General features: G+C 69.3%; 37 protein-coding genes. 25 read left to right on the top strand and 12 right to left on the bottom strand.

The window, feature by feature from the left end; translation table 11 throughout:
• From VKA86_15000 to VKA86_14990, 3 genes are all read right to left on the bottom strand, one after another.
• Nucleotides 1–478, bottom strand: a 478-nt coding sequence (locus tag VKA86_15000; protein ID HKK72516.1) for a hypothetical protein, incomplete at its 3' end; no start/stop codon positions are given.
• 165 nt (nucleotides 479–643) lie between these two features.
• Nucleotides 644–5197 carry a GNAT family N-acetyltransferase gene (locus VKA86_14995; protein ID HKK72515.1) on the bottom strand — a complete coding sequence of 1518 codons (4554 nt, stop codon included), beginning with the start codon at nucleotides 5195–5197 and terminating at the stop codon, nucleotides 644–646.
• Entirely contained in the window at nucleotides 5194–5871 is a 678-nt protein-coding gene (locus tag VKA86_14990) for a hypothetical protein (protein ID HKK72514.1), read from the bottom strand. The genes VKA86_14995 and VKA86_14990 overlap by 4 nt, the downstream gene beginning before the upstream one ends.
• 168 nt (nucleotides 5872–6039) lie before the next feature.
• Between VKA86_14990 and VKA86_14985 the strand changes: the two genes are divergently transcribed.
• The 3 genes from VKA86_14985 (at nucleotide 6040) to VKA86_14975 (ending at nucleotide 9832) form a co-directional block, all read left to right on the top strand.
• Nucleotides 6040–7857: a phosphoenolpyruvate carboxykinase (GTP) gene (locus tag VKA86_14985; protein ID HKK72513.1), complete on the top strand. Its 1818-nt coding sequence runs from the start codon at nucleotides 6040–6042 to the stop codon at nucleotides 7855–7857.
• Nucleotides 7858–8072: 215 nt separating this feature from the next.
• The gene (locus tag VKA86_14980) at nucleotides 8073–8600 is read left to right on the top strand and encodes a HAMP domain-containing protein (protein HKK72512.1); all 528 of its coding nucleotides are present in this window, start codon (nucleotides 8073–8075) and stop codon (nucleotides 8598–8600) included.
• 170 nt (nucleotides 8601–8770) lie between these two features.
• Nucleotides 8771–9832: a cobalamin-dependent protein gene (locus tag VKA86_14975; protein ID HKK72511.1), complete on the top strand. Its 1062-nt coding sequence runs from the start codon at nucleotides 8771–8773 to the stop codon at nucleotides 9830–9832.
• A 63-nt stretch (nucleotides 9833–9895) separates the two neighbouring features.
• Here the strand turns inward: VKA86_14975 and VKA86_14970 are convergent, their stop codons facing one another.
• The 3 genes from VKA86_14970 to VKA86_14960 are packed head-to-tail and all read right to left on the bottom strand — an operon-like array spanning nucleotide 9896 to nucleotide 15136.
• A complete protein-coding gene (locus VKA86_14970; GenBank protein ID HKK72510.1) occupies nucleotides 9896–13006 on the bottom strand; it encodes an error-prone DNA polymerase in 3111 nt (1036 codons plus the stop codon).
• On the bottom strand, nucleotides 13003–14481 hold the full coding sequence (locus VKA86_14965; protein ID HKK72509.1) for a DNA polymerase Y family protein: 1479 nt from the start codon (nucleotides 14479–14481) through the stop codon (nucleotides 13003–13005). The genes VKA86_14970 and VKA86_14965 overlap by 4 nt, the downstream gene beginning before the upstream one ends.
• Nucleotides 14468–15136 (bottom strand): recombinase A, encoded by a 669-nt coding sequence (locus tag VKA86_14960; GenBank protein HKK72508.1) that lies wholly within the window; start codon nucleotides 15134–15136, stop codon nucleotides 14468–14470. The genes VKA86_14965 and VKA86_14960 overlap by 14 nt, the downstream gene beginning before the upstream one ends.
• A 261-nt stretch (nucleotides 15137–15397) precedes the next feature.
• On the opposite strand from VKA86_14960, the gene VKA86_14955 reads away from it, so the two are divergent.
• The 5 genes from VKA86_14955 to VKA86_14935 all read left to right on the top strand — a co-directional run bounded on the left by VKA86_14955 (nucleotide 15398) and on the right by VKA86_14935 (nucleotide 20409).
• On the top strand, nucleotides 15398–17011 hold the full coding sequence (locus VKA86_14955; GenBank protein HKK72507.1) for a methyl-accepting chemotaxis protein: 1614 nt from the start codon (nucleotides 15398–15400) through the stop codon (nucleotides 17009–17011).
• A gap of 78 nt (nucleotides 17012–17089) precedes the next feature.
• Nucleotides 17090–17938: an NAD(P)-dependent oxidoreductase gene (locus tag VKA86_14950; GenBank protein HKK72506.1), complete on the top strand. Its 849-nt coding sequence runs from the start codon at nucleotides 17090–17092 to the stop codon at nucleotides 17936–17938.
• A 113-nt stretch (nucleotides 17939–18051) separates the two neighbouring features.
• Complete coding sequence (locus VKA86_14945) at nucleotides 18052–18798, top strand: hypothetical protein (protein HKK72505.1); 747 nt, start codon at nucleotides 18052–18054, stop codon at nucleotides 18796–18798.
• Nucleotides 18799–18877: 79 nt separating this feature from the next.
• Complete coding sequence (locus tag VKA86_14940) at nucleotides 18878–20044, top strand: acyl-CoA dehydrogenase family protein (protein HKK72504.1); 1167 nt, start codon at nucleotides 18878–18880, stop codon at nucleotides 20042–20044.
• Nucleotides 20045–20208: 164 nt separating this feature from the next.
• Nucleotides 20209–20409: a CDGSH iron-sulfur domain-containing protein gene (locus tag VKA86_14935; GenBank protein ID HKK72503.1), complete on the top strand. Its 201-nt coding sequence runs from the start codon at nucleotides 20209–20211 to the stop codon at nucleotides 20407–20409.
• Nucleotides 20410–20482: 73 nt separating this feature from the next.
• On the opposite strand, the gene VKA86_14930 is transcribed toward VKA86_14935, so the two are convergent.
• The 4 genes from VKA86_14930 to VKA86_14915 form a co-directional block, all read right to left on the bottom strand.
• Nucleotides 20483–21754 carry an Ig-like domain-containing protein gene (locus VKA86_14930; protein HKK72502.1) on the bottom strand — a complete coding sequence of 424 codons (1272 nt, stop codon included), beginning with the start codon at nucleotides 21752–21754 and terminating at the stop codon, nucleotides 20483–20485.
• A 340-nt stretch (nucleotides 21755–22094) separates the two neighbouring features.
• Entirely contained in the window at nucleotides 22095–23429 is a 1335-nt protein-coding gene (locus VKA86_14925) for an HNH endonuclease signature motif containing protein (GenBank protein HKK72501.1), read from the bottom strand.
• 472 nt (nucleotides 23430–23901) lie between these two features.
• Nucleotides 23902–24867, bottom strand: coding sequence for a DUF1028 domain-containing protein (locus tag VKA86_14920; GenBank protein HKK72500.1), 966 nt, complete (start codon nucleotides 24865–24867; stop codon nucleotides 23902–23904).
• 120 nt (nucleotides 24868–24987) lie between these two features.
• Complete coding sequence (locus tag VKA86_14915) at nucleotides 24988–25167, bottom strand: hypothetical protein (protein ID HKK72499.1); 180 nt, start codon at nucleotides 25165–25167, stop codon at nucleotides 24988–24990.
• Between the two features lie 144 nt (nucleotides 25168–25311).
• Here VKA86_14915 and VKA86_14910 point away from each other — a divergent pair, with 144 nt between their 5' ends.
• On the top strand, nucleotides 25312–25851 hold the full coding sequence (locus VKA86_14910) for an exonuclease (protein HKK72498.1): 540 nt from the start codon (nucleotides 25312–25314) through the stop codon (nucleotides 25849–25851).
• 116 nt (nucleotides 25852–25967) lie between these two features.
• Here VKA86_14910 and VKA86_14905 read toward each other — a convergent pair whose 3' ends face one another.
• Nucleotides 25968–27071 carry a PA0069 family radical SAM protein gene (locus VKA86_14905; GenBank protein ID HKK72497.1) on the bottom strand — a complete coding sequence of 368 codons (1104 nt, stop codon included), beginning with the start codon at nucleotides 27069–27071 and terminating at the stop codon, nucleotides 25968–25970.
• A gap of 140 nt (nucleotides 27072–27211) precedes the next feature.
• On the opposite strand from VKA86_14905, the gene VKA86_14900 reads away from it, so the two are divergent.
• The 13 genes from VKA86_14900 to VKA86_14840 all read left to right on the top strand — a co-directional run bounded on the left by VKA86_14900 (nucleotide 27212) and on the right by VKA86_14840 (nucleotide 45350).
• A complete protein-coding gene (locus VKA86_14900) occupies nucleotides 27212–27922 on the top strand; it encodes an NAD(P)H-binding protein (GenBank protein ID HKK72496.1) in 711 nt (236 codons plus the stop codon).
• A gap of 72 nt (nucleotides 27923–27994) precedes the next feature.
• Nucleotides 27995–28906, top strand: coding sequence for an EamA family transporter RarD (gene rarD, locus VKA86_14895; GenBank protein ID HKK72495.1), 912 nt, complete (start codon nucleotides 27995–27997; stop codon nucleotides 28904–28906).
• A 202-nt stretch (nucleotides 28907–29108) separates the two neighbouring features.
• Nucleotides 29109–29936: a DMT family transporter gene (locus VKA86_14890; GenBank protein ID HKK72494.1), complete on the top strand. Its 828-nt coding sequence runs from the start codon at nucleotides 29109–29111 to the stop codon at nucleotides 29934–29936.
• Between the two features lie 86 nt (nucleotides 29937–30022).
• Nucleotides 30023–30583 carry a FlgD immunoglobulin-like domain containing protein gene (locus VKA86_14885; GenBank protein HKK72493.1) on the top strand — a complete coding sequence of 187 codons (561 nt, stop codon included), beginning with the start codon at nucleotides 30023–30025 and terminating at the stop codon, nucleotides 30581–30583.
• A 26-nt stretch (nucleotides 30584–30609) separates the two neighbouring features.
• Nucleotides 30610–32280 carry a hypothetical protein gene (locus tag VKA86_14880; GenBank protein HKK72492.1) on the top strand — a complete coding sequence of 557 codons (1671 nt, stop codon included), beginning with the start codon at nucleotides 30610–30612 and terminating at the stop codon, nucleotides 32278–32280.
• Between the two features lie 38 nt (nucleotides 32281–32318).
• Nucleotides 32319–33557, top strand: a complete 1239-nt coding sequence (locus VKA86_14875; GenBank protein ID HKK72491.1) for a hypothetical protein — start codon at nucleotides 32319–32321, stop codon at nucleotides 33555–33557.
• 194 nt (nucleotides 33558–33751) lie between these two features.
• Nucleotides 33752–37099, top strand: a complete 3348-nt coding sequence (locus VKA86_14870; protein HKK72490.1) for a S41 family peptidase — start codon at nucleotides 33752–33754, stop codon at nucleotides 37097–37099.
• A gap of 248 nt (nucleotides 37100–37347) precedes the next feature.
• Entirely contained in the window at nucleotides 37348–38280 is a 933-nt protein-coding gene (locus tag VKA86_14865) for a family 43 glycosylhydrolase (protein HKK72489.1), read from the top strand.
• 16 nt (nucleotides 38281–38296) lie between these two features.
• Nucleotides 38297–39334: a putative sulfate exporter family transporter gene (locus VKA86_14860; protein HKK72488.1), complete on the top strand. Its 1038-nt coding sequence runs from the start codon at nucleotides 38297–38299 to the stop codon at nucleotides 39332–39334.
• Nucleotides 39335–39438: 104 nt separating this feature from the next.
• Entirely contained in the window at nucleotides 39439–41388 is a 1950-nt protein-coding gene (locus tag VKA86_14855; GenBank protein HKK72487.1) for an alkaline phosphatase D family protein, read from the top strand.
• An 82-nt stretch (nucleotides 41389–41470) separates the two neighbouring features.
• Nucleotides 41471–42589, top strand: a complete 1119-nt coding sequence (locus VKA86_14850; GenBank protein ID HKK72486.1) for an SPFH domain-containing protein — start codon at nucleotides 41471–41473, stop codon at nucleotides 42587–42589.
• Nucleotides 42590–42597: 8 nt separating this feature from the next.
• Nucleotides 42598–43761, top strand: a complete 1164-nt coding sequence (locus VKA86_14845; protein HKK72485.1) for a hypothetical protein — start codon at nucleotides 42598–42600, stop codon at nucleotides 43759–43761.
• 158 nt (nucleotides 43762–43919) lie between these two features.
• Complete coding sequence (locus VKA86_14840; protein ID HKK72484.1) at nucleotides 43920–45350, top strand: glycosyltransferase family 39 protein; 1431 nt, start codon at nucleotides 43920–43922, stop codon at nucleotides 45348–45350.
• A gap of 7 nt (nucleotides 45351–45357) precedes the next feature.
• Here the strand turns inward: VKA86_14840 and VKA86_14835 are convergent, their stop codons facing one another.
• Nucleotides 45358–46257, bottom strand: a complete 900-nt coding sequence (locus VKA86_14835; protein ID HKK72483.1) for an alpha/beta hydrolase — start codon at nucleotides 46255–46257, stop codon at nucleotides 45358–45360.
• 136 nt (nucleotides 46258–46393) lie between these two features.
• Here VKA86_14835 and VKA86_14830 point away from each other — a divergent pair, with 136 nt between their 5' ends.
• From VKA86_14830 to VKA86_14820, 3 genes are all read left to right on the top strand, one after another.
• Nucleotides 46394–46858, top strand: coding sequence for a PH domain-containing protein (locus VKA86_14830; protein HKK72482.1), 465 nt, complete (start codon nucleotides 46394–46396; stop codon nucleotides 46856–46858).
• 186 nt (nucleotides 46859–47044) lie between these two features.
• Entirely contained in the window at nucleotides 47045–48799 is a 1755-nt protein-coding gene (locus VKA86_14825; protein ID HKK72481.1) for an endonuclease/exonuclease/phosphatase family protein, read from the top strand.
• A 212-nt stretch (nucleotides 48800–49011) separates the two neighbouring features.
• On the top strand, nucleotides 49012–50255 hold a 1244-nt coding region (locus tag VKA86_14820; protein ID HKK72480.1), incomplete at its 3' end, for an amino acid carrier protein.

Raw genomic sequence — 50255 nt, 5'->3', positions numbered from 1 at the left:
TCCGGCTCGTGAACCGGAACCGGCCCTCTCCGACCGGTTCGACCCACATGCGCAACATGCGACGCTCGTTCGGCGCGTCACAGCGTAGGAGGAAGGTCCCCCGCTGATCGCGGGCGCGGCAGCGATCGAGCATGGCGCGGTGTTCTTCGACCAGGCCGTCGCAGTCGTCGAAGAAGCTCCAGAAGGGACGGCCGATCACGCGGTTCGCGCGAAGCTCCGGGGCGCCGTTCGCCAGGGCGAAGGCGTCCCACTGGTCGGAGACGGCCACCAGACGACCGCGGGCGTCGATCTCGTAGACGAGGTCGTCGGGCGCGTCGACCGGCACGGGTTCGACCGCTTGCAGGCGGGCCGAGGCCGTGGCCGACGGGTTCCAGTCGTGCAATGCGATGATCTGCGAGTCGTGTGCAGATCCTCCGTCGCCGGCGGACGGGGCCGGCGAGAAACGGACGGGACGGGCGGGCAGACCGTTCGTGCGCATGGAAAGGGCTCTCCGGGGGGTCTTCGGGCCGGGGGCGCGGATGGGACTCTCCATCGATGACCACCAGCAAACGCTCCGCCAGCCGAGGGGGCAACTGCGCTTCTGTGTGGTCGGACCGCGGAAGCGTGATCACTCCACGGTCCTGGGAGAGGGCCAGGGACCGCTTCAAGCGTCCACGAAGCGTACCAGACCACCCCAGCGCCGATCGGCCCGGAATCCGCGCTTCTCACAGAATTCCCGCATCACGAACGAGGTCTTGACGACCCCGTGCCCGTGTCCGGCCGCCCGCACGCAGAAGTCCTCGAGCAGTCCGCTCGCCAGTCCGTGCCCCTGCAGGGACGATCGCACGACCAGACCGTCCACGTGGGCGACCTCCGGACTCTCCTCGCGGTAGATGAGTGCGGCCACGACGCGTTCGTCGTCATCGAGGACCACGAGGAATCGATCGGCCTCACTCGCCGCGCGGGCGAAGTGTTCACGGTAGAACAGCCGGTAGACCTGCCCGACCTCCTCGGCGCCCATCGGTTCGCGCACGTCGTAGGTCGACCCGGCGCGGTCGGCGATCCGCGTCCGCACGGTGACCCGCTCGTGCCCCGGCTCACCGAACTTCAGGACGTCGACGGGGCCGGCGTCGCGGCGGGTCGGGAAGACCATGCGGCTCACCGCGCGACGATGATCGTCGTCGAGCAGCGACAAGAGCTCGGACAGCTCCACGCGACGGGTGATCGAGGTGTCGGGGCGTACGCGGAGGGCCTCGAGCAGATCGTCGAAGATCCGGGCGGCGACGCCGGTGAGGTGCGCGAAGCACGTGCGGCGGAAGAGATGCGCCCGCGTGCGTTCCCCGTGGCGATCGAGGTGGTAGAGGCGGACCAGCGCCTCGATCTGATCGACCTGGGCGTCGGTGGTCGCGGCAGGGTTGATGGCGGTCCAACGGTCGAAGCGGGCCACGGCGAGGTCGACGGTCAGTGGGACATGGTGATCCACGATTCCGCGCGCGAGCGCTTCGTCGAGGATCGAGCGCAGGTCGCCCGGCAGGTCCGGGTCGTCGGCCTGCTCGAGCAGCGTTCGCGTCCCGCTGGCTCCGAGGACTTCGACCAGGGCCTCGACCAGCCACTGCGGTTCGATCCACGCGTCGCACTCGGGGTACTGGGCCACGACCCGCGGATGGAAGCCGGTCCACAGTGAACGCAACAGGTCGGCCGGACGGTCCGACGCCGCCCAGCCGGCCAGGGACAGCACGCGGGCCCCTTCGCGGAAGTCGTTCACCGGCACCACCACGTTGCTGGGCCGGGCGACCCCCGGGACCAGCCTGCGGCCGCTCCGGTTCCACGCGGCGATCACCGCACCCATGCCCCGCACGTAGATCCGGCGCCAGTCGAGGCGTTGCGGCAGTTCGCCGCCGGATCGCGAGGCTCCCACGGCGCGGCGGATCTGTTCCTCGACCGTCGGATCGTCGACGTACTCCAGGGACATGGCTCCGAGTTCGGGCCGCGAGCAGCCGAAGCGCGCGAGGACGCGTTCGCCGAAGGGGTGCCCGCCGATGGCCAGCATGCGGTAGTTCGTCTCGAGGACGTGCGCCACTGCCAGATCCCGACGAGCCACGATCAGCAGCTGGTAGTGGCGGCCGCTGCGGGTGCGTACGCTCCAGCGGAAATAGCCTTCGGCTCCCGCGCGCGGGCCGGCACTGCTGATCCACAGTCCGCCGGGCGCGATGTCGCCGGGGTCGAAGTCCGGCTCGTTGAAGGCGAGCTGGATCGACTGCACCAGGAAGCTCGGGGCGGACACCAGCTCCCACTGCCGCCGGCGTGCCGGTGCTTCGATGTCGTCGTCGAAGACGACCTCGTGGTCGGTCAGCGGCTGCCGATCGGCGAAGCGTTGGTTCAGCCGGGTCTCGTAGTCGTGGACCAGGTCGTCGAGCATCGCGCTCGCCCGGCTGGCCAGGGCGGGGTCGGCATCGTGTACCGCCCAACTCGCGAGCTCGCAGCGCACCGGATGGTAGAATTCGTCATCGTGTCGGGCGAAGTCGGCGAGCAGGCGCAGGACGTCCAGGAACTGCTTGCGGACCTTCTCGCCGGCGGGCCAGTCCCCGCTCTCGCGGTACGTGGCCAGGCGCTGGCGCAGGGCTTCGAGACGCCGCGAGCCGAAGCGTTCGGCGGCGATGCGGCGGATGGTGGCGTGGTTCAGGAACGGTCGGCCCGAGGCGATGAACGGACCGAAGGCCTCGTTGTAGCGCGCCGTGGGTTCGTCCAGCAGGAGCACGCGATAGGCCTCGCAGCGCAGTGTCTCGTCGTCGTGCGTCGCGAGCGACGTCAGGCGCTGCCGCAGGGCGTGATCGAGCCGCAGGTCGCTGCGGCCCAGAAGGGCGGCGAGCCGCTCGAGCGCGTCGACGGCGGCCGTCGTGGTCGCGAACAATACCGTCTGCACCAAGCCGTTGGCGGTGGCGAGCACCTCGTCGACCTCGGCGGTCGAGGGTCGGGGTCGGAAGTGTTCGACGGGTCGGTGGTCGGCCGGAAGCGCCACGTCGTCCTCGAACCCACCGAGCGGAACGTCCCATCCGTCCTTGCCCGGGACGAACTCCAGCAGGTTCGGATTGCCCAGCCACAGGTCCGGCTGGCGCGACAGACGTCCGAGGTCCACGAGATCGCCGTTCAGACGGTAGGCCAGGTCACCGATCCGGACCCGACCGTCGGCCTGGGGTCGCACCGTGAGCACCACGCCTCGACGACGGTCGACCAGCGCTTGCTCCGACGTCACGATGTCGTCCTCGAGGCCGCCCAGATCGCGCACCAGCCACTGCGGAAGGCGCAGGCGCAGACCCGCCACACGGCGCTCCACATACGGCTCGCGATACAGGTGTTCGATGGTCGCGGCGAAGTTCTCGGTGATCGTCTTCCGTCGATAGCTTCCCTTGGGCGTCAGTTCGCCCTGTTCGGTGGAGAAATCGCGATCGAGCAGGGCGTAGGTGACCACGCGTTCGAAAGGGGCGAGCCGGCGGTTCGCGGCGGCGATGACGTGTCCGAAGTACTCGTGACGGCTGTGCTCGTCGGGAGCGTCGCGCAGGACGGGGTCTTCGCGGTCGGGCACGACGAGCAGCGTGTTCCACGGACGGTGGTCGCCCACGAGGAACACGCGGCGGATTCCCGCGACCTCGGTGAACTGGTCCTCGACGCGACGCGGAGCCACGGTCTGTCCGCGGCTGTTCTTGTAGATGTCCTTCACGCGGTCGACGATCTGCAGATGACCACGGCCGAGTTCGCGGAACACGTCGCCGGTGCGCAGCCACTCGTCACCTTCGTCGTCGCGCTCGAGGGGTTCGGCCTCGAGGTCGTGTCCGTCCTCGGCCAGGTAGCGGGCCACGTAGGCGCCGCGGATCAGCATCTCGCCCCGGTCGTCGAGCCGGACTTCGATCCCGGGCAGGGGGCGTCCCACGGTCTCCTCGACGTAGTCGCCGGGGGGACTCATGGTGATGCCGCCGGTGGCCTCGGTCATGCCGAATCCACTGCAGAGGTCCACTCCGTGCCGATGGAAGAAGCGGAAGGTCCGCGGGTCCAGGTGGCCGGCCGCGCTCAGGCCCCAGCGCAACCGGTCGCCCGTGACCTCGCCCAGGGACTGCACCGTGCCCGTCTCCGCGCGCTGTTCGAAGGCGTCGCGGATCTGCTGCCACCGCTGCGGGATCGACACCAGTCCGGTGGGCCTGACCTCCGGCAACGCCGCGAGCAGGGTCTCGAACGACGGGTTGCCCGCGAAGACGTAGGTTCCCCTCCAGTAGATCGTCCCGAGCATCTCGAGGTAGCGCCCGAAGGTGTGGAACAGCGGGAGGTAGCAGAGCAGGGTCTCGTCGCGGCCGACCGAGGGCAGGGCCGCGCCCCGGCAGTAGCGCTTCGAGATCAGGTGGAAGGGCGTGAACAGCACGCCCTTCGGGCGGCCGGTACTGCCCGACGTGAACATGGCGGTGCAGGGTTCGTCGATCCCGAAGCGGCGCCGCCGCGAGAGCACCGCGTCGACGTCGTCGGTTCCGAGGTCGGCGGCGCGCTCGGTGAGCAGCGGAACGTCGCCGCGCTCGACAGCCGTTCCCGGTTCCAGGGCGAAGACCTCGAAGACGCGTCGTGCATCGGTTCCGACCTGCTGGGCCCGTCGCACGCGTTCGTCGGTGTCGGTGAGGACCGCGTCGACGTCCAGCCGGTCGCAGATCCAGCCCAGTTCTTCGTTGGACAGGTGAACACCCAGCGGGATCGCGAAGAGATCGCCGGTGAGACAGGCGAGGTCCGCGCAGGCTCCCTCGATGCCGTTCGCCGTCCAGAGGACGATCCGCGGTGCACGGCCGGCGGGCGTGTCGACGCCCCACAGCGCTGCGGCCAGCGAGCGGACCCGCCGGCGCACGGCCGCGTAGCTCCAGCCCGTGGTGTCGAGGTCGCCGCGGTCCGCGAAGAGGGGATGGTCCGGACGCTCGACCGCACGCCAGCGCAGCAGGTCGTCCAGGCGATGGTTCCGGCCCCGGATCGTCGTGAGCGCCCACTGGCTCCACTGGGCGCGCTGGGACGCATCGAGCGCCTCGAGGAATCGGGGATGCGCGGTGCGGTCCAGTGCGGTGTCCAGTTCGGTCCGCGTCGGGTCGGTCCGTGTAGCGCGTTCCAGTTCGGCGAGAGCGCGCGCGGCCTCGTCGGGCGTGAAGTCCCGGTCGATCGGTCGGGAGAGCAGGGCGTCGAAGGCGTCGCTCATTGCACCCCGACCACGTGGTCGGGCAGGGTGAGGTCGGGGTTGTGCTCCGCGTGGGCCCGGCGCAGCGTCACTTCGTCCACGGCCATGTGGCCGCCGGTCCAACGGGCCGCCTCCAATGCCTCGGCCACGGTCCGGCTGAGCCGCGTCAGGTTCGCGAATGCCACGACGGGCGATTCGCCGGGTCGGTAGGCCACCACGGGACCGGCGGGCGCGCCGCTGCGCGAGCTCTCCACCAGCAGCCAACGGTCGCCGGCCGCGAGCACCGGGATCCAGTTGGGCCGCCAGGGGACGGTCGTGTCGGACCGCAGTGCGTCGTAGCGCGCGCGGGCCTGGTCGGCCGACAGGAGGCGGTAGTCGAGGACGAAGGGTCGGTCGCCGTGCGGATCGCCCCATCGTTGCCACAGCAGTGCGAGTTCGTCGTTCACGGTGAACGGCAGCTCTTCGAACAGCACCTCCACGGCCGCGCGCTCCATCCCGGCCGGGGCGGACCATCCCGTCCCCACGGAATCGTGCCAGGCCGCGATCTCGTCGAGCGCGTCACCGAAGGCCGTCTCGTCGAACTGGACCTTCGCCCTCGACTGGTGGACGGGTTTGGCGGCCGGTCCGGGCTCCGGACGTTCGCAGGCGGACAGGAACAGGACCAGAGCGCCCAGCAGGGCGAGCGAAAAGCGCATGATCGACCGGCCTCACGGAAATGGAATGCAACCAGGGTAGAGACGCGGGGCGCGTTCGTCCATCGTAGGGGGCACTGCTTTGCCAAACGTGCAAGGTGTTGATAGCGTTGCCGAATCGGCGCCTCACCACGAGCGCCGGACACCCTGCGATCTCGAGGGGAAGAACCCATGGCGGACACGCAGACCGCACCGGCGGCCACCACGAATCAGAAGCTGCTCGACTGGATCGAGGAGATGCGGGGCATGCTCGGTCCCGATTCGGTGCGCTGGTGCGACGGCAGTCCCGAAGAGTACCAGCAGATGGCCCAGGCCATGGTCGACGCGGGAACGGCCATGTGGTTGAGCCCGGAGAACCGCCCCAACAGTCTGTACGTGCGCAGCGATCCGGCCGACGTGGCCCGGGTCGAGGACCGCACCTTCATCTGCGCCGAGGACGAGAGCGACGCCGGACCCACCAACAACTGGAAGTCGCCGGCCGAGATGAAGGAGATCCTGCGTGGCCACTACGACGGCTGCATGGCCGGTCGTGAGATGTACGTGATCCCCTACTCGATGGGTCCGGTGGGTTCGCCCATCGCGAAGATCGGGGTCATGGTCACCGACTCGCCCTACGTGGTCGCCAACATGCACATCATGACCCGCGTCGGAACGCAGGTGCTGGAGGTGCTCGGCGACAGCGACGACTTCGTGCGCGGCGTGCACTCGGTCGGCTATCCGCTCGACGCTCCGAAGAAGCCCGACCAGCCCTGGCCGTGCGACGGCGAGAACAAGTACATCACCCACTACCCCGAGACGCGCGAGATCTGGAGCTACGGCAGTGGCTACGGGGGCAACGCGCTGCTGGGGAAGAAATGCCACGCGCTGCGCATCGCCTCGGTGCAGGCCCGCGACGAGGGCTGGCTCGCCGAGCACATGCTGATCCTCAAGCTCACCAATCCCGAGGGACAGGTGAAGTACGTGGCCGGAGCCTTCCCCAGTGCCTGCGGGAAGACCAACCTGGCCATGCTCGTGCCCACCATTCCCGGCTGGAAGGCCGAGACCGTCGGTGACGACATCGCGTGGATGAAGTTCGGCGACGATGGCCAGCTCTACGCGATCAATCCCGAGGCCGGCTTCTTCGGTGTGGCTCCGGGGACGAGCGAGAAGAGCAACCTGAACGCCATGAAGACGCTGCACGGAAACTGCGTCTTCACCAACGTGGCCCTGACCAGGGACCACGACATCTGGTGGGAGGGCATGACCGACACGGAACCGGCCGAGCTCACCGACTGGATCCGTCGTCCGTGGACTCCCGCGAGCGATCGCACCGCCGCGCACCCGAACGCGCGCTTCACCGCGCCGGCGCGGCAGTGCCCGGTGATCGCCGACGAGTGGGAGGATCCGAAGGGCGTGCCCATCAGCGCGATCCTCTTCGGCGGCCGCCGCGCGACCACCGTGCCCCTGGTCACCGAGGCCTTCGACTGGCAGCACGGCACCTTCCTCGGATCGATCATGGCCAGCGAGAAGACCGCCGCCGCCGCCGGCACGATCGGCGAGCTGCGCCGCGATCCGATGGCCATGCTGCCCTTCTGCGGCTACCACATGGGCGACTATTTCGCCCACTGGTTGAAGGTCGGCAGCCGCGAGGGCGCGAAGATGCCCCGGATCTTCTACGTGAACTGGTTCCGCAAGGACGATCAGGGCAAGTTCATCTGGCCGGGCTTCGGTGAGAACAGCCGCGTGCTCGAATGGGTGTTCGGTCGCTGCGACGAGGAGGCCGAGGCCGTCGAGACACCGATCGGCCGCCTCCCCACCGCCGACGCCCTGAACACCGAGGGGCTGGATCTCGACCGGTCCAAGCTCGAGGAACTGCTCGAGGTCGACGTCGACGGCTGGAAGCAGGAGCTGCCGCTGATCGACGAGCATCTGTCCAAGTTCGGCGACAAGCTGCCTCAGGGGCTCCGCGACGAGCTCGAGGCCCTGCGCCGCCGGCTCGACGAAGCCTGATCGCGGTCGACGATTCCACGTGGAGTGCGGGCGGTCCCGGTCGGGGCCGCCCGTTTCCGTTCGCGCCGCATCGTGGCGCGTGGTTCGGCGGATCGCCGCCGGCCTCGGCGAATGGCAGAGAGCTTGCTCGAAGGCCGGCGACGTCGCCCGTCCTCGATGCGGCCGCCACGCCCGGCGCCGGAATCGAGGGGGCCCATCCACCGGGGACGGTTGCCATGAGCGAGCATCGGAGCTCGAAGACCCATCGCCCGCGCCGTCGCTTCGTGGTGAACCGGCGCTACCAGGTGCAGTTCGCCATTCTGCTGGTGATCTTCCAGTTCAACGTCGGCATCCTGTACCAGGGGATCCTGCAGATGCGTGTCGACGCGATCGCGCGGGAAGCCGGCACGCTCGCCGATTTCACCGAGATGAACCTGTGGAACGCGCTCCTGCCGTCCATGCTGGGCATCTCGGTCGTGGTGGCCCTCGTCAGCTACGTCATGGGCCTGTTCTTCTCGAACTCGATCGTGGGCCCGATCCCGCGGTTGCGGACGGCCCTGCAGCAGATCGCGCGGGGCGACTTCTCGCCGCGGCTGCGCTTCCGTCCCGGCGACGCCCTCGAGGACGTGGCCGACGACGTGAACCGCCTGGCCGCAGCGCTCGACGCCCGCTACGGCGAGCGAAAGGACGACGCCGAGACGTCCGACGAGGTGGCTGCGACGCCCGATCCCCAGGAAGGCGAGCCGGTCGGGACGCACGGCTGACGCACTCGGATTCGTTGCACATCGCAGAATCGCAACGGCGGGCTGCATCATTTCGGGTCCCGAGGTCGAATCCTCCAGTGGTTGACACCGGGCCGGTGGCTCGGGAAGCTGGTCGACGGCTTCCGAACCGACGCCGGCCCGCCGGGCGCCTCGCGTCAGGAGGGGACGACATGGCGCAGTCCGAACGATTCTCGGCCCAGGTTCTCGAGAGCGGGGCCCGCGGCTACGCAGCTCTGGCCACCACCGCACTCCTGGAGCGCCGCCCCGACCTGAGGGCCGAAGGCGACGAGGCCCGCGCCTCGTGGCGCGCCCACCTCGTCCAGCGCATGCTCGAACTGCAGACGGCCGTGGCCCTCGGGCGCCCGAACCTTTTCGTCGAGCGCGTCCGATGGTCGCGCCGGGCCTACCAGGCGCGGAGCGTGTCCGAGTCGCAGCTGCGCGATGCGCTGCAGTGCCTGCGCGAGGTCCTGGCCGAGGAACTGCCGCCCCACGGTCGGCAGGGCGTGCTCGAAACGGTCGACCAGGCCGTCGCCGACTTCGAGCGGCCCATCGAGATCGACGAACGCGAGGTCGACCCTGAGTCGGCGAACGGACGTCGAGCCATGCTCTATCTGTTGTCGGTGCTCGAGGGCCGGTGCCGTCGGGCGGTCGACGAGCTGTTGCAGGTCCAGCGCGAGGAGGAGCTCCCCCTGCGGAGCTGCATCCTCGACGTGCTCGTGCCCGCGCAGCGCGAGATCGGGCGGCTCTGGCATCTGGGCGACAGCAACATCGCCGAGGAGCACCTCGTGACGTCGACCACCAAGCGTGCGATCGCCGCGCTGTCCCACGCGAACACGGTCGCGCCCCCACGGGGCCTCACCGTGATGACGGCCGCCGTGGAGGGCGACACCCACGACGTCGGTGGGCAGGCATTGTCGGCACTGCTCGAGGAGCAGGGCTGGAATGCCGTCGATCTCGGTGCCGACGTGCCGGCCGAGGACATGGTGGGTGCGCGCGTGGCCTTCGAGCCGGATGTGCTGGTGGTCTCGGCCACACTTTCGATCCAGCTCTCGGCGCTCGAGCGGACGGTGCGTGCATTGCGGGCCGAGGCCGGAGGCGACGTCCGGATCCTCGTGGCCGGCTCGGCATGTGCCCAGGACGCCGACCTGCCCGTTGCGTGGGGCGCCGATGCCGTGGCGTGCAGCCTCGAGGCGGCGCTCGACCAGGTCGAGAGCTGGTTCCCCGCCACTTAGGCCGCGGGCGCTGAGCGCCCCCTTGGGTCCACGACCTCCGAGACGGAGACGATCGGCGGGCGATCAGTAGAAATCACGGGACGGCCGGGACTGCATCTCGGTCTCCAGTCGCGGCGGCCACAGGTTCTCGACGATCACGTGCACCACTCCGTCCTGGTTCTGCACGCGGCCCGTCACGCCGATCAAACTCGACGTGCGCACCAGCACCGCGTGGCGGGTGAAGACATCGGGCCACAGGACCAGGTTCACGAAGCCCGTTTCGTCCTCGAGTGTCATGAAGGCGGTGCCGCCGGCGGTGTGCGGGCGCTGGCGCGCGATCACCAGGCCCACGTAGCGCACACGGTGGCCGTCGGCCGTCGCGCGCACGGTGTGGGCGTCGGGCAGTCCGCGGCGCTGCAGTCGTGGGCGCAAGGGGGCCAGGGGGTGACCGCGGGTGCTGTGGCGCGAGGTGCGGTAGTCCCATTCGATCGCGTCGAACCAGCCCAGGTCGCGCAGGCGGGCGCGGTCCTCGCGTTCCTGCAGGGCGAAGCGATCGGCGTTCTCGCGGTCGAAGCCACGGGCCTGCCACAGGGCCTGTCTCCGCCGGCCGTCGAGCGATCCGAAGGCGCCGGCCTCGGCCAGGCGCGCGAGCACGGCGCGCTCGAGTCCCGTGCGCCGGGCGACGTCCTCGATCGAGCGGAAGGTCTCACGGCGTCGCGCGGCGAGCACGCGCTCGGCCTGGTCGGTGCGCAGTCCCTTGACCCATTCCAGGCCCATGCGCACGGCGAAGCCCTCGGTGCTGTCGGCGCAGCGTTCGAGCGTGCACTCGAGGTCGCTGTGCCCGACGTCGACGGGGAAGACGGCCACGCCGTGGCGCTGGGCGTCCTCGATCAACGTGGCCGGCGCGTAGAACCCCATGGGCTGGGCGTTCAACAGCGAGCACAGGAAGGTGGCCGGGTGATGGCGTTTGAGCCACGCGGTGGCCCAGCCGATCAACGCGAAACTCGCGGCGTGGCTCTCGGGGAAGCCGTACTCGCCGAAGCCGCGGATCTGTTCGAACACGCGCTCGGCGAACTCGCGCTCGATGCCCTTGTCGACCATGCGGGCGATCAGACGATCGCGGTGGCGTTCCAGCTTGCCCGTCTGCCGCCAGGCGGCCATGTCGCGGCGCAGTTGGTCGGCCTCGCCGGGCGTGTAGTCGGCGGCGACCACGGCCAGCTTCATCACCTGCTCCTGGAACAGCGGCACGCCCAGGGTCTTCTCGAGCACCGGGCGCAGGGACTCGTGCGGGTAGGCGACCTCTTCCTCGCCCCTACGGCGGCGCAGGTAGGGGTGGACCATGCCGCCGGTGATCGGACCGGGCCGGACGATGCTCACCTGGATGACCAGGTCGTACCACACCTCGGGCCGCAGGCGCGGCAGCATGGCCATCTGCGCGCGGCTCTCGATCTGGAACACGCCGACGGTGTCGGCCTCGCGGATCATGGCGAAGGTCGGTTCGTCGTGCATCGGGATGCGCGCCATGTCCAGGTCTACACCCTGGTGCTCCTGCAGCAGACGCATGGAACGATCGACGGCGGCGAGGATTCCCAGCCCCAGCAGGTCGACCTTGAACAGGCCGAGGTCCTCGAGGTCGTCCTTGTCCCACTGGATCACGGTGCGGTCGTCCATGCTGGCGTTCTCGATCGGCACGAGGTCGTGCACGGGTTCGTGGCCCAGCAGGAATCCACCGGGATGGATCGACAGGTGCCGCGGGAAGTCCTGGATCTCGAGCGTGAGCCGCAGCAGGTGGTGGTGCACCGGACTCTGGGCGTCGAGTCCGGCCGCGCGCAGAAGATCGGGGGTGACGGGGTTGTCGTAGCTCAGCAGGTTGGCCAGACGGTCGAGCTCCACCGACGGCAGGTCGAGCACCTTGCCCACCTCGCGCACCGCCGACTTCGAGCGGTAGCGGATCACGTTGGCCACCATGGCCGCCCGCGTGCGCCCGTACTTCGCGTAGACGTGCTGGATCACCTCTTCGCGGCGGTCGCTCTGGATGTCGAGGTCGATGTCGGGTGGTTCGGCGCGCTCCTTCGAGAGGAAGCGCTCGAAGAGCAGTCCCATGCGCACCGGATCGACGGCGGTGATCCCCAGGCAGTAGCACACGGCCGAGTTGGCGGCCGAACCGCGGCCCTGACACACGATCCCGTGCTCGCGACAGAAGCGGACGAGTTCGTGCATGGTGAGGAAGTAGCCGTCGTACTCGAGCTCGCCGATCAGGCGCAGCTCGGTGTCGAGCTGGGCGCGCACGTCGGCGGGCACGCCGTCGGGGTAGCGTTCGCGGGCGCCCTCGAGGGTCAGGGTGCACAGGTGCTCGTGGGTGGTGGTGCCGTCGGGCAGTGCCTCGGCGGGATAGCGGTAGTGGATCTCGTCGAGCGAGAAGCGGCAGCGCGCGGCGACCTCCTCGGTGCGGCGCAGGGCATCGGGGTCGTCGGCGAAGAGCATGCCCATGCGCACCGGCGGCAGCAGGGCGTGGCCGGCGTTGGGGCGGGTGACCCGGCCCGCCGTCGACAGCGTGACGCCGTGACGGATGCAGGCGAGCACGTCCTGCAGGTCGCGGCGGGCGCGCACGTGGTAGAGCACCTCGGTGGCGGCGACCACGGGCAGGTTCCAGCGCTCGGCCCGCGCGCGCAGACGGCGCTCCCGGTCGACCTCGCTCGCGCGGCGGTGGCGGGTGGCCAGGGCGTACAGACGATCGCCGAAGGCGGCGCGCAGGTCGCGGGCCACGAACACCGGATCGGGTTCGGCGGTGATCAGCGCGGTGTCGCCGCCCCACAGGGCGATCAATCCTTCGGCGTGCTCGCAGACCTCGCGCCAGGTGACCCGGCTCTCGCCCTTGGGGCAGCGGCGGCGGCCGAGGGTCAGCAGACGGCACAGGTTCCGCCATCCGGCGCGGTCCTGGACGAGCAGCACGAGGGTGCTGCCGTCGTCGAGCGTGACCTGGCTGCCGTGGATCAGCCTCAGGTCGGTGTTGCGCGCGGCCACGTGCGCGCGCACCGCGCCGTACACGCCGTCGCGATCGGTGAGCGCCAGGGTCGACAGGCCGAGTTCGACGGCGCGGTCGACCAGCTCGGCCGGATGGCTCGCGCCCTCGAGGAACGAGTGGTTCGACTTGCACCACAGCGGTGCGTACGAGACGAAGCCGGCGGCGTTCATTCCACCGACCCCACCTGGAACCACCGTCGTCGCCGCCGGTCGAAGTAGACCCACAGCCAGCCGCGGTGCGCGGTGCGCACGTAGTGCAGTTCGCGGTGGACCTCGCGGTGCCACCACGCGCCCTCGATCACGTAGGGGCCGATCACCTCCTCCACCGCACCTCCCTCGAGGCCGAGGATCATCCAGCCGTCGGGTTCGTGGCGTCGCTGGCTCGACAGCGGCACCGGCCGCGGAAGGATCCGGCGCACCAGCGGCGGGTGGCGCACCGCGCGCGGCGACGCCACGGGAAGATCGGTGCAGCGGTCCCAGCGGAAGCGCGCCTCGGGCAGGTGGCCCTCGGTCAGCCGGGCCACGCGCACGGCGTCGTCGCCGAGTTCGGCGCGCAGCCGGGCCAGCGCCCGCAGCCCCGCCGCCGGATCGCGTTCGACGTGGGTGTCGAAGAGTTCGGCCTGGGCGGGATTCCCGGCGACCCCGTGCAGTTCCAGTTCGAGCTCGACGACCTCGTCCTCGAGCGGAGTGCCCTCGAAGCGCAGCCGCACCAGTTCGAGCACGCGCGCGCTCTGCAGGGTGGGCGCGGCCGGTTGCAGACGTTCGGTGCGGGGGGCGGCCTTCTCGAAGCGCAGGCGGAGTTCGATCGTCTGCAGCAGGTGCTGCCGGGCGGCCAGCGTGCGCAGCAGGGGCGGCAACTGCTGGCCGACGACGGCCAGGAAGCGATCGAGGTCGCGCTCACCGTGGTCGAGGCGTTGCTGCGCGTGCACGGGCTCGCGCGCGGGCACCGGCTGCAGGGGAGTCCACAGGTCGCCGGTGGCCAGGCGCACCAGGCGCACGACCTCGTCGCCGAAACGGCGGCGCACGCCGGTGCGCGGCAGACGGACCAGGTCGTCGACGCGTTCGATGCCCAGCTTGTGCAGGGCGTCGCGCGCGTCGGGTGGCAGGTCGAGCCGCGCCAGGGGCACCGCGCGGGCACGGGCCATCTCCTCGTCGGGATCGCGCAGGACCTGTACGGCGACGCGTCCATGCCGGGCCAGGGCGTAGGTGCCGAAGCGGGTGAAGCCCACGGCGATGCGCGCGCGCAGGCGGCGGCCGGCGAGGTCGTCGACCACCAGCCGCGCCCAGCGTTCGAGCGAGGGATGCAGCAGGCCGAGCCCCGAGGCGTCGAGCCAGAACACGCCGGGCTCGTCGGTGCTCGGTTCGACGCCGGGGGCGAACACCCGCAGGGCGGCGACGATCTCCTCGCGCACGGCGGCGACGCGCGCGTCGGGGACCGTCCCCGCACGCAGTTCGTGGTCGAGCGCGCGCGCGGTGGTCGCGCGCATGCCCGGCAGGATCCGCCGCTGCCGTGCCGCCTCGTTCACCTGCGACAACACGCCCTGCGAGGTGTCGCGATCGATCACCGCCGCCGGGTGTTCCCGCCATTCGGGGTGGTCGCGCAGCAGCAGCTGCAGCGGCAGGGCCAGGACGTCAACACAGGCCATCCGGTCCACGGCGGACCTCCTCGTGCGCCCAGCCCGGCCCGCGGCGCTTGTCCTTGCTCGCGGTCAGCCGGCAACGGAAGCGGCCCTCGCCCAGGCGCAGCGTGGCGCCCTCGGCGCGCAGCGACACCAGGGGACCCTGGCGGGGACCGCGCGCGTCGCGCGTGAGGCTGAGCAGCGCGGCCCGGTGGTGACGCGCCAACCCCGCCAGCCGGGCCTGCGCCGGCAGCGGCAGGCCGGGGCCGGGGGGCAGGTCGAGCACCACCAGGCCGAAGGCCCCCGAGCGCAGCAGGTGATCGGCCGCACGGGCGCCCGCCCGGGGGTCGGGAGCGGCGATCACGGGCAGGGCGTCGAGGTCCAGTCCCGACGCCGCGGCGTCGGGCGGGTGGAAGCACGATCCGCCCACGGCGACCCAGGCCACGGGCTGGCCCTCCTGCTGCGCCTCGACGGCCAGGCGCGTGGCCAGACTCAGGCGCGGAGTGTGGCTTCCCGTGAGCTCGACGAGCCGGCCGCTCAGTTGCGACAGGCTCCAGTGGGGCCGCGCCTCGGGCGCGGGAGCGACGGGTTCGGACGGCGGCGGTGGGGCGGCTGCGGGGACGGGGGCCACGAGCGGGCTCGTGTCCGGCCCCCCACCCGGCAACGGAGCAGGACTCGCCATCGGCGATGCCTCCGGTGGGGACGATGCGCATTGCGGAGCTGGATTTCGGTTCCCGGCCCCCGTCGCGGGGGAGGTGAGGGCGACGGCGGAGTCGGCCGAGACGGACCCATCATATACAAACAAATGTTTGGTGTCGAGGGCTGGAACGAGATTCCGTGTGAAGGTCCGAACACGCAACTCAAGTCCTTCCCGGGAAGCGTCGATCATCTGCACGGGATCCTGGAGTTCCTCTCATCGACCCGGCGCCCCGGGAACGAGGTCATGCGCAAGACGAGTATTCAGATCAAACTCCTGTCCTTCCTCGCGCTCATCCTGGTCGTGATCCTCGGGACATCGACGGGAATCACGGTCTGGCAGACGGGAGACCTGCTCACCGAGGCGGGCGATCGCGGGGTCGAGGCCCTGGAGAAGGCCACCGATCTGCAGGCGACCACGCTGTTCGCGTCGTTCGAGAAGGGCGCGCGGCGTTCGCTCATGGTGGGCGACATGGACGAGTTCCAGTACCTGCTCGAGGACCTGGCCGAGGTGCCGGGGGTCCACGAGATCGGTCTGACCGGTCCCGAGGGCGCACTGCTCTACCAGGGCCGCAGCGACGGCGAAGCCGTCGGACTGACCGCCGAGGAGTTCCGCCACACGGTGGCGCAGCAGGGTGAGATCGACCATCAGGCCGAGGACCGCGCGATGGTCCTGTCGCGGGCCTACCTGCTCGACGACGACTGCCTGCAGTGCCACGACGGCAGCCCGGGTGACCTCTCGGGTGTGCTCTACCTCACCTACGACACGTCGGCGCTGAACGACCTCCGGGCCGAGTCCGAACAATTCGTCCAGCAGGCCCAGCAACGCGGAATGGTCCAGAACGCCGTCCTGGGCGTCGTGGCCCTGCTGATCACGCTCGGCGGGACCGTCGTGCTCGTGCGCCGGGTCATGTGCCGGCCGCTCCGCCAGTTGATCGACCGGGCGCACGCGATGGCCACTGGCAACGCCGACCTGACCGCGCGCATCGAGTGGAACAGCGGCGACGAGTTCCACGAACTGGCCGATGCCTTCAATGCCTTCATCGAGAAGATCCGGGTGGCGATCGTCGGCGTGACCGATCGCTCGCGCCGTATGACCGAGGCCGCCAACGAGCTCATGCGCGTCGGCCAGGAGGTCTCGCAGAACGCCGAGGAGACCACGGTCAAGGTCGACGTCGTGAAGACGGCGTCGTCGCAGATCGACGACTCGGTGCAGATGGTCGCCGCGGCGTCCGAGGAGATGAACGCGACCATCGGCGAGGTGGCCCAGAACGCCACCCAGGCCTACGAGGTGGCCAAGGAGGCACTGCAGGTCAGCGACACGAGCTCGGCCACGACCTCGCAGCTGGCCGAGAGCAGCACGGCGATCGGCAACGTGATCAAGATGATCGACGACATCGCCGAGCAGACCAACCTGCTGGCGCTGAATGCCACGATCGAGGCCGCGCGGGCCGGCGAGGCCGGCAAGGGCTTCGCGGTGGTCGCGACCGAGGTCAAGGAGCTGGCCAGCCAGACCACCAAGGCCACCGAGGACATCGCGCGCCGGGTCGAGGGGATCCAGAACGACGGCCAGGCCGGCGTGGCGGCCATGCAGTCGATCCGCGACATCGTGGGCCGGATCAACGAGATCGCCGACATGATCAGCAGCGCGATGACCCAGCAGAACGCCGCCACCGCCGAGATCGCCCAGAACACGAGCGAGGCGGCGCGTGGCACGGGCGACATCAAGCAGAGCATCGACGTGGTGTCGGAGGTGGCCTCGCGCACGCTGCAGAGTGCCCACGCGATCAACACCACCAGTTCGCAGCTCAACGATCTGATGGCCGAGATCGAGAAGGAACTCGACAGCTTCCGCGTCTGATCCCGGGCTTGCCCCACAGGGCGAGCCGACGCATCCTCCGCGCGACGGTCCCGGTCGCGCGGAGGTCTTCGCATCATGCTGTCCAGTCTTCGAGGTCGAGTGGTCGTGGTCACCGGTGCCAGCCGGGGGATCGGCCGCGCCATCGCCCTGCGGGCCGCCGCCGACGGCGCGCGCGTGGTCCTGGCCGCCAAGACCACCCGCGAGCACGCCAAGCTCCCCGGAACCATCCACCAAGTGGCCGCCGAGTGCGAGGAGGCCGGCGGTGAGGCCCTGGCCGTGAAGTGCGATCTGCGCGACGAGACACAGATGGCCGAGGTCGTCAGCTCGGTGCTCGAGCGCTTCGCGACGATCGACGTGCTCGTGAACAATGCCAGCGCGATCTCGCTCACGGGCACGCTCGACACGCCCTTCAAGATCTACGATCGCATGTTCGACGTGAACGCCCGCGGCAGCTGGGGCATGACCCGGCTGTGTCTGCCGCACCTGCTCGAGTCCGACCACGCGCACGTCCTGAACCTGGCCCCGCCGGTGGATCTCGACCCGAAGTGGTTCGCGCGGCACAGTGCCTACACGCTGGCCAAGATGGCGATGAGCCTGTGGGTGCTGGGGATGAGCCAGGAATTCGCCGGGAAGGTGGCCTTCAACGCCCTGTGGCCGCGCACGACCATCGACACCGCGGCCGTGCGCAATCTGCTCGGAGGCGAGCCGCTGGCGCGGCGGAGCCGAACGCCGCAGATCATGGCCGACGCCGCGCACGCGGTCCTGCTCCGCGATCCGAAGTCCTTCACCGGTAACTTCTGCATCGACGAGGAGCTGCTGGGCGAGACCGGTGTCACGGACTTCGAGCACTACGCCGTGGATCCGAGCGAGGACCTGCAGATCGATCTGTTCGTCGACGAGGACGGCGGCGGGTCTTCGATCTTGTGATCATCACGAATGACCCTTCGTGGTCCCCCGGTCGACGGCCTACCGTTCGGCCAGTCCCCCGCTCGTGCGCGTCGCCCACGAGACGAATCGGCTCGCACAAGAGAGGTGCGCCCGTGTTTCCCGACCACGGTTGCCATGGTGAAGTCGCGCTCGGTTCCCTGCCCACAGAGGTCGAGGAGCGTCTGGCCTCGCTGCCCGGCGAGTGGCTGGAGTTCGAGATCGAGACGCGGCGGATCGTCGTGCGCCACGCCCAGCCCTCGAGTGGGCCGGACCTGCCGGTGATCGTGGGTGAGTTGGTGCAGATGCTCGCCGAGATCCCCGCCGAGCTCCACCGGAACGTCACCGGCGGCGACTTCTTCGTCCACACCTACGACACCGGACAGTTCGTGCGGCTGCACGTGGAGACGGGTGGGGTGATGAGCCTCCAGTGGGCGCAGCCCGACTTCGCGCGGTCGACGAAGAAGGCCTACGGTGGCGGCGACGAGATCAGCATCGACCCTCCCGTGCAACGGCTCGACGGCCGCGTGGTGCTCGAGACGAGCGACCCGTCCGGTGCCGCGGCGAAGCTCCAGGCATTGGCCGACGAGTTCGAGGGTCTGTACCCGCAGGGCGAGTGCCGCACCATCGCCGACGACTCGAGCGGACGGGTCGAAGTCACCATGGAGGCATTGAACCTGGATGCCGCGCAGCTGATCGACACCCTCGGACACCTGGCCCGGTCCGGCTCGTTGAACGGGCGCTTCCGCGTGACCGCCTTCGGCCGCGAGATCATGCCCGAAGAGAGCCTGCGGGTCGTGTTCGAGAGCGGCGAGGTCTTCGTCCAGCATCCCGTGCTGTGGCCCGAGGGCTCGTCCACCTGATCCCGCCGACGCGGTACGCGCGCTCGCCGGCGCGCGTGCCGTTCCTGCCGAACCGAACCCACGCCTGCGGAGGAAACCCGTGCTCGACCACGGTCTGACCGAACACCAGAAGATGATCCGCGATCTGGCCCACAAGATCGCCGAGAACGAGATCCGTCCCGTCGCCGCCGAGTACGACCTGTCCGGCGAGTTCCCCTGGCCGATCGTCGAGAAGATGGCCCAGGCGGATCTGTTCAGCGTGTTCGTCGACGAGGAGTACGGCGGTCTGGCCAACGGCACGCCGATCATGAACATGGCGGTGGTCACCGAGGAGCTGAGCAAGGCCTGCGGCGGCATTGCCCTGGCCTTCGCCGGCAGCGCGCTCGGCGCCCTGCCCATCGTGTTGGGCGGCAGCGAGGAACAGAAGAAGAAGTGGCTGCCCGACATCGCCGCCGGCAAGAAGATCTGTGCCTTCGCCCTGACCGAACACCAGGCCGGCAGTGACGCCGCCGCGATCCGGACCACGGCGATCAAGGACGGCGATCACTACGTGATGAACGGCACCAAGCAGTGGATCACCAACGGCGGTGAGGCCGACATCTACTCGGTGATCGCTCTCACGAATCCCGCCAAGGGTCCGCGCGGCACCAGCGCGATCGTCGTGGAGAAGGGGAGCGAGGGTCTGTCCTTCGGCAAGAAAGAGGACAAGATGGGAATCCGCGGGTCGGCCACCCGCGAGGTCGTCATGAGCGACTGCCGTGTGCCCGTCGAGAACTGCCTCGGTCGCGAGGGGACCGGCTTCATCACCGCCATGCGCACCTTCGATGCCTCCCGCCCCGGCGTGGGCGCGCAGGCCGTCGGTATCGCGCAGGGAGCGCTCGACCTGGCCGTGGACTACGCCACCGAGCGCAAGCAGTTCGGCACACCCGTGTCGTCGTTCCAGGGTCTGCGCTTCATCATGGCCGACATGGCCATGAAGGTCGAAGCCGCGCGGTCACTGGTCTACGCCGTCGCCCGCTACGTCGACATGCTGCCGAAGGAACGGCCGACCATGTATTCGGCCATGGCCAAGTGCTATGCCGGCGACGTCGCCATGGAGGTCACCACCGACGCCGTGCAGGTCTTCGGCGGCTACGGCTACATGCGCGACTACCCCATCGAGAAGTACATGCGCGACGCCAAGATCACCCAGATCTACGAGGGCACGAACCAGATCCAGCGCGAGGAGATCAGCAAGATCCTCGTGAGCGAGCACCTGGCGCGGTAGGCGACTCCGACCTCGGCAGCGTGATGGGCGACTCCGATCGAGGGGTGTGCCTCGGACCGTGATTTCCTAGACTGGGTTCCGTACTCCCTGCCCGGAATCCGCACCCGAACGAGGAGGCCGCCTTGAGCCAGGATCCGCAGATCGCCCAGAAGTCGCCCTACGTCATGGAGCTCGAGCCCGGTAAGTACGCGTGGTGCGCGTGCGGCCTCTCCGAGGGTCAGCCGTTCTGCGATGGCTCGCACAAGGGAACCGGCCTCGCGCCGATCGTCTTCGAGCTCGCCGAGCCGAAGAAGGTCGCCCTGTGCGGTTGCAAGCACAACGGAACCGGCGAGGCCTTCTGCAACGGAGCACACTCGAAGCTCTGAGGCCGGTGGGAGCGATGCCCACCCCCGGAGATGCGCGGTCTTCCGGGGGTGGGTGCACGATCGGAGGACGTGGTCACCGTCGTGCCTTCGCTCCGCTCCCTCCGTCGTCGGCGAAGGTGAAGAGCCATTCGTCGTAGGTGGCCACGCGGTCCTCGACGTGGTCCCACTCGTCGGTGTCTTCGCGGACCAGTCCGACGCCCGGGGCGTGCCAGAGCGTGGCGTCACCTTCGAGCAGGGACGTCGGGCCGTCACGGATCACGTACTGCAGTGACACCTTCCAGCAGTCCGACCACACCACGACGGGGCCGATGGGGCCGCCGTCGACGGTGGTGATCGGTTCGAGGGAGAGGTCCTCGCGCGACACCACCGCGCCGGAGTAGTGCAGGGACGCGGTGACGTCGCCGAAGGGCGTCGTCGTGTCTCCGCTCCAGCCCGCGGCGGGGATCGGTGGCAGCGGAAGCCACGTCACACGGTCGGCGAAGCGCGCCTCGACCGGCGTGCCTTCGTCGAGTTCACCGTAGCCCAGGTACCACACGGCGTTGCCGTCGCGCTCGAAGACATCCCACTCGTCGGCCTCCGCCGGCGGATCGTCGTGGAAGTCGCGGACGTACACGCTTCCGTCCGCCCGTTCCTCGAAGGAGCGCGTGAAGCCGTACCCTTCGAACCGCGGGGATCCGTCGCCCTCGGTCACCGTCTCGAAGCCTCGCCATGTCTGTGTCCGGCCGTCGACCACCGGCCACGGGTCGGCGGTGCCACGGACGTCGATGCGGTCGTCGATCGCGTCGAGCAGCAGCAGGAGCTGACCCCCGATCGTACTCGGCTCGAAGCGCGCGGTGTCGATCGGTTCGCTGAAGGTGAAGACGATCGTCGACGTGGCCGGATCGACGCTGGTGCCATTGGCCGGCTCGACCGAGACGAGCTCGGGAGGCGTGACGTCGGCGGCATCGCCGGTGGTGAAGCCGAACACCGTTTCCTGCTCGAGGGGCTCGCCGGTGATCGACGTCGCATCGGTGGTGATGACGATCGTGATCGTCGACGATGGTGGCAGGTCCGGCTCGAACTCCATGACGACGCTCGTGCCCGAGCCGCGCCGGTAGGCGGAGGCGGCCGGGGCCTTCGAGTCGGTTCCGTCGTCGACCGCCGTGTCATCGGCGATCGGCATGACCGATGCGATGCGAGGTACGGTGGAGTCGCGGCCCGGACCGGTCGGGTTGGAGTCGTCGTCGTCACCACAGCCGACGACGAGCAGCAGACACGTCGACGCGATGGCGGTGACGAGGACGCCCAGCCGCCGCGCGAGCGTCGCGGCCGGCGACGGGAGCGCGTGGTGGGGGGCGCGGAGCATGACCACCTCCTCTTCGAGGACGACGCCGTGCCGTGCGGCACCGCGGCATGCGACGACCGCGCGAGGAACGGCGGCACGCCAGGTACGGGCCGGCCACGTGTCGCGGCAACGAAGTCTACGACGTTCCCCGCCCGCCCGGACGCCCGCTGATGCCAAGTGATCATGATCACTTGGTACCGCTCCGGAGCCGGAGCGGTCGGTCGTCCGCGCGCGGCGGTCGTTCCAGTCTGCGCAGGGAGGGCCCGCGATGGCCGGACCCGGGCGGGCCGCGGCGGGCGATGCGACGGCCGGTCCCCGGCGGCCGGCCACGGGCAGGGTGCCGGTGTGTTTCGTCGGGATCTCAGGACGTCGTTCTTCGATCGGCTCCGCAGCGGGTCGCGCCCGACTTCCGCCGCGGAAGCGGCCCGAAGACGCGCTCGGCGGCGCGCCGGTTGTGCGCGGCGCAGAGGACGCGGAGGTTCTCGGCTTCGTGCGATCCACCCAGTGCGAACGGCTGGACGTGGTCGATCTCCAGGTTGCGTGTGGCGTTGCAGCACGTGCCGTCGGGAGCGACGAAGGTACAACGGTGGCCGTCGCGATCGAGGACGGCGGCGCGGGTGTCGGCGGGGACGTGGCGGGAGCGTGGTGCGGGTGCTGGTCGGTTCGCACCCTCGACTTCGGTCGAAACGTGGTTTCGCGTGTCGTCGCTGGCCGCGGTTCTGGTCTCTTCATCCCTGGAGGCCTGGGTATTGGTCTCGACCGAGGGCCCGGTCGACGGCGCGCTCGCCCGGCCGCGAGTCGGGTTCTTCGCGGATCGCCCGGGCTCGGCCCTGCCGGCGGACTGCTTCCGGGCCGGCTTCTTCTTCGCGAGGTAGAACGCCACCAGCTCGTTGAACGCGTCCTCGAGCGACATGTTCGCCGGGAGCTTGTGAGCGAGGATGGCCCTGGCCTGTTCGAAGGACTCGTAGTCCTCGGCGGTCAGGCTGAAGGAGAGGGAGACGCGTTCTTCGGTCTCCGGTTCAGCGGCCGCTTCGGTGGCGGTGGTTGCTTCGGTGGCGGTGGTTGCTTCCGCCGCGGAAGTGCGAGCGGGCGTCGGACCGGCGGGCGATGACGAATCCGCTTCCGCCGAGGAAGTCCCGTTGTGCCCGGCGTTCGACGTCGCTTCCGCTCCAGAAGCCGCGACTCCAGCGCCGCTGGCGATCGCCACTTCCGCACCGGAAGCACCACCCGACGAAGCTCCCGCCCCGCCGGCCAACAACGGAGCCGGCTGCGAAGTCGGCTTCCGCACCACCTGCCGACGCACCCGCTCCACCGGCTTCGCCACCGGCCGGCCGCAGGCGAGGATCCGCTCGACCTCCCGCTGCGACTTCCCGTCGATCGACTCCAACAGCGCGACCGGATCGTCGGCCGAGTTCAACGGCCCGATCACCTTCGCCAACACCGTCAACGAGGTGCGATGCGACCGCAGCATCTCCAGCACGAACGGATACCGCGCCACGATCTTCGTCGCGGCATTGCGACGCGACGCCGCTGCGAAGGAGTAGTCCAACCGTCGCACGAGCAGATCCCAGATCGACTCGTACCCGGCGTCGAGATAGGCCTTCGTTCGATAGCACTCCACGAGTGCAGCAATCAGCTCGACGGTCGCCGAGTGCTCCCGCCGACGCAGCGACTCCAACTTCTCGATGATCCGCACGATTCGACGAACCCTTTGGGAGGCGGGTTCATCGGCAGTATACACCCGGTTTCGCGAAGCTCTGAGAGAGCACCAGAGCGACGAACGACGACCATCGAGACGCGAAAGTCCCGACGGCCGCGAACGGCCGACACACGCAAAGCGAGCCACGTCAGACGGAGAGCCAACCCTTGGCGACCCGACTCCGGAATCCGCCCACGAAAGACCCTGTCAAGCCCCTCACGAACGAACCTGGGGATGATTCACGAAGAACCGTACAACGCTTTCCGAGACCTCACAGGAGCGAGTCGACCCACGAAGCCGAGTCCGCCCGTCGGCGACGGGCTCGGCGACCAACTCGTCCACGAGCCCACTTCCACCGCGGAAGCCGCCCCCACCTCCGCCACGCAAGCAGATCCCGCCCCGGCCATCACGCCCACTTCCGCCGCGGAAGCGAGCACGCGCCACGACGCCTCGAAACCCACGCCCGGCCTCACTCCCCGACGATCCGTTCCAGCATTTCTTCGTCGACCTGCAGGAAGCCGCCCTCGACCAACCGCGGGGTCAGACGTCGCCAGTTCTCGCCCTGCTCGAAGATGCGGTGGAACATCGCGATGGCACGATCGTCTTCGCCGGCGTTGGCCAGCGCCACGGCGAACCAGAAACTCGCCTCCAGGTTGTCGCCGAGCACGGTCTGGGCCTCGCCGTAGGCCTGCTGGGCGGCATCGACGTCGCCGCGCTCGAGGGCCAGGTCGCCCTCGTTCATCTTCTCGTAGCCGCGGTGGACCTCGAGCAGTCGGGTGAGTTCGCCGACGGGATCGTCGTGGTCCTCGACGCGCAGGTCGACGACGACGTCGGCCCACGGGCGGCCGGTCGGGGTTCCGCTCACCACGAGCAGCGCCGCCGACTGCTCGCCGCGGATGTCGCCACCCTCGTCCTGGGCGGCTTGCAGCGCGGCCAACATGCGGGCGGCGAGGTCTCCGTCGGTCGAGCGGAACGCCGAGGCCATGGCCTGCGGCACCGTCTCGCGATCCATCAGATTGGCCTGCACACTGAAGTTCTCTCCGGTCACGTGTCCGGCGTGGGGAATGCAGTTCGTGCCGGTGTGTGCCGCCACGTTTCCGTCCGCATCGATCATCGCGACCTGGCGGATCTCGGGATGGGCGTCGGCGACGAGCAGACCTTCCAGCGATTGCGACGCCGATCGACCGGCCCGCATGAGGTCCAGGCCCAGCGGCCCATAGGTGGGATCGACCAGCGACTGCGTCGCAACCGCACCGACCCCGGCCTGGGCCCACGGAACCAGCGCCCCGACGCTGAACCAGTGCGACTGGACCGCGACGCCCAGTTGTCCTGTGTCGGGATCGCGGGCGACGATCGAATAGGTAGCCCGGGCGGGCGTGACGAACAGGGAGACGGAGGTGAGAACCAGCAACAGGGCCAGGACGATGCGACGCATGACGGACCTCGGGGTTGGAGAGGAGCCGTCAGTCTAGCGGTCGTCGCACCCGACGTCAGCCCGCGCACTCGGCCCGTCCGTCAAGCCCGCCCGTCAAGCCGACGCGTCGAGCTCGCGCACTCAGCCCACGCGCTCGGCCCGTGCACCGGAGGCCAATGCCGCGGCCACGAGCGCCAGGCCTGTCCCGACGTAGTCCTGGGCGTTGACCAAGGCGAGGATCGCGACGAGCAGCGCCACGACCACGACGATGCGGGCTTCCGGACGTGCAGGGGACGTATGCGGCGCCGGTGTGCCGTTCATGGGCGACCTCCGGGGCGGGGGATGATGGTTCCTACGGTTGGCATCGCTCACGGGGTTCCGCGAAATCCCGCGGCACCTCTGGACCCACCGCGGGTCACGGGGCACAATCCTCCCGGCACACGTCCTCCCGCACCGCCACGAACCATGCGCCGATTCCAGAGCCACTTCGTCCTCGACGTCGAGTCCGACGGTCCCCATCCGCTGGACTTCAACATGATCTCGTTCGCGTTGGTCTCCCTGGCCGACCCCACGGAGGGATTCTCCGCCCTGCTCCAGCCGATCCACCAGAACGGCGGCGGGTGGAAGGCGGCCCGCGACGTCAGTGGGATCTCGTGGGAGCGGCAACGCACCGAGGGACGCGACGCCCGTCGAGTGATGGAGGAAGTCCAGGCCTGGGCCGTGGAGACCGCCCGGCGCGAGCGGATCACGATCTGGTCGGACAATCCGGCCTACGACTGGCAGTTCTGGAACGCCTACACGCACCACTTCACCGGCCGCAACGTCGCGGGCTTCTCGGCCCGACGCATCGGTGACCTGGACGCCGGGCGGCGCGGCGCGCCGCTGACCACCAATGGCTGGAAGAAATGGCGGCGCACCGAACACACCCACGACCCGCTCGACGACGCGCGTGGCAATGCCGAGGCACTGCGGACGATCCTCGAGGCGATGGAGGGCGGAGGCTGAACGACGCCGTCGGACGGACGCGGGCGGACCGAGCCCATCGGACGGAAGCCATCGGACGGGACCCATCGGACGGCCTCGTCGAAGCCACTGCGCGCCGACGCCGAACGCGCTTCGTCTCAGAACAACCCCAACTGCCCGCCGCGCTCCAACGGCCGTCGGAACAGATCCGTCCGCAGTTCCGCGTCGCGCTCGGTGCCGAGGCCGAAGCGCCGCGCGGCCACCTCGAACCGCCGCCGCAGCATCTCCGCCCACGGTCCTGCCCCGCGACCGCGGTGACCGAACTCGCTGCGGTACAGATCACCGCCGTGGGCCTGGCGGAGTAGCGACAGCACGTGCTCGTGCCGATCGGGTTCGTGCTCGGCCAACCATTCGTCGAACAGATCGGCCACCTCGCGCGGCAGACGCAGCAGGATGGTCGACGCCCACCGCGCACCGGCCGACGCAGCCTGCTCGAGGATCGATTCGACCTCGGTGTCGGTGAGCGCCGGGATCACCGGCGACACCAACACGCCGACGGGTACGCCCGCGTCGTGCAGGCGGCGCATGGCCACGAGCCGCGCCGCGGGCATCGACGCGCGCGGTTCCAGCCGCCGGGCGAGATCGGGATCGAGCGTGGTGATCGAGAACATCACTCGCACGAGCGAACGCTCGGCGAGCGACGTCAGCAGGTCGAGGTCGCGCAGGATCCCGCGGGACTTGGTCACCAGCGCCACGGGATGCGAGCACTCGTCGAGCACCTCGAGCACGGAACGCGTGATGCGTAGATCTCGCTCGGCGGGCTGGTAGGGATCGGTGTTCGTGCCGATGGCGATCACCGCCGGACGGTACGACGGTCGTGCCAACTCCTCGCGAAGGCGGGCGGCCGCCTCGGGCTTGCTGAACAGCTTCGTCTCGAAGTCCAGGCCCGGGCTCAGGTCGAGATAGGCGTGCGTGCTGCGCGCAAAGCAGTACGCGCAGCCGTGCTCGCAGCCCTTGTAGGGATTGATCGAGCGATCGAAGAAGATGTCGGGCGAGTCGTTGCGGGTCAGGATCGACCGCGTGCGCTCGGGGGTGACGGAGGTGGCGGGACGGCCGTCCTCGGACCGCGCGCGTTCGGCGCTTCCCCACCCGTCGTCGATCATCGACGTCTCGCGCGGCAGGAAGCGACTGGCGCGATTGCTCGAAGCACCGCGGCCGCGTAGGTGGCGGCGCGACCGGGATCCGTCCTGGGCGTCGTCCATGGCGCGCACCGGGGAAGAGCATCGAGCCGATCGTAGGCGAATCCTGGCCCCGGCCGCAACAAAGCGTGGCGATCCCGCGTCTCGTGCTAGGATCCCGTGCGAACGACCAAGTCCGGTCCCCCGATCCAGGAACCAGAACCGTGAAGATCTGCATCGTCGGTGCGTCCGGCAAGCTCGGTCGCTACATGATCGCCCACTCGCTGGATCGCGGACACGAGGTCATCGGGGTCTGCCGCACGCAGAGTGTGGACAAGCTCGACGACGTCGCCGACCGGATCACGATCATCCCGGGACCCACGAACGACCCGCGGGTCGTCGCCCGTGCCGTCGACGGCTGCGACGGCGTGCTGACCGTGCTCGTGCCCTGGGGTGTGCACGGCTACGCCACCGGCACCGCCCGGGCCGTGCTCGATCACGCTCCGCCCGGAGCGCGCCTGATCTTCTCGTGCGGATGGCACATCACCCGCGACGGTCAGGACCACTACCCGAGGGGCTTCCGGTTCATGGTCGGTGGCTTCGGACGGGTCCTGCGACTGCTGCGCATCGCCGACATCGACGATCAGGTCCGGGCCACGCGCCTGGTCTTCGACAGCGACTCCCGATGGACCGTGGTCCGGGGTAGTGACCTCGAAGAGGGCGAGAGCCAGGGTCTGCCGGTGTGGAGCCGTCACGTGGGCGATCCCGTGTTGAAGAGCAACAAGACGCGCCGCGTGGACTTCGCGCTGTTCATGGTCGACGCCCTCGAGCGCGACGAACTGATTCGCGAGGCACCGGCGATCGTGGGTCGCACCACACCTTCGGCCCTCGCGCACGCCAGCGACACCGCAGCACAGCTGGATCCCGCCGGCTGAGGGGCGTGCGGGGACGACGTCGCGCGCCTACCCTTCCGGGTCTCGCGTCCGCTCCGTCCGAGGCAGGCCACCATCGAAGCCGATCCCACCGAGACCCGCCGCGGCGTCGTCTACGGCCTCACTGCGTACCTGTGGTGGGGCTTCGCCGTGCTGTACTTCTGGCTCGTGCGAGAGGTGCCCGCGCCCGAACTGCTCGCCCATCGGATCGCCTGGCTCGTTCCGCTGCTGATCGCGCTCCTCGCGGTCCGCGGTGGGGGCCGCACGACGATCGAATTCCTGCGACACGGTGAGAAGCGCCGCACCCTCCTGCTCACCACGGTCCTGCTGAGCATCAACTGGTTCATCTTCATCTGGGCGGCCACGCACGACCGCGTGCTCGAGATCAGCCTGGGCTACTTCATCAATCCACTCGTGAGCGTACTGCTGGGCTTCCTGGTGCTGAAGGAGCGCTTGCGGCGCGCGCAGTGGTGGAGCGTGGGCCTGGCCGCGGCGGCAGTGGGGTTCCTGCTCGTGCGCACGGGGCAACTGCCACTGGTGTCGCTGGGCGTGGCCGTGACCTTCGCGTTCTACGGTCTGTTGCGGAAGCGGCTGTCGCTGGGGGGGATCGCGGCGCTGTCGATCGAGACCGCCGTGATGTGGCCGGTGGCGGTCGGATACCTGGTGTGGCTGGGCGCCGACGACCGGCTCTGGTTCCTGCACCACGGCTGGGCGACCGATGGTCTGCTGCTCTGCGCGGGCGTGATGATCGCCGTGCCCATGGTGGCCTTCGGCAACGCGGTGCGGCGGGTCGACCTGTCGACGATCGGGTTCATGCAGTACCTGGCACCGTCGATCCAGTTCCTGATCGGGATCTGGGTCTTCGGCGAGGCCATCGACGTCGACCGACTCACGGCCTTCCTCGTGATCTGGATCGCGCTGGCGATCTACAGCACCGACGCGTGGCGCGCGCGGCAACGCAGGCTGCGAGTGCGCGGAGCGGCCTGAGGGTCGATCGACGGGGCGGTACGGACACGGTCCTGGGGCGGTCCCCGGTTCTCTTCGCGGAAGCCGACGTGGGACGGTGACCCGCCATCCGCGCCGGAACTCCACTTCCGTCGCGGAAGTCACGACGGTCGTCGCGTCCCTCGACCCCCGGAGAGGTGCCGCCATCCCACCGCTCGCGAACCGCTCTCCTCCGCTCGGATTGGTGCTGCTGCTCGTCCCTGCACTCTGGGGATGGGGCTATCCACTGATCCGGGAGAGCATGGGTGCCATCGGGCCGCTCGGTTTCCTCTGGCTGCGCTTCGGGATCGCCCTGATCCCGCTCGCGGCGTTGTACGGGGGCACGCTGCCGCGCGCGACGAGGTCGACGTGGTCGCACGGGGTGGTGACCGGCATTGCACTGTTCCTCGCCTACGCCTTCCTGAACGCGGGGTTGGTCCACACGACCACGCCCCGGGCGGGGTTCGTGATCGGGCTCCGGGTGATCCTCGTGCCGCTGCTGGCGGCGGGGCTCTTCGGGCTGCGCGTGGCCGGAGCGGTCCGGGTGGCCGCGGTCGTGTCACTGCTGGGCGTCGCGTTGCTGTTCCTCACCCGCGACGAGTCCCTCGACGGGGCGATCACCGGTGACCTGCTGGTGCTCGCCAGCGCCCTGTTCTTCGCCCTGCACGTGCTGCTGGTGGGTCGTTTCTCCACCCCCGAGACCTTCGCGCCGCTGCTCGTCCTGCAGGTGGCGATCGCCACCCTGCTCTCGGCCGCCGGAGCGTGGCTCCTCGAGGCCCGCCTGCTGCCCGACGCCGCGTTCGTGTGGACGAACGCCCTGCTCGCCGGCCTCTTCGCCACGGCACTCGCCTTCTGGATCCAGAACGGATACCAGTTCCGGATCGATCCGAGCCGTGCGGGCGTGATCTACGCGACCGAGCCGCTCTTCGCGACGTCTTTCGGATTCCTGTACCTGGGCGAAGTGCTGCAGGGGTGGCAGTGGGGCGGTGCCCTGCTGATCTGCGCGGGCATGGTCATCGCGCTGCGCCGGTGAAATCGCCTGTCCGGTTTCATGACATGATGCCGTTGTACCACTACAGAGGCGACACCCGTCCCCCTGCAGCGTGGAAGAGGTCGAACATGAGTCGAAAGCAGCGTCTCTCGCTGGCGCTCGGTGTGCTGTTGGTCCCGCTGATCAGCTGGACCGCCTACGCGCTCGGCCAGGACGCACTGTTCCAGGCGACCGTCGACGGGGGTGGGGGAACCTCCGTGGGGAACACCTTCACGCTCAGCGGGACCTCTGGTCAGCCCGACGCCGGGCGCTCCGACTCCTTCGCGTCCGGCGGTGACCTCGAGATCCGTGGCGGGTTCTGGCACGGCGCCCAGCCCACGGCCACCGGTGTGGGCGACACGCCCGTCGCCGGCCGCACCGAGCTGAAGGCGCCCTTCCCGAACCCCTTCAATCCGCGGACCGAGATCCGCTTCGACCTGGCCCACGAGGCGCCGGTCCGCGTCGAGGTTCTCGACGCTCGCGGGCGGCGCGTCCGCACCCTCGTCGACGGCGTCCGCCCTGCCGGCTCGCACCAGCTGGTCTGGCGCGGGCGTGCCGACGACGGCCGCGGCGTCGCCAGCGGCGTCTACTTCGTTCGCCTGATCGCCGACGGTCGGGCCCAGACCCAGAAGATGACCCTGGTCAAGTAGCCCGACCGGATCCCAGGAGACCCAGCATGAGAATCCTCGCTCTTCTACTCGTCGTGATCGTGGTCCTCGCTCCCGCGGCGACCGTTGCGCAGACACCGGCCGGAACCGGATTCACCTACCAGGGCCAGCTCGTCCAGTCCGGCGTCGAGGTCAGCGGTGATGCCGACTTCGTCTTCGCCCTCTACGACGCCGCCACCGGTGGCAACCAGATCGGCAGCGACCTGTTCCTCTACGCGGTGCCCGTGGAACAGGGCGTGTTCAGTGTCGATCTGGACTTCGGGGCGAGCGCCTTCACCGGCGACGCGCGCTTCCTGCAGATCCAGGTGCGCACGCCGTCGACCGGTCCCGGAGGGGCCGAGCCCTACGACACGCTCCTGCCGCGGCAGGAGCTGACACCCGTCCCCTACGCGATCCACGCCCTGAACGCGGCCAGTGGCGACGGTGTGTGGCAGCTCGACGGTACCGGGATCACGAACACCAACAGCGGTTTCGTGGGGATCAACGGTTCCACGCCCCTGACCTTCGCCGAAGTCTTCGGTGTGCGCTCGCCGGCGACGACCGGTTACGGCGGCATGTACATGTCGACCGAGGGGGCCGACGCCTGGCCTTTCATCGGTTTCGACGCCGGCGGTACGCGCGCCTGGACCTATCTGCACGGCGGGACCGACTCGTGGCGCCTCTACAACGGTGGCGAGCGACTCACCGTGGAGCGCAGTGGGGACGTCGGGATCGGGACCCTCACGCCCCAGTCGAAGCTCGAGGTGGTCGGAACCATCCATTCGACCAGCGGCGGCTTCAAGTTCCCCGACGGAACGGTGCAGACCACCGCGGCCGAGGGCGCCGTCGCCACCGACCAGGTGCTGCTGACCGACGGATCGGCCGTGACGACGGTGGAGATCTACGCCGACGATCCCGCGTCGACCAGCGGCGGCAGCGTCGCCAATTTCAATGACGAGAACGGGACGAAGACCATCGAGATCGACGGGAACATCGGCGATGGCGGACAGATCAGCCTGCGCAACAGCCAGGACCGCCAGACCGTCAACATCCTCGGCGACTACACCTCCGGAAACGGTGGTCTGGTGGAGGTCGATCAGGGCGACGGGACGACCGGAGTCCGCATCCTCGGACACGGGGGCTTCGGCACCAGCGATCGCGGTGGAGAGATCCAGATCGACAACGCCGCCGGCCAGCGAGCGGTCACGATCGCGTCGAACTACGGCGGCGGCACTTCCAGCCGCATCGTGGTCGACGTGGTCGAGATCCGCGGCGGATCGGACCTGTCCGAGCAGTTCGACGTGACGCCCTTCGAGCAGCAGGAGATCGAGCCGGGCAGCGTGGTGTCGATCGACCCGGGTGCGCCCGGCGACCTGCGGATCTCCGACCGCGCCTATGACCGGCGCGTCGCCGGTGTGATCAGCGGCGCGGGCGGCGTGAATCCCGGCATGCTCATGGGCCAGCGCGGCAGCGAGGCCGACGGTGAGCATCCGGTGGCCCTGACCGGCCGCGTGTACGTGAAGGTCGACGCGCGGCACGGCGCGATCGAACCGGGCGACCTGCTCACCAGTTCGCCCACGCCCGGGCACGCGATGAAGGTCACCGATCACGCCCGCGCGACCGGTGCGATCCTCGGCAAGGCCATGACCGGTCTGGAGTCGGGGACGGGCATGGTCCTCCTGCTGGTGTCGTTGCAGTGAGTGCGCACCGTTTCCCGAAGACGCATCGGAGATCGATCATGATCCAGCCGAAGACCATCGCTCTGTGTGCGCTGATGCTCCTGCCGGTCACCACGGTCGCCGGTCCCGACCACGCGCCCGGCCACGGCCACGCGCACGACCACGGGGGCCTGGTCGCCTCGGGGGAGGTCCGGGAGTTCTACGTGCCCGTCCCGCCCGCCGTCCGTCAGCGCATGGACGAGAAGACCGCGAACATCGTCGTGAACTTCAATCCGGCGAGTTGTCCGTCGGCGAACGTGACGCCGTGGCCGACCGATGCTCGCGAGGCGTTCGAGTTCGCTGCCAGCGTCTGGGCCGCGATCCTGAACGGATCGGAGACCATCGAGATCGACGCCTGCTGGCGCAACGACCTCGCCGCGAACACCCTCGGCAGCGCCGGTCCCCGTGATTGGTACCAGAACTTCACGAACGCGCCGCGCTCGAACACCTGGTATCCGGTCGCCCTGGCCAACGAGCTGTCGGGGTCGGACCAGAACGGATCGAACGCCGAGATCCGGGCCAACTTCAACAGCAACTTCACCTGGCACTTCGAGCCCGACGGTCAGGCGACCAGCTCGGAGTTCGACTTCATCACGGTCGTGATCCACGAGATCGGACACGGGCTCGGGTTCGCCGGGAGCATGGTCGTGGACAACGGAACCGGCAACGACGAGTGCAACGGCACGGCCGGTGACGGCTGCTTCGGGGGTGGGACCAGCGACCCGTTCATCTACGACCGATTCACGGAGAATCTCAACGGTACCGCTCTCATCTCGTACACCAGTCCCTCGTCCGCGCTGGGCACGCAGCTCACCAGCAACGACGTGTTCTTCGACGGAACCTCCGCGAACATCCTGAACGGAGGCAACCGCGTTCCGCTGTACGCGCCGAGCAGTTGGGACTTCGGCTCGAGCTATTCGCATCTCGACGAGGACTTCAACGGCACCGACGACGCGCTCATGACCTTCTCGCTGAGCTTCGCCGAGACGATCCACTACCCGGGCCGGGTGACCCTCGGCATGTTCGTCGACATGGGCTGGGACATCCGCAATCTGAGTACGGTGTGGGTCGATGCCTCGTACACCGGACAGGAGATCGGTGGCCCGACGAATCCCTTCGACACCGTCAACGAGGGCGTGAAGGCCGTCGAGCCCGGAGGCACGGTGATCATCCGCCAGGGGAACTACGCCGAGTCGCTGACCGTGCTCCGGGCAATGGTCCTCGACGGCGAGAACGGCAATGCGGTGATCGGTCAGTGATGCAGACGGATCACGTCCTTCGTCGCCGGTGACCTCCAGCGGCGCAGCGCCGCGTTGGTCGTCGCCCTCGGATTCCCTACCTTCACTGGGTCCGCCCGTGCAACCGCCGGGCGGACTCGTGCGTATGCACCCCCCGAGTCGATCCGCGTTCCTCGCCGTCGCGGTAGTTCGAATCCTCGTCCTGGGAGAGCCCCGTGACTCCGTTGCCGAATCCACTGCGCGTGGACGCCCGTCCGGTCGTGCGCGCTCTGTTCGTGTCGTTCCTGTCGATCCTCGTCGTCGCGCCCGCGCGGGCCGACATCACTCCGCACGGCGGAATGATGCGCCACCCCACCGTGAGCGCCGAGCGCGTCGCCTTCGTCTACGCCGGCGACATCTGGACGGTGAGCCGTGACGGTGGTACCGCCACGAAGCTCGTCGCGCCTCCGGGTGTGGAGAGCCGGCCGCGCTTCGACCCCGACGGCGAGCGGATCGCCTTCGTCGGCAACTACGAGGGAGACACCGATCTCTACGTGATCGACGTCGAGGGTGGGATCGCACACCGCGTGACGCACCATCCGGCCAATGAGGTCCTGCAGCAGTGGACCGACGACGACCTGCTGCTCTTCGCGAGCAGTGCGGAGGGAGCACCCCGCAACAACCTGCAGCTCTACACCGTGTCGCCCGAGGGCGGCCTGCCCGAGAAGCTGCCGGTGGAGTACGGCGCCATGGCCGCCGTCGACGACGCGGGCCGCAGGCTGGCCTTCACGCCCTGGACCCGCGACCACCGCACCTGGAAGCGTTACCGCGGCGGCATGTCCACCGACCTGTGGCTGTTCGACCTCGAGACCTTCGAGTCGAAACGGCTCACCGACTGGGAGGGCACCGACACCCAGCCCATGTGGCACGACGGCGTGATCTACTACCTGAGTGATCAGGGACCCGAGCACCGCTGGAACCTGTGGCGCATCGATCCGGAGAACGGGACGCCCGAGCAGGTGACCCGCTTCGAGGACTTCGACGTCAAGGCGCCGTCGATGGGACCGGGGCCCGACGGGGACGGCGAGATCGTCTTCCAGATGGGATCGGGGATCCACCTGCTCGACCTCGCCAGCGGCGACGTCACCGAGCTCGAGATCACCATTCCCGGCGAGCGGCCCGATCTGCGCCCCGAGCGCGTGGACGTCAGCGACAACATCATGAACTGGAACGTGTCGAGCACCGGCAAGCGAGCCCTGGTCGCGATGCGCGGCGATGTCTGGAGCGTACCGCTCGAGAACGGCGTGTCGATGAACCTCACCCGCAGTTCGGGGACCGCGGAGCGTTTCCCCACCTGGAGCCCCGATGGCCGGTGGATCGCGTACTTCGGCGACGAGACCGGCGAGTACGAGATCTACGTCCGCCAGAGCGACGGCAAGGACGAGCCACGCCGCCTGAGCCGCTTCGGCGCTCCCTACAAGGAGGGCATGGACTGGTCCCCCACGAGCGAATCGATCGCCTACGTCGACAAGACCGGCACGCTGTACGTGGTCGACGTCGAGAGCGGCGACCGCACGAAGGTGAACCAGCACCACTGGGGCAACACGCCTTCGTGGTCGTGGTCGCACGACGGAGCCTGGATCGCGTACACCGATGCAGGTGGCAACATGCACGGCCAGATCTGGATGTACGAGGTCGCGACCGGGGAGAAGACGCAGGTCACCAGCGGGACCTTCGACGACGGCGATCCCGCCTTCGACCGCGAGGGGAAGTTCTTCTACTACGTCTCGTCGCGCGACTTCACCTCGCCCACCTACGAGGACGTGGGCACGACCTTCGTCTACGACGACACCGAGCGGATCGTCATGGTGCCGTTGCGCGCCGACGTCGAGCTGCCGCACCTGCCCGAGGACGACCACGAGGACTGGAGCGAAGAGGCCGAGGACGACTCCGACGGCGACGAGGACGCCGAGAACGGCGACGAGGAGAAGGACGAGGAGGCCGAGGAGGAAGAACCCGCCCTGGTCATCGACCTCGAGGGCTTCGAGGACCGCGGCGTGCAGCTCGACCTCGACGGTGGCAGCTACGGCAACCTGGACGTGGTCGACGGTGGAGCCCTGATCTATCGCACCGGCGGCTGGGGTCCGGACGGCGGGATCAAGACCTACGACCCGCACGCCGACGAGCCCGAGGAGAAGACCGTGATCAGCGGTGTGGGCAGCTACCGCCTCACCGCCGACGGCAAGAAGCTGCTGGTGCGCAAGGGCAAGAGCTTCGCATTGCTCGACGCGAAGCCCGATCAGAAGTTCGAGGACGCCGTGTCCGTCGACGGCTACGAGACCATGATCGACCCGCGCGAGGAGTGGGAGCAGATCTTCACCGACAGCTGGCGCTTCTACCGCGACTACTTCTACGACCCCGGCATGCACGGTGTCGACTGGGAGGGCGTGGGCGACCAGTACCGCGAGATGCTGGCCGACTGCAGTTCGCGCGCCGACGTCGGCTTCGTGATCCGCGAGATGATCAGCGAACTCAACGTGGGCCACGCCTACCACGGCGGCGGTGACCTCGAGGACACGCCCAGCCGCAACGTCGGACTCCTGGGCGTGGACTTCGAAGTCGACGACGGCGCCTACCGCATCGCCGAGATCCACGAGGGCGCGCCCTGGGACACCGACGCGCGCTCGCCCCTTCACCGCGCGAGCGGGGAGGTGAACGAGGGCGACTACCTGCTGGCCGTCAACGGCCAGGAGCTCGACGTCACCGTCGATCCGTGGGTCGCGTTCATCGGCACCGCGGGCAAGGTCACCCGCCTGACCGTGAGCGAGGAGCCCCGCCTGGACGACGACGCGCGCGAGGTGCTCGTCGAGCCCGTGTCGAGCGACTCGGGTCTGCGTTACCGCCACTGGATCGAGCAGAAGCGACAGCGCGTGTACGAGGCGACCGACGGCAGGGTCGGCTACATCTACGTGCCGAACACCGGTCGCGGGGGTCAGAACGACCTCTTCCGCCAGTTCTACGGACAGCGCCACATGGACGCGCTGATCATCGACGAGCGGTGGAACGGCGGCGGTCAGATCCCGACGCGCTTCATCGAGCTGCTGAACCGCCCGCGGACCAACTACTGGGCCACGCGCGACGGCGAGCGCCGGTCGTTCCCGTGGCCGCCGGACAGCCATCAGGGGCCGAAGTGCATGCTGATCAACGGGTTGGCCGGATCCGGCGGCGACGCCTTCCCGGCCTACTTCCGGCAGGCCGGACTGGGCAAGCTGATCGGCGAGCGCACCTGGGGTGGTCTGGTGGGCATCTCCGGCAGCCGGCCGATCATCGACGGCGCGTTCCTCTCGGTACCGAGCTTCGCGTACTTCGAGAAGGACGGTACGTGGGGGATCGAGGGTCACGGCGTCGAGCCCGACATCGAGGTCGTCGCCGATCCCGAGCCACTGGCCAAGGGTGTCGATCCGCAGCTCGAGGCCGCGATCGAACACATGCTGGCCGAGATCGAGCGCAACCCCTACGAGCCGCCCGAGGTCCCGGAGGGGCCGGACCGCAGTGGGATGGGCATCGCCGAGGAAGACATGTAGCGTTTCGCGCACTCGAAGGGTCGAGGCCCGGGACCCCGACGGGTCCCGGGCCCCCGTCGTGTCACGGATGTCGAGATGCTCGATTCCGGGAACTGTGGTAGCGTTCCTGATCCGTTTCCACCTGCGACGAGGACGCCCTGAAACGCTCCGCCTCCCTCCTTCCACTTCTCGTCACGGGCGCAGTATCCGTCCTGACGGGTTGCTCGGCCGACGACGACCCCGCGTCGCCGTTCGTCGACTCGCACTTCGTGCCGGCGCCGTTCTGCACGTCGTCGGTGCCCCTGTCCTACCGTCCGTCCGATCGCTCGTCGCTCAAGGACTTCGCGCTGGTGCACGACGGAGATCGCTTCCACCTCTTCGCCACCCGGCCGGGCGCCGGTTGGTCCTCGGGCGGCGGCGTCGACTTCGAGCACGCCAGTTCGCCGGACCTGGCCGAGTGGACGGCCCACGAGCGGATCGATCTGAGACAGCCCGCCGTGGCCGAGACCGAGACCTGGGCCCCGCACGTGGTCCGTCACGACGGGCGGTGGTGGATGTTCTACACCGGCGTCGTGTACCGACCCGGGGCGGAGGCACACAACGTCCAGCGGATCCTGTCGGCCGTGTCCGACGATCTGCACACGTGGCAGCCGACACCGATGGTGCTCGAGGGAGATCCGTCGTTCTCGCTGTGGGGTGCCGGCGAGCCGTGGGGCGACGACCTCCGCGATCCCATGCTGTGGTACGACGACGGCGAGTGGGTCCTCTTCGTCACCGTGCGTCTGCACGACGAAAGGCAGTGCATCGCGACCGCGCGATCGACCGACCTGCAGCAATGGAACTGGGGCCGGCCGCTGTTGGTCACGGCGGGCCCGGTCGCCGAGTCGCCCACGCTGACCCGGTATCGCGGACGGTTCTGGCTGTTCTGGACCAGCCGGGACCGCCTGCGGGCAGCGTCGGCCGATGCGCCGGAGGGGCCGTACACAGCCGAGGATCTCGACGTCAGGGGCTTCGCGTGCGAGTCGCTCGGACTGGGAGACGGCAGCGTGCTGCTGCCACGGGTGCGCAGCCATGCGATCTCCTTCGGACGGCTGCAGCCCGCCGACGTGTCGCCTCCGGCGGAATCGACGACGGTCTCGCCGCTGTGTTTCGATCGCTCGCTGTTGGTGCCGGGTCCGACGGTGCTGTCGAGGCACGACTAGACGCGGCGTCGACGACGTGACCCGCCCCACTCTCCTCCCTGGCGTCCTTCTCGCCCTGGCCGTGGCCGCCGCGGCCCGTGGTGCACACGCCCTGCTGCCGCCCACCCTGCAGGCCGGCATCAGCGAGATCGTGCTCGCCGTCGGGCTCGGCCTGCTCGCGCGGCGGCTGATTCCGTGGCGTCCGAGCTTCGAACCCGGGGTGCGCTTCGCCTTCCACACGGTGCTGCGTGCCGCGATCGTGATCCTGGGCGTGCGCTTCTCCCTCCAGGAAGTCGGTGCGATCGGCGCGCGTGCGGTCGTCCTCGTGGTCGTCCTCATGACGGTCGCGTTGCTCGTCGCCCACCTCGCCGGTCGGGCACTCGGAGTGAGCCGGCGGGTGTCGACGCTGATCGGCGTCGGGACGGCCGTGTGCGGGAACTCGGCGATCTCGGCCACAGCCCCCGTGATCGGCGCGCGCGACGAAGAACTCTCGTACGCGGTGGCGGTGAACACCCTGTTCGGCACGATCGCGGTGTTCGTCTACCCCGTGCTCGGCGACTTGCTCGGCATGACCTCCGCCTCCTTCGGTACCTGGGTCGGGACCGCGGTCAACGACACGTCGCAGGTCGTCGCCACCGGCTTCGCGCGCGGTGACGCCGCGGGAGAGGTCGCCACCGCGGTCAAGCTCACCCGCAATGCGCTCATGGGCTTCGTGATCGTCGTCGTGGGGTGGTTGCACGGCGGAGCCGCCTCCGTGCGGTCGGGCTCCTGGTCGCGACGGGTCCGTGCTTCGGTTCCGGGCTTCGTCGTCGGCTTCCTGCTGCTCGCGGTCGTGAACACCGTGGGCTGGGTCGAGGCCGCGGGCGATCTCGTCGGTCGTGATCTGGCCCGCGACGGCGGCGAGGTGGCGAAGCTGCTGGTGTTGATCGCGCTGGCCGGCGTGGGGCTGGGAACGAAGCTGCGATCGCTGCGTGCGATCGGACCGCGTCCGCTGGTCCTCGGGCTGGGAACGGCGCTCGTGACCTCGCTGCTGGCGCTGGGGTGGATCGTCACCGTGGGGGCAGTGGTCGACTGAATCCCCGCCCCGGTCGCGCGTGTCGTCGTGATCCGTCGGCTTGGAACCGCGTCCGAGGACGGGTAGGATGACGCGGCTCCTGGCTCCGCCCCGTGGATCCGATCTTGAACCGACACACTCCACCCCTGGTCCTCGCCGGACCGATCCTGCGGCGCGTCACGCCCGATCGCGTCTGCCTGTGGTTGGCGACCCGCGACCCCGTCCGTGTCCGCGTGGAGCTCGAGCCCGAGGGAACGACGGACACGCGACGTGTCGAACTCGACGACGGCTCCCTCCGCATCCTGCGCGCCGGCGAGCACCTCCACTACGTCCTGATCGACCTCGCCCTCGACGATCCCCTGCCGACGGACGCGTGGGTCGCCTACGACCTGCACCTCCGACCCGCCGGTGATGCGGGAGACGAGTGGCACGCCGCGCGCGACTGGGCGCCCGACCTCTGCCACGAGGGCCACGACCGGCCCTTCTTCCGGATCCCGGCGCGGGTCGAATCGTTCCTGCACGGGTCCTGCCGCAAGCCGCACCATCCGGGCGGCGATGCTCTCGCTGCCGTCGACACGATGCTCGCGAAGGCGCGACGGGCCGAAAACGATCCGCCCCCGTGGCCCTCGTTCGTCGTCCTGACCGGCGATCAGGTCTACGCCGACGAGGTCGCCGGTCCGCTGCTGTGGGCGATCCACCAGCTGATCCCCCGGCTCGGTCTGCCCACCGAGCCCCTGCCCGAGACCGGCGCTCCCGATCTGGACGACGCCGACGCGCTGTATCGACATCCGAAGACCTACTACGGGCGCGAAGGACTGCTGCCGAGCCGGCCACACAACCGTGCCCTGGTCGAGATCCTGTTCGGAGGCGTGGAGAAGCCGATCTTCACCAGCGCGAGCGCGCAGAACCATCTGATCACGCTGGGCGAGGTGCTCGCCATGTACCTGCTCGCCTGGTCGCCGGTCGGGTGGGAGGGGGTCGACCTCGATCCACCGTCGGGTCTCGATCCGGAGCACCGCGAGGAGTACGACACCGAGCGGAAGGTGATCGAGGAGTTCGTCCGTCACCTGCCGGCCGTGCGCCGGGTGTTCGCGCACCTGCCGGTGGCGATGATCTTCGACGACCACGACGTGACCGACGACTGGAACCTGAGCCGCGAGTGGGAGGAGATCGCCTACGGGCACGATTTCTCGCGCCGGGTGATCGGCAACGCGCTGATCGGTTACGCCGTCCACCAGGGTTGGGGGAACCGCCCGGAGATCTTCGACGACGACCTCGTGGACACCATCGCCGCAATCCTCGAACGGCCCGGCACCGATGGCCACGACGACCTCATCCACCGTCTGCTGCGCTTCGAGCAGTGGGACTATCAGTGGCCCACCTCGCCTCCGCTGGTGGTGATCGACAGCCGTACTCGCCGCTGGCGCAGCGAGGTCGCCGCGCGCCAGCCGTCGGGTCTGCTCGACTGGGAGGCGCTCACGGACATGCAGCGCACCCTGCGCGACCTGCCGGCCGTGCTGCTCGTCTCGCCCGCACCGGTGTTCGGCGTGAAGCTGATCGAGGCGATCCAGCGGGTGTTCACGTGGCTGGGCAAGCCGCTGATGGTCGACGCCGAGAACTGGATGGCGCACCCGGGCGCGGCGCACGCCATCCTCAACATCTTTCGCCACCGCCGGACCCCGAAGAACTTCGTGATCCTGTCGGGCGACGTTCACTACTCGTTCGTGTACGACGTCGAGCTCCGCGGCCGCGAGCGGGGGCCGGACATCTGGCAGATCTGCAGCAGCGGGGTGCGCAACGAATTCCCGTCCACCCTGCTCGACCGTCTGGACCGGGCGAACCGCTGGTTGTACTCGCCTCGATCGCCGTTGAACTGGTTCACGCGGCGGCGGCGCATGCGGGTGATCCCGCGCAAGCCCGAGGGCACGCCGTCGGGCCGTCGCCTGTTGAACGGCAGCAGCATCGGCCTGGTCGAGCTCGACGGCGAGGGCGTGCCGAGACGGATCCGCGATCTGATGGCCGACGGCCGCACCGTCGAGTTCACCCGCCGCGAGGACGAATCGCGCTGGGACTGAGCCCGCGCGTTGACCGCCGCCGCGCCCCGGCCTACCCTCGCCGCGCTCCGCGCACGAGACACTCCATCGCGGGAGAGCCCTCATGGGACTGTTCGAGAAGCTCCGCGGCGAGCTCATCGACATCGTCGAATGGATCGACAACACGCGGGACACGCTCGTGTGGCGCTTCCCGCGCTACCAGAACGAGATCAAGAACGGCGCCCAGCTGATCGTCCGTCCGGGACAGATGGCGATCTTCGTCCATCGCGGTGAGGTGGCCGACGTCTTCGAGCCCGGCAACTACCGACTCACCACCGACAACCTTCCCGTGCTGAGCACGCTGCAGGGCTGGAAGTACGGCTTCGACAGCCCCTTCCGCAGCGAGGTCTACTTCGTCAGCACGCGGCAGATCACCGACCTCAAGTGGGGTACTCCGAATCCGATCATGCTGCGCGATCCGGAGTTCGGGCCCATCCGCCTGCGGGCCTTCGGCACCTACGCCCTGCGCGCGAACGAGCCGAAGGCACTGCTGAAGGAGCTCGTCGGTACCGACGGGGTGTTCGAGACGGGCGAGATCAACGAGCTGCTGCGCTCGATGATCGCGACCACGCTGGCCGACATGCTCGGCAAGTCCGAGATCGCCGCGCTCGACCTCGCCGCCAACTACACGGCCATGAGCGAGAAGCTGCGTCAGGCCGTGCTCGAACAGGTCGACGACGAGTACGGACTCGACCTGCCGCAGCTGTTCATCGTGAACATCTCGTTGCCCGAGGAAGTGGAGAAGGCACTCGACACGCGCACCCAGATGGGCGTGATCGGCGACATGCAGCGCTTCCAGCAGTACCAGATGGGCCAGGCCATGACCGCCGCCGCCGAGAACCCCTCGGGGGGCGGCGCGGCCGAGGGCATGGGCCTGGGCATGGGCTTCGCCATGGCCAACCAGATGATGGGCGGCATGCCCATGGGGGCCGGTGCGCAGCAGCAGCCGACCGCCCCGCCGCCTCCGCCGCCGGCTGCCTGGTACGTGGCCGTCGAGGGTCAGAGCCGAGGACCCTTCGACACCAACCGGATGGCCGCGGGCATCGCCTCGGGCGAGGTCACGTCGAGCACGCTGGTGTGGACACAGGGCATGCCGGGCTGGGTGGCCGCCGCCCAGGTCCCGCAACTGGCGTCGCACTTCGTGCCGCCGCCGCCTCCGCCCCCGCCGCCGGCGGAATCCTAGGGTCGACCATGGCCGAGCGCGATCTCCCCCCGCTGCCCGAAGCGTCCGCGGCGTCGAGCACGGACGCGTCGACCACGCGCCCCGAAGACGAAGGGCGTCTGTTCCCCTGCGAGTCCTGCGGGGCCGACCTGCGCTTCCACGTCGGCGTGCAGCAGCTGCAGTGTCCGTATTGCGGGGCCACGAAGGAGATCGATCTCGATCCCGAGCACGAGATCGAGGAACGCGACCTCGACGATGTCCTTCGCGGCCAGGCCACGCAGCGCACCGAGGCGGCGGCGAGCACCGAGTCGGACCTGCGCGAGATCGACTGCGAGTCCTGTGGAGCCACCGTGCAGTTCACGGGTACGCTGACCAGCAGTGAATGTCCCTACTGCGGGGTCCCGATCCAGAGCAGCACGGCCCATCGTGCGCACGGTCGCATCCCGGTCGACGGCATGCTGCCCTTCGGGGTCGACCGCAAGACGGCCCGCAAGAACCTGGCGCGGTGGGTGCAGAAGCTCTGGTTCGCCCCGAACGACTTCAAGAAGCGTGGCGTGCAGGGGCGCTTCGAGGGCGTGTACCTGCCCTACTGGACCTTCGACAGCCTCACCAGCAACCAGTACACCGGGATGCGTGGCGACCACTACTGGGTGACCGTGGGCAGCGGGAAGAACCGCCGTCGAGTCCGCAAGACGCGCTGGTCGCCGCGATCGGGTGACTTCCAGCGCTTCTTCGACGACGTCCTGGTCGTCGCCGGGCTGGGTCTGCCGTCGCAGCGTCTGCGCGCACTCGAACCCTGGCCCCTCGACCGCTGCGTTCCCTTCGAAGAGAGCCTGCTCGCCGGCTTCCTCGCCCGGACCTACGACGTTCCGCTCGAGGACGGCTTCCACACCGGCCAGCAACGCATGCGCGAGGCGGTCGAGGCCGAGACCCGCCGGCGCATCGGTGGAGACGTGCAGAAGATCACCAGCCTGCGGTCGCGCTTCGACGCCGCCACCTTCAAGCACCTGTTGCTACCGGTGTGGATGCTCGCCTACCGCTACAAGGGCAAGAGCTACCAGGTGGTGGTGAACGCGGCCACGGGCGAGGTCCAGGGCGACCGGCCGTGGAGTGCGTGGAAGATCGCGCTGGCCGTCGTGGCGGGGCTGGTCGTGGTCGGCGGGATCTACTGGCTGATCCGCATCTACGGTTGAGAGGCGATCCGTTGTCGCCGGATCCACACGCCGGCTCCGGAGATGCCCCGTGTTATGCTCTACGCTTCGTGATCGGGAGCGGTGGACTCGATGCTCCCTCTGCCCTTCGTCTCTGTGCGAACGCGCCCGGATCCGCCGGATCGGGTCGAAGGAACAGCATGCCGCGCTCCGGCTGGACCCGCCTGGCGGTCGCCCTCCTGGCCCTGTGTGCCGTCGCCACGCTGGTCGAACCCGTGGTCTCGATCGGCGATCCCGTCAGCCGCAACTACAACGAGGGTTGGAACGCGCTGCACGCCGACACGGTGATGCACGGCGGCGACCTGTACCCGGAGCCCGGCGCCCCGGTGTTCAACAACTACCCGCCGACCTCCTTCCTGGTCATGGCCGTGCTCGGTGCGATCTTCGGAGATCCGCTCGTCGCGGGCCGCGTGGTGGCACTCGTCTCGCTGATCGTGGTCGTCGTCTGTGTCGGTCGGATCGCCTCGGCGATCGCTGCCTGCCGGGCCATCGGAGTCCTCGCCGCCGTGCTCGCCCTGGGTCTCGTCACCGTCCACTACGACCAGTACGTGGCCATGAACGATCCACAATTGTTCGGACACGCACTGCAGTTCCTCGGATTGACCCTCTTCGTCCGCCGGCTCGACGACCCCCGGGCACGCCTCGGGTCGCTGGTGCTGGTCGTGCTCGGTGGCACGGTGAAACACAACCTGGTGGCCGTTCCGCTCGCCCTGGTGGTCTGGATGCTGTGGCATCGCCGGGCACAGGCGCCGCGCTTCGTGTCGACGGGGGTCGCTCTGGTGGCCGTGGGCGTGCTCGCGATGTTCCTGGCCCACGGCAGCGATCTCTTCGCCGGCGTCCTCGGTCACGCGCGGACCTTCGTCGCCTACCGCGCCGCCAACATGATCGCCGCCTGGCTGGTCCCGCTCGCGCCGGTGTTGGGAGCTGGCCTGCTCACGGTGACGCTGGGTCGGCGGGATCCGCGGGTCGACCTCCTCGCGCTGGTCGGCGGTATCGGTCTCCTGACCGGCGCCGTCTTCGCCGGTGGCGGTGGGATCAACTACAACGTGGTCTACGACGCCGTCTTCGCAGCCTCGGCGCTCGCCGCGCTCGGGGTGAACCACCTGGCCCGAGCGGTGCGCTCGGCGCCGGACACGCACGACGCGGTGCGGGCGGTGGCCTCGATCGCGGTGGGGCTGACGGTGTTGCTCGCGCTGCCGGCGCGCCTGGCCGAGGATCGGACCGAGCTCCGGGAGCGGCCGGCTGAACTCGCGGCGGCGCGCGCCGACCTGGCCTTCCTCGAGAACCACCCCGGTCCGATCTTCTGCTCCACGCTGGCGCTCGCGCACTGGGCGGGACGGGACTTCGAGGTCGACACTTTCAACTTCGGGCAGGCAGTCCGGACCGGTGCGCGGGACGACGAGGACCTCGTCGCCCGTATCGTGGCCGGTGAATTCGCGGTGATCCAGTTCAACGAGTGGTCGCGGCGGGTCGATCTCACGCCGGACGTGCTCGACGCGATCGAGACGCACTATCGTCCCGCCCGGACGAGTCCGGCCCACGGCCGCTTCTACGTGCCGCGGGGCAGCTGATATCGGCTCAACCTGCGTGACGAAGACCCTGTCCCGCCGCGAGGGCGTCGAGGATCGCGTCGCGCATGCGTTCGGGGTGCGACCAGGGCACGAAGTGGTTCATGCTCGGGTCGACCCGCATCCGCAGCAGATCGGAGGGCACGCGCGCGGCGATGAAGTCCGCGTTGGCCGCGGGCACGAGCACGTCTTCGCCTCCCTGGACCACGAAGACCGGACAGCGGATCGAGGACCAGCGGTCCGCCATGGCGCGCAGCTCTGCGCGGTGCGGCAGGAGTTCCTGATTGCAGACGTCGAGCATCGCGGGCAGCAGGGGGCGGACCCACGACCAGGCGGCGACCTCCTGGTACCAGTGGGTGGGCTCGAGGGACGGATCGGCCGAGCCGGCCACGCTGACCACGGCGGCCACCCGCTCACCCGAGTCCATCGCCACGCGGGCGACGATCGGTCCGCCCATCGAGTGGCCCACCAGCACCGCACCCTGCGAAGGGGCTCCGAAGTGGTCGACCACGGCGACGACGGCCGCGGCGTGGCGTCGCAGCGACGCCTCGGGATCTCCGAAGTCACTCCCCCCGTAGCCCGGGCGGTCCATGGAGACCAGGCGCGCGGCCTGGCGAAGCTCGGGATCGGCCAGCTGGTTCACGAAGTCGGTCCAGTCGCCCGGCGAGCCGTGGACGAAGACCACCAGTGGACGCTCACGATCGAAGGCGTCGGCGGTGGCGTAGGCACGCAGGGTGGCGGTGGAGAAGGGGATGTCGTGGGCTCGCGGCCGCGGCACGCCACGCTCGACGAGTTCGTCGACTGTCCGCTCACGCCGGACCTCGGGCGAGAGCAGCGTGTTCACCTGCACGACCACGAACACGATCGCGGCCACGAACAGGATGGCGAAGATCCCGAGCACGGTCAGCACGATACGTCTCCGGCGCGTCAACGGTGGCTCCGTGGTCCGGGGGGATCTACGCGGGCCGGCAGGGGACGTGACCGGGCTTGGCTTCCGCCATGGGTACGATACACTGACCGTGCATCGACGCACCGTGGAGGTTCGCTTGACCCGCACCCACCCCACCGCCTACGACGCCTGGCTCGTCGCCCTGGTCGTCGCGGCCCTCGTGGTGCCCTGGATCCTGATCCTGGTCGACGACGACGTGCGTCCCGTGCCCACGTCCATGTGGCTACTGCTCGGCGGGACGACCGCCCTCGTGGTGGCCCTGCTGCGGGGCTTCGCCTGGCCGGTGCGCTACACGATCGACGACGACGTCCTGATCGTACGCAGCGGGCTCATCCGCTACCGTATCGTGCTCGGCTCGATCGTCCGGGTGGAGTGGTCGCACTCTCCGGTCAGCTCCCCCGCCTGGTCGCTGAAGCGGCTGCGTGTGGTGTTCCGTACCGGTCGCAACATCAACAGTGAGTTGTTGATCTCCCCGCGCGACCGCGAGGAGTTCCTGGCCGATCTCGAGCAGGCCTGTGGTCGGTCGCTGTCGGGAGAGACCGGCCCGGAGCCCACGGGCTGAGCGCGCGGGGGACGGTGACGACGGTCCTCCCCGGCCGCGTGTGGAATCGCCGATGCCGCCCGAAGGGACGGGTCGCCGCGACCCGGAACGGCGGCACGCACGCGCCCGCCTGGACTTCGATCCCTCCGACACGATAGAATCCACTGTTTGCCGGAACTTCGTCCCGCTCCTTCCGAGGTGCCTCCCATGCTCCCGACCTCGATCCGCCGCGCCGCGTTCGCGGTGTGCTCCGTGCTGTTCACGACCTCGGCCCTCGCCGCGCCCATCGTCCTCGACGGTGGATTCGACGACTGGTCCGCGGTCGGCGTCGCGGCGACCGACGCCAGTGGCGACGGTGGCAACGGTGTGGACTTCGGTCGCGTGTGGGCGACCAACGACGACCGCTTCTTCTTCCTGCGCTTCGAGACGGGAATCGAAGTCCAGGGCGACGAACAGCAGTCGATCCGACTGTACCTCGACACCGACGACGACCCCGCGACGGGCGTCTCCTACGCGGGGATCGGCGCGGATCTTGTGTGGGACTTCGGGCAGCGCAGCGGAAGCTTCCGGGGCAGCTCGATCGAACACCCCGACGTGGGGCTGTTGCTGGCCCCCACGGTGAGCAACACGGAATTCGAGATCGCCCTGCGGCTCGACGCCGAGATCGGCGGCCAGCCGGTGTTCCCGTCGTCGCAGGTGAAGTTGTTGCTGCGGGACACCAGTGGAGGGGACCACGTTCCCGACGCCGGTGCGATGACGGCCACCATCGTCGCCGCGGCGTCCGACGACCCGGCGATCGGCCTGGGACGCCTGGCCGACGACGACGTGCGGATCGCCGCGTACAACGTGCAGAACAACGGCCTGTTCGACCGCGGAGGCACCGAGCAGGCCTACGCGCGTATTCTCGGGGCGATCGACGCCGACGTGTGGGTCTTCAACGAACTGTGGGACCACGACGCCGCCGAGACCGCCAGTCGCGTGCAGTCGCTGCTGCCGGCGGGCGACGGTTCGAGCTGGGACGCCGTGAAGCGGGATTCCGGCAACGTGATCGTCAGCCGCTCTCCGATCCTCGCCTCGTGGGAGGTCCTGCCGGGCAGCCGCTTGACGGCGGCGCTGCTGGATCTCGAACCGGCCGACGGTGACGGGGATCTCCTCGTGATCGCGGCGCACTTCTCGTGCTGCACCGCCGACCAGCAGCGGCAGGAACAGGCCGATGCCCTGATCGCCTTCGTCCGCGACGCGCAGACGCCGGGCGGGGACATCGATCTCCCCGACGCGACGCCGATCGTCGCGGCCGGGGACTTCAACCTGGTGGGTTGGCGCCAGCAGCTCGACACGATCCTCACGGGCGACATCCAGGACGAGGGCCGTTTCGGTCCCGACCACGCACCCGACTGGGACGGGAGCGACTTCGACCTGCGTCGCTCGACACACACCGACCGGCGCGTGGGCTACACCTGGCGCAACGATTTCAGCAGTTTCTATCCGGGCATCCTCGACTTCGTCTTCGTCACCGAGAGCGTGGCGCCGGTGGTCGAGCACTTCGTCGTGGACACGCGCACCATGCGTCCCGAGACCCTGTCGACCTACGGCTTGCAGGCCAGTGACACGGGCGTCGCCAGCGACCACGCGCCGCGGGTGGCCGATCTCCGTCTGGCCACGAGCGTATCGGTGCCGGCCACCGGGCGCGTGCGTCTGCACCCGAACGTGCCGAACCCCTTCAATCCCAGCACCCGCATCGCCTTCGAGCTGGCCGCCAGCGGATCCGTCGTGCTCGACGTGGTCGACCTCGCCGGACGACGGGTCCGGACGCTGGTCGACGGTGTTCGCGGTGCGGGTCTGCACAGCGTCCGCTGGGACGGCCGCGATGCTGCAGGGCGCGCGGTGGCCAGTGGGACCTACCTGCTGCGCCTGCGGGCGGAAGGGGCCACGATCACGCGGAAGGCCACGTTGGTGGAGTGAGGGGCGGGCCGACCGGCCCTTGATTCCCCGAGCGCGGTGGGCGATCCTCCGGAATCGCCGTTTTCCCGTCGTGTCTCGCTCACTGCGTCGCGCCGACCCCGCGCGGACCTCGCCCTGGGAGTCCCATGGACCTGCTGCAAGCTCTGATCGATTTCCTGCGTACGTACGTCGTCGAACTGGGCATCACCATCGGCGGCGAGAAGCTGCCCTTCATGGTGATCCTGCTGCTGGGCACGGGCGTGTTCCTGACCGTGCGGCTGGGCTTCATCCAGTTGCGGCGGCTGGGCCACGGTTTCGCCGTCACCAGCGGGAAGTACGACGATCCGGACGAGCCGGGCGACGTGCCCCACTTCCAGGCGCTGACCACGGCGTTGAGTGCGACGGTGGGGATCGGCAACATCGCCGGCGTGGCGCTGGCACTGCACTGGGGTGGCCCCGGTGCGGTCTTCTGGATGTGGGTGACTGCCTTCCTGGGCATGGCCACGAAGTACTGCGAGGTGACGCTGGCGCAGAAGTACCGTCACGTCGACGCGCCCGACGAGAGGGATCCCCACAAGTGGGAGGGGACCGTCTCCGGCGGGCCCATGTACTACATCGAGCGGGGCCTGGGAGTGGTCGGCAAGCCGCTGGCCGTGTTCTTCGCGGTGCTGCTGGGCCTGACGGCCTTCCTGACCGGCAACGGGATCCAGGCGAACACGGTGGCCGACACCATGCAGTCGACCTTCGGGATCACGCCGTGGATCTCCGGCCTGGTCACCTCGGGTGTCGTGGCCGCGGTGATCCTCGGCGGGATCACGCGGATCGGTCGGGTCACGAGCATCCTCGCGCCCGTCATGGCGGCAATCTACGTGGCCGGAGCGCTGTTGATCCTGATCATGAACGCCACCGAGATCCCGGGCGCCTTCGGTCTGATCTTCACCGAGGCCTTCAATCCCACGGCGGGCGTGGCCGGAACCGGAGCCGGAGCGCTGCTGGTGACGCTCATGTGGGGGGTGCGGCGCGGCCTGTTCAGCAACGAGGCCGGTCAGGGCTCGGCCCCGATCGCCCACGCCGCGGCCAAGACCGACGAACCGGTCAGCGAAGGCGTCGTGGCGCTGCTCGAGCCCTTCATCGACACCATCGTGATCTGCACCATGACCGCGCTCGTGATCATCACCACCGGAGTGTGGAGCGACCGGTTCCCGACCGAGATCACGCTGAACAGTGGTGACAGCGCGTACCTGCTGATCACCGACAGCGGACGGCCGGAGGTGGGCGATCCCCCGGCCCGGATCGACGTCACCGAGGGCGCGCCGCTGTACATGACCCCGGGGACCTACCGCCTCGCGTGGCACAACGTTCCCGTGGAAGAATTCTTCGTCGATGCGGACCTGGCTATTCCGTTCAACGGAACGATCGACACCGAGACGGGCGTCGCGCTCGACACCAGCGGGCAGGAGTACACCTCCCTGTGGGG

This window comes from Candidatus Krumholzibacteriia bacterium (assembly GCA_035268685.1).
Lineage (GTDB): Bacteria > Krumholzibacteriota > Krumholzibacteriia > JAJRXK01 > JAJRXK01 > JAJRXK01.
Note: the sequence above shows the minus strand (reverse complement) of the source record. Positions and strands in the feature narration are given on the sequence as shown.

What these genes read in the sequence shown, in the direction of transcription:
- VKA86_14995 (HKK72515.1), bottom strand. Translation starts at nt 5,197, where the DNA reads ATGAGCGACGCCTTCGACGCCCTGCTCTCCCGACCGATCGACCGGGAC.
- VKA86_14990 (HKK72514.1), bottom strand. Translation starts at nt 5,871, where the DNA reads ATGCGCTTTTCGCTCGCCCTGCTGGGCGCTCTGGTCCTGTTCCTGTCC.
- VKA86_14985 (HKK72513.1), top strand. Translation starts at nt 6,040, where the DNA reads ATGGCGGACACGCAGACCGCACCGGCGGCCACCACGAATCAGAAGCTG.
- VKA86_14980 (HKK72512.1), top strand. Translation starts at nt 8,073, where the DNA reads ATGAGCGAGCATCGGAGCTCGAAGACCCATCGCCCGCGCCGTCGCTTC.
- VKA86_14975 (HKK72511.1), top strand. Translation starts at nt 8,771, where the DNA reads ATGGCGCAGTCCGAACGATTCTCGGCCCAGGTTCTCGAGAGCGGGGCC.
- VKA86_14970 (HKK72510.1), bottom strand. Translation starts at nt 13,006, where the DNA reads ATGAACGCCGCCGGCTTCGTCTCGTACGCACCGCTGTGGTGCAAGTCG.
- VKA86_14965 (HKK72509.1), bottom strand. Translation starts at nt 14,481, where the DNA reads ATGGCCTGTGTTGACGTCCTGGCCCTGCCGCTGCAGCTGCTGCTGCGC.
- VKA86_14960 (HKK72508.1), bottom strand. Translation starts at nt 15,136, where the DNA reads ATGGCGAGTCCTGCTCCGTTGCCGGGTGGGGGGCCGGACACGAGCCCG.
- VKA86_14955 (HKK72507.1), top strand. Translation starts at nt 15,398, where the DNA reads ATGCGCAAGACGAGTATTCAGATCAAACTCCTGTCCTTCCTCGCGCTC.
- VKA86_14935 (HKK72503.1), top strand. Translation starts at nt 20,209, where the DNA reads ATGGAGCTCGAGCCCGGTAAGTACGCGTGGTGCGCGTGCGGCCTCTCC.
- VKA86_14930 (HKK72502.1), bottom strand. Translation starts at nt 21,754, where the DNA reads ATGCTCCGCGCCCCCCACCACGCGCTCCCGTCGCCGGCCGCGACGCTC.
- VKA86_14920 (HKK72500.1), bottom strand. Translation starts at nt 24,867, where the DNA reads ATGCGTCGCATCGTCCTGGCCCTGTTGCTGGTTCTCACCTCCGTCTCC.
- VKA86_14915 (HKK72499.1), bottom strand. Translation starts at nt 25,167, where the DNA reads ATGAACGGCACACCGGCGCCGCATACGTCCCCTGCACGTCCGGAAGCC.
- VKA86_14910 (HKK72498.1), top strand. Translation starts at nt 25,312, where the DNA reads ATGCGCCGATTCCAGAGCCACTTCGTCCTCGACGTCGAGTCCGACGGT.
- VKA86_14905 (HKK72497.1), bottom strand. Translation starts at nt 27,071, where the DNA reads ATGGACGACGCCCAGGACGGATCCCGGTCGCGCCGCCACCTACGCGGC.
- VKA86_14885 (HKK72493.1), top strand. Translation starts at nt 30,023, where the DNA reads ATGAGTCGAAAGCAGCGTCTCTCGCTGGCGCTCGGTGTGCTGTTGGTC.
- VKA86_14880 (HKK72492.1), top strand. Translation starts at nt 30,610, where the DNA reads ATGAGAATCCTCGCTCTTCTACTCGTCGTGATCGTGGTCCTCGCTCCC.
- VKA86_14875 (HKK72491.1), top strand. Translation starts at nt 32,319, where the DNA reads ATGATCCAGCCGAAGACCATCGCTCTGTGTGCGCTGATGCTCCTGCCG.
- VKA86_14850 (HKK72486.1), top strand. Translation starts at nt 41,471, where the DNA reads ATGGGACTGTTCGAGAAGCTCCGCGGCGAGCTCATCGACATCGTCGAA.
- VKA86_14845 (HKK72485.1), top strand. Translation starts at nt 42,598, where the DNA reads ATGGCCGAGCGCGATCTCCCCCCGCTGCCCGAAGCGTCCGCGGCGTCG.
- VKA86_14840 (HKK72484.1), top strand. Translation starts at nt 43,920, where the DNA reads ATGCCGCGCTCCGGCTGGACCCGCCTGGCGGTCGCCCTCCTGGCCCTG.
- VKA86_14825 (HKK72481.1), top strand. Translation starts at nt 47,045, where the DNA reads ATGCTCCCGACCTCGATCCGCCGCGCCGCGTTCGCGGTGTGCTCCGTG.